This window comes from uncultured Pontibacter sp., assembly GCF_947499215.1.
Classification (GTDB): Bacteria; Bacteroidota; Bacteroidia; order Cytophagales; family Hymenobacteraceae; genus Pontibacter.
Window position 1 is genome coordinate 1,091,637 of the sequence record NZ_CANMNI010000002.1, and the last position, 57,671, is coordinate 1,149,307.

Here is a 57,671-nt window from a genome sequence, read left to right on the forward strand (position 1 = left end):
TCTTCATGGTATTTAGACAGTCAGTTTTGTGATAAGGTCACGTACGGCTTCCTCTTTGCTGGCGGCCACGGTGTCAACCAGTTTGCCGCTCTTGAATATGGCAAAGAAAGGAAGATTGGTAACGCCAGCCAGTTTGCGAGCCTCTGGGCTTGTCTCAGCGTTTACGTCCACAAAAGCTACGTTGGCAAAAGTCTCGTCGTCTGACATGCGCTTGAACTTAGGCGAAAACAGACGGCAGCTGCCGCACCAGTCAGCGTAGTATTTCACCACCACGTTCTGGTTAGAGTTGAGTACATTATTGAAATCGTTATCGGTTGCTACAATTACAGCCATGTTATCTTTCTTATAAGTTGAAACATCAGATCAGGTATAGCCTAATCATACTGGGTGCAAAGTTAAAAGTTTCAGACCAAACATGCAGTGACGTTCGTCACCAAAGCGTGGTCGTTCGGGCCATAAACAACTGCAAAGAGATAATGTTTAGCGTGGGCGGCGGCTTTTTTTGGGCTGGTCGTTGAGGTAGGCCACTAAGTCCGACTTGTCGAAAGTAAGTTGCCACACTCCCATTAGGTCACCTTTCTTGTAATTGATGGCTTGGTCATCGGGATACTTTTGCTTGATAATGGCATAGTCTGCCTCAGCGATGTCCTGACCCACGGTGCCGTGGCAGCGAAGGCAGCTTTCGTTTCTAAGATAGATCGGAGCGGTATACAGCAATTCCTCCTGATTGATCGCTTCTACTTTAGCGTTTCGCTCCTGCCCCTTGCTATACCTTGCCAATGCATCGTTTGCCAGTGCATCGGGCTTGTTTTTTGGGTTGCGTGGCTTCATGCTGATGCGGCGGGAAATGGCTCCAAACTTATCTTGTAAGGCCTCCACCTCTTCGTAATTCTCAGGCTGGCAGTAAGGCATGGCGGCGGCAACCCCACCCTGCTCTAAGTGCTCCACTAAGCGTGTGTCTTGCAGTCGCTGGGCTACCACCACTATGGAGTCGCCGTGCTTCAAGGCGGCGTTCAGGATGTCCTGTTGTGTAAGACGCTTGATCTTGTGGCGCTCCAGTTCTTGGGCGATTTCCTTGCCTCCTTCTATCGGTTTCACTTTCACGTCGCAGCCTGAAACTATAAAGGCGGTGGTAAGGGTTATAGTAGCGAGCAAAGAACGGGCTTTGAACATCTTTCTAAACAAATTTGTAGTAGGATAAATCAGTAATATAACAGCTGTAACCAGCACTAATGTTTTATTACTTAAACGCCAATTTAGTATCTTTGCAGCTTAAAACCATAACAGAGCGATGTTAGATAAATTAGAAGCCATTAATCACCGGTTTGAAGAGGTAAGCCAGCTGCTTATCCAGCCTGATGTGGCCAGCGACATGAAGAAGTTCAAATCGCTGAATAAAGAGTATAAGGACCTTGACAAGATAGTAGTAGAGTATAAGAAGTACCTCAACATCCTGAGCAACATCGACAGCGCCAAGCAGGTGATCGCGACGGAAAAAGACGAGGACTTCCGTGAGATGGCCAAGGAGGAGCTGGACGAACTGCTTCCGCAGCGCGAGGAAATGGAAGAGTTGCTGAAGGAGCTGCTTATACCTAAAGATCCGAACGACAGCAAGGACATCATCATGGAGATCCGTGCCGGTGCCGGTGGCGACGAGGCTTCTATCTTCGCCGGTGATCTGTACCGCATGTATACCCGCTTCGCTGAGAAGATGGGCTGGCGCACTGAACTGATCGATGCCACAGAAGGTACGTCAGGCGGTTATAAAGAAATTATCGTAGGCATGTCGGGTGAGGACGTGTACGGCAAGCTCAAGTTTGAGTCGGGCGTACACCGTGTGCAGCGTGTGCCTGCCACCGAAACGCAGGGCCGTATCCATACCTCGGTTGCCTCAGTGGTAGTACTGCCAGAGGTAGAGGAATTCGACATCGACCTTGACATGAACGACATCCGCAAGGACCTGTTCTGTTCTTCAGGCCCGGGTGGTCAGTCGGTGAACACGACTTACTCAGCTGTTCGTCTGACGCACTTACCAACAGGTCTGGTGGCTCAGTGCCAGGACCAGAAGTCACAGCTCAAGAACTTCGATAAAGCCCTTGCCGTATTGCGCTCGCGTATTTATGAGCAGGAACTTGCCAAGAAACTGGAAGCCGAAGGTGCTCAGCGCAAGAGTATGGTGGGCAGCGGCGATCGCTCTGACAAGATCCGTACCTACAACTATCCACAGGGCCGTGTGACGGACCACCGCATTGGCTATACCGTGTACAACCTGCCTAACGTAATGGACGGCGGTATTGAGGACTTTGTAGAGCAGCTGCGTATAGCCGAGAACTCTGAGCGTCTGAAAGAAGGTGCTACTGCGGAGTAATCTGCTTCCGTAAGATATATTTAGGAATGTGGTGCAGCCGAAAGCTGCGCTGCATTCCTTTTTTGTTTTATCTTGTTGAATGTTAGAGGCCAACCATTCTGAGAAATTAGGGTATGAAAAGCTTAATTTTATATGGTAGAGAAAGACTGAAGAATATAGGTAAAGCTGATAGTCTAATCAGGATAGGGTTATTCATCATAGCTGGAGCTGTTGGGACTCATAAGTACGGCTTATATGCTACTGCAGTAATCATATTCATTTTATACGCTGCCATTACATTGTTTGAGATTGTTTTTTCGGGAAAGGAAATATTTAACTTGAACAACTTAAGAAAGATGAACTCAGTCGAACAGGGCAGACTCTTTTACCATTTCATTGCTTTAATTATTGTTCTTTGGGGTATGTTTTACTTCCAAAGTAGAACGGTGTATGTTCTTACGGCTGCGCTCACCATTGTCTTATGCTTTGCGACAGGTGTTGGTCTGCTTTCTACCAGATTTAACAAATAGAATAACAGATAATCTCAATACTTTGAAATACCTCCTCGCCATTCTGCCCCTGCTCTGCCTGCTGTCGATGGTCGGCTGCGAACCGAAGGACGAGGTCATCACGACTGATCCGGATGCCGTGTTGCGTTTCTCAGCGGACACAGTGCTTTTCGATACCGTGTTTGTGACGCAGGGAAGCGTAACGCGACGACTCAAGGTATACAACACCAACCAAAAGGCTGTGCGCATCAGCAGCATCAATCTGGCGGGCGCAAACGCCTCTCCTTACAAACTCATCATCAATGGGGTCGAAAGTCCGGTAGTGAACGACTTGGAGTTGCGCGGACAGGACAGCCTGTATATTCTGGTAAGTGTCAACGTGAACCCAGCTGACCAGAACCTGCCTTTTTTGGTGGCAGACTCCATTCTGTTCCATACGAACGGTAGCCAACAAAACGTGAAACTGGTGGCGTATGGACAAGATGCCGTTTTTCACCGGAAGAGCGTATTGGGCACCACCAAGTGGGCTGCCGGCAAGCCGCATGTGCTTCTCGATACCGTGTTGGTACGTGAAGGAGCCACACTGACAATAGAGAAAGGTGCTCAGGTATTTGCCAGCAACAAAGCGGTACTACTCGTTAACGGCACCTTACGGGTAGAAGGCACACCCGAAGAGCGGGTGAGGTTCTCTGGTTTGAGGCGTGAGCCGGCTTATGTGAACGCCCCGGGCCAGTGGGAAGGTATACGCATCCTCACTCGCAGCGAAAACAATGTCATCCGGTATGCCGACATCCGAAATACCATGTACGGACTACGTATCGGCAACCCCGGTAAAGGTGGCACACTGTTGGAGGGCTGTGCTATACAATATGCTTTTCTCGACGGAATAGTGGCTTTTACATCAGACGTAAAGGTGGTGAATACGCTCATCCATAACTGCGGGCAGTATGGTTTCGGGGGACTTGGCGGCGGTAACTATGAAGTGCTATACTCTACTATTGTGAACTACAGCAACCAGTTGCAGCGCGAAACGCCCGCTTTTGTAATAACTGATTACATACCCGGCACTGAGATTAAGAACCAGCCTACGCAGTTGCGGCTTGTCAACTCCATCGTATACAGCGACGGGTCCAGTTATAAAAATGAGGTGCTGCTTGATGGCAGTATACAAGCTGAGATAGCCCACAATATCCTGCGGACAGAGGCGTACAAGAATACGCTAGATGTAAACAGTAACCTGCTGAATGTAGACCCGAAATTCAAAGAGGTGCGTAAACAGAACTTCAGCCTAGATACGCTCTCTCCTGCCAGTGGCGCAGCCACTCCTTTACAAGGTATAAACAAAGACCTCAGAGGTATAAACCGCAGCACCACTAAGCCGGACATAGGCGCTTTCGAGCGAACGATCGATTAAATAAATGAGCGAATAAGTAAATGTGAGTGAAAATCCAGCGGATGACAATTACAGTAAGATTGTCACGGCAATTATTCAATAATTGGGAAAATGAATTCACTCATGCACTCAATCACTCAGTCAAAATTAAACAGATATGTGGTTTCAGAAAGAAATACGCCTGCCGGCCGTGAAACGCGGCTTCCATTTGATCACGGATCTGCTGATGGCGCAGCTGCCAGAACTGGAGAACTATAAAGTCGGTTTGGCGCATATCTTTATCAAGCATACTTCGGCAAGCCTTTGCATTAACGAGGATGCCGACCCCACTGTGCGACAGGACTTCGAAAGCCACTTTAACCACATGGTGCCCGAGAACGCCTCGTACTACCGCCATACCTTGGAGGGACCCGACGATATGCCGGCTCACTTGAAAGCCGCTTTGCTCGGGAGTTCGGTGACAGTGCCCATCTCTAATAGGGAGTTTAATTTAGGCACTTGGCAAGGAGTATACCTATGCGAGCACCGCAACCACGCCTCTAAACGCACCGTGGTGGTTACCTTACAGGGCGAGGCATACTAATCGGTGCCAATTAGAGCCATTCTGCTATTTTACAATACTGATCTTTTGTACGGCGGTGCCGTTGGTGCTGGCTAAGCGCAGAATATACATGCCTGCCGGAAGCCCACGCACATCCAGCCGTACCACCCTGTCCTGCACCTGCTCGCTTAGCACAACCTGTCCGTAGCGGTTCAGCAGTTCCACGTGCTGTACCTGCTGTTTCGCGGCCTGCTCAATCGTAATGAAGCCGGAAGCAGGGTTCGGGTATACCCGCACATTATCCGAAGTCACATAGATGTACTTCTCCTTTTCCAAGGTATGGCTTGAGTTTGCGTTAGAAGTGGTAAGCGTGACGCGGTACTTGCCCGGCCGGTCATACTTGACGGTTGGGTTTTGTTCGGTGGAAGTAGCCGGTATGCCTCCTTCGAAATACCACAGCCACGAAGTGGGTTTAAAACCGGCAAAGGAACCTTGGAACTGCACTTGATCGCCGGGTGCCAGCAGTGTGTCTTGCGGCTGTGCCACTTGAAAGCGTGAACGCAGCTCGCCTGTGCAGCCTGTAGAATTGTAAAGATAACTACGCGCCGATAGTAAAATCCCTTGCATGTAGGAGGCTTGGCCCTGTGTGAACAGGTTCATACAGGCATCATCGGCATAATCCATGTAATTTTGCCACATATTGCCATAAGGGCCGTTGTCGCAGGATATCTCTATGCCGCTGGGGCAGCCTTGGGTTTGAGTCTGCTGGTTTGGGGTATCGTCTATGCCATCAGAGTCGTTGCAGGTTAGCCCATTCCCCCATATGTGTTTGAGCCCTAGCCAATGGCCGACCTCGTGGGTGCCGGTGCGACCCATATTATAATCCCCAAGACTGTTGTTAAACGGAGCGGCGCCTACTGTGCGGAAGTGCAGCACCACGCCGTCGCGCTCCGGGTTCACCCCGGGTGTCGAGGCATAACCGATGCTGGAAATACCGAGATTGCCGATCCATATGTTCAGGTACTGGGTCGGATCCCAAGCGTCTACACCTCCGTTGGCCGAGGATTTGATGTGATCAGAGAAATAACTGAAGCTTTCTTTGCTTGTCTGGGTGCGGGTGATACCGGATGTCGGTTCGCCGTTTGGGTCCACAATGGCGAGGCAAAACTCAATGCGGGTATCCGCCGCAAAGGGGCGAAAATGCTCCGGTGTGTTCACGGTGTCGGCGTTGAGACGGCGGAAGTCATCGTTCAGCACAGCTAACTGAGACAGCACTTGCGCGTTGCTGATGTTTTCGGCGCCCGCTCTGTACACCACATGAAAAACTACAGGTATGGTAATAGTGGCCTGCTGCAAAGCTTGGCCTAAAGAACGATGGCGCATGGCCACCTGTGCCGCCTGCTGAGTTTTCAGGCTGCGCTCTTCAAAACTCGGATCCTGCCGTTTGAGGTATTCCATATAGGCATCTGTGCTACAGCCGCGCCCCTGTTCTGCCGTTTGGCCATAAGCCAGTCGGGTAAAAGCAAGCAGCGAAAGGAGGAACAGGGTATAAATACGCATACACACAGATCAATCGGACAATAGCCACTTGCATGTATAAAGCGCAAGGCTTGAGTGGCTTAGTGTAGCAATATACAAATTTACAGGTTGGCGTCTATACGGTAGCGAAGCGAATCTCCAAAAATGAGCTTCTGCACACCCTCTACCCGGTAGCCTGTTAAGTTGCCGGAGCCGGATTCGGCAGTTAAGGTGATGTTCCGCTTAGAATAGAAGAGCATATTTTCTTCCAGTACAATAGCTTCGAGGTGTTCAAGACGTTGGAAGGGGGAAACCGTAAGTTGCAGACGTTCTACCGGAGCGGCCGCTTCGGCATCTTTGGTAAAGATGCTCACGGTACTACCGTTAGGTAGGGTGTGGCGCTCTTCTCGGTAAAAATCACGCAGGGCGGGCCGGCTCAAATCCACTTCCTGAAAAATAGCCAACTCCTTCTCCCAATCCACATCATCCATTTGGGTGGTTTCAGGCTGCTGACCTTTCGTGGTTACAGATTTGAGTACGGGTGGCTTCCGCTGCTGCAGGCGGGCTGTCTGCTCCTGCAGGTAGCCTGTCAGGTCATAGGCAGGCTCCGCCCCATTCGCAAGGCGTGGCGTTGGCCGCTCGCAGGCCGCAAAGCCCAACAAGAGAGCCAAAAATCCGATGATGCGAAGCCTGCCCATTTTATTGCGCCCGTTGAAGAAGTGATTCGCCTGTCATCTCTGCCGGCTGTTCTATACCCATCAGGTCGAGTATAGTCGGGGCGATGTCGCCCAGTTTGCCGGGCCTAAGCGTGCCGTTGTAGTCGTTGCTCACCAATACACAAGGCACCAAATTGGTGGTATGCGCTGTGTTTGGCGTGCCGTCTGGGTTGATCATGAAATCAGCGTTGCCGTGGTCGGCGATCACGATCGTGTCATAGTTGCTCGCTAGGGCGGCATTGATGACCGCTTCTGCACACTGATCCACGGTTTCGCAGGCTTTTACGGCGGCTTCAAATACGCCGGTATGGCCCACCATATCGGGGTTGGCGAAGTTAAGACAGATGAAGTCGGCGGTTTTTTGCAGCAGTTCCGGCACGATAGCGTCGCGTATCTCGTAAGCGCTCATCTCCGGCTGCAGATCGTAAGTGGCCACCTTCGGTGATGGGCACAGTAAACGCCTCTCGCCGTCGAAAGGAAGCTCACGTCCGCCCGAGAAGAAGAAGGTTACGTGCGGGTATTTTTCTGTTTCGGCTATACGGATCTGTTTACGGCCGGCGTCAGCCACTACCTCGCCCAGTGTATTGTTCAGATTATCTTTCTCAAAAATAGCATCTACGCCTACAAAAGTGTCGTCGTAGTTGGTCATGGTGATGTAGTGCAGGTTAAGCTTATGCATGTTCTGCTCCGGGAAGTCCTGCTGCGTGAGCGCCTGCGTGATCTCGCGGCCACGGTCGGTGCGGAAGTTAAAGCAGATCACCACATCACCTTCTTTGATGGTGGCGATCGGCTGCTGCGCGTCGGTCACTTTCACGATTGGCTGAATGAACTCGTCCGTAACGCCGGCATTGTAAGAGTCCAGCACCGATTTGATGAGGTTCTGCGAAGGGGTGCCTTTGCCGTGTACAAGCAAGTCGTAGGCCAGCTTCACACGCTCCCAGCGGTTGTCGCGGTCCATGGCATAGTAGCGGCCGATGATAGAGGCGATAGTGCCGGTCGTATTCTCCAAGTGCTGCTCCAGCTCGTTGATGTACTTCACGCCGCCTTTCGGGTCGGTGTCGCGGCCGTCCATAAAAGCATGGATGTACACATTACTCAAGCCATGGTCAAACGCTGAGGTACAGAGTGCCTTTAAGTGCTCAATATGTGAGTGCACGCCACCATCCGAAAGCAGGCCGATCAGGTGCACGTCTTTTCTGTTCTCTTTGGCAAAGGTATAGGCTCCGGACAAGGCGGGCATGGAGGCCAGCTTGTGCTCCGAGATGGATTTGTTGATGCGCACGAGGTCTTGGTACACAACACGGCCTGCGCCGAGGTTCATGTGCCCCACTTCTGAGTTCCCCATCTGTCCTTCGGGCAGTCCCACTGCCTCACCTGAGGCCTGCAGCGTAGTATGCGGGTAGGCCTGCATAACGTGATCATAGAAAGGCGTGTGGGCCTTATGTATAGCCGAAACCTCTGGGTCGGTGGTGATTCCCCAGCCGTCCAGAATCATGAGCATTACCTTTTTATCCATACTGCAAATATAGCATATTATGCGCTGCCTTACCGGTCAAAGCGGCTGATTTATACGTCAAGTCTGTGAAGCTAAGCAAGAATTGTTTAAATTGTAGCTGATCACGATGATTGTAAGCGGCATCGAGACATCGGAGTCTAAATTGACTTCGCTACTGAAACGTCCCGCATATTTATACCGTTACATCGGTATATATTGATTATTCCGGTTAAATTTAGGTCCTTGCTTGCGACTTTTGTTGGCATAGTTTTAGCTAATATGAGGACGAGATTACTTATACACCTTATGAAAAACTTTAAAAACATTGCTGTAGTACTTTTCTTAGCTTTTGTAGCTTCCATATTCACTACCGGACAGGCCGTGGCCCAGAAGGATGTGTTTGACGGAGTGGAGGCCGCCTTGCGGGCAGGGTCGGCTAGAGACTTGGCAAAACACTTCGACAGTAAAGTGAGCCTGTCGTTTGCCGATGAAAAATCCACAGACTATAGCAAGACACAGGCGGAGTTCGTGATGAAGAACTTTTTCAGTAAAAACCCGCCTGCCGGCTTTGCTTACAACTTTCCGACTCCAAGCGAGTCGGTGAGAAAAGACAAGCGCTATGTGATCGGCACCTATACGCATCGCAACGGATCTTATACAACTTTGATCCGGGTGAAGGACGTAAAAGGCAAGTTTCTGATCCATTCCATCGATTTCATAAAAGATTAAGCAGATAATAGTGAGATTTTTAGCAAGGCTCGGGATATATACCGGGCCTTTTTTTATTTTTGCACCGTGAAAGCATCATACCTGACAGAAAAAAGCATAGCTGAGTTTATATCCCGGGCCTTGGCCGAGGATATAGGCGATGGCGACCACTCGTCGCTGGCTTCTATTCCGAACGATGCCCAGAACCAAGCACGACTGCTGGTGAAGGGTGACGGCATACTGGCGGGCGTGGAGCTGGCCGGTTACATCTTTAATCAAGTGGACCCCGACCTGCAGGTGGAAGTGCTGCTAAAAGACGGTGCCGAAGTGAAGTACGGCGACGTGGCCCTGACCGTTAAAGGCAAGGCACAGTCCATCCTTACGGCTGAGCGACTAGTACTGAACTGCATGCAGCGTATGAGCGGCATCGCTACCTATACTCATTACCTGAACACGCTGATTGCCGGCACTAAGGCCAAACTGCTGGATACCCGCAAGACTACGCCGAACTTCCGCATCATGGAGAAGTGGGCGGTGTTAATTGGAGGTGGTGTCAATCACCGTTTCGGCCTGTTCGATATGATCATTCTGAAAGACAATCATGTGGACTATGCCGGCGGTATACGCGAAGCAATAGAAGCTACGCAGCGCTACCTGAAAGAAAAAGGCAAGGACTTGCGCATTGAGGTAGAGACCCGCAATCTGGAGGAAGTGAAAGAGGCGCTTGAGACGGGCGGCATCCACCGCATTATGCTCGACAACATGACACCGGAGATGATGCGCGAGGCGGTAGCTACGATTGGCGGTCGCTTTGAAACAGAGGCATCGGGCGGCATTACGGAGGCGACTATTGCCGAAGTGGCCAAGTGTGGAGTCGACTTTATTTCGGTAGGTGCCCTGACGCATTCTATCAAGAGCATGGACCTGAGCCTAAAGGCTTATTAATTGAACTTATACCTGCCCAATAGCGGGCAGGCGCTTATTTTATTTTTATGCAACAAAACCAACGTTACCGGATGCAGTCAAGTGCTGCTCCAAATGCCATTCGTACCAAAAAGTACCAACTGGAGAAAAACACTTTTACAGGTATAGCCTTGGCCAAAGTATGGCGCAAAGACTGGTGGATGGCCCTTATCCCATTGGTACTGCTCCTACTGCCAGCCGTGTTTGATTTCTCTTGGTGGTGGGTGACAGCAGCCATTTTAGTTACCCTTATCTTCGTGCTGCTGCGTTCGGCGCAGGTAATGGGCGTCACGCAAATGGAGCAGGGCAACCCCCTGTTTGAGAAGCTGAGCTATGAGATCGACTCCCGTCAGATCATCCTGAAGCGTAATGAACGCGAAGGCATGACTCTCACTTGGGACATGATCGGCACAGCGGAGCGCAAAGGCGAGTCCTATCTTCTCTGGCTGAAGCCTCCTACAGAAGCCCAACTGCCTAGCGGCTGGAAAGGCTGGCTGGCCAAAACGTTTCAGGCTCCGGTATTTGTGATGCTGCCATTCCGTATCTTCAACAATCCGAACGACATCAAATTGCTGGAGTCGATGCTGCGCCGAAAGAACCTGATTGCCTAGTTGTTTTACAACCTTAGGTATAAGAGCAGCCGTATTTAAAGATTTGTTTTGCTACCATGCTGTGTGGTAGCGTTTTAATATAAAGACTATAACCTAAAAAATAGAGATGAATAAGAACGTATTAGCTGTATTTTCCGCAGTATGTGGCTTGGCACTGATTTCATGCGACACACCAAAGGACCAAAGACCAAGTGGCAAGGCATCTGTAGGCGAGGTAGCACCGGGTACGCGTGGAACTTATAACGTATCTGACGCTGGTGGCGATGTAACTGTACATGAAGGCCATGGTGCGGATAAAGAAGTAATGCCAAACCATGACCAAGGTGCCAACACAATCCAGCTTGGCGATAGCATTCGCGAACGTGCTGAGACGAATACAGCAGCAGGCGCTGTTAAGCGTTAATCGGCCTCATACATTGAGTATCTGAAGTCTGCCGCCACTGTACGCTACAGTGACGGCAGACTTTTTTGTAATCAACTATACCTGCCTACGCTGCGTGCGTATACCCATGTTCTGAAAATAAAAGGTATATTTGCAACCTTATTGCTTTTACATAGCACCTATGGCCCAACAGGAAGAGTGGTTCAGCACTTGGTTTGACTCCCCTTACTATCACATCCTTTACAGTAACCGCGACGACCGCGATGCCCGGCTGTTTATGGATAACCTGCTGGCCTACCTACACCCAAAGCCTGAGCACAAAATACTGGATCTTGCCTGCGGCAAAGGCCGTCACTCCCGCTACTTAAATGAGCAGGGCTATGACGTAACCGGTATAGACCTATCGGAACAGAGCATTGCCTATGCCAAGCAGTTCGAGAACGAGCGGCTACACTTCGCTGTGCATGACATGCGGGAGGTGTATAAGCCCGAGTCATTTGACTTTGTGCTAAACCTGTTCACCAGTTTTGGGTATTTTGAGAGCGAAACCGAAAACGTAGTGGCCCTCAAAGCTGTTGCTGAGAGTTTGAAGCGCGGTGGCAAACTGGTGATCGACTTCATGAACACGGATCGCACCATTGAACGCCTTGTAACGCATGAAGAGAAAGAGGTGCAGGGCATATACTTCCATATTAGCCGCAAAGTAGAGCATGACTTTATTGTGAAAACCATTGAGTTCCGTGATAAGGGCCGCGACTATTGCTTTGAGGAGCGTGTGCGTGCTTTGCGGGAAGAAGACTTTATGGAATATTTCGGAATGGCGCAGCTTCGCTTGGTGGAGACATTCGGAGACTACAGCCTGCATCCATTCCATCCGGAAAATAGTGAACGTGTCATTTTCGTGCTAAAGAAGTAACGCGTCATGATCATAGCCATACTCGTCCTTTTTCTTACGGTAGTGCTTTCTAGCTTTCTGGTAAAGGTGTTCCCACCGGATAACAGCCGTTGGCTGAAGATGGCACTGGCCTTTAGTGGAGCGTACCTTTTCACCATTACAATTGTGCACCTCCTGCCGGATGTGCTGCTTGGTAACCCAAATCCACACAGTGTAGGGTACTGGGTGCTGGCCGGCTTCTTTCTGCAACTGGTGCTGGAGATTTTTTCGCATGGTGTGGAACACGGGCACATGCACACCAATCACCACCAGGGGCACAGCCACGCGGGATCAATGCCCTTCCTACTGCTCGGGTCCTTGTTCATACATTCCTTTCTGGAGGGTAGCATATTGGTGGAGGGCAATGAGCGGCATACGGGTCACCACCACGCAGGAGAAAACTTTTATGCGGTATTGCTAGGTATAGCCATACACCATGTTCCGGCCGCTTTTGCCCTGATGTCGGTACTTCTTTCCCGGATCGGTTCTTTTCGTAAAGCCTTCTTGTGGCTGCTCATATTTGCTGTCGGAGCTCCGATGGGTATATTGGTGAGCAACTACCTAATAAAAGACAACGTGGGAGGTGGCTTGGTATTCACGGCGCTTACGGGGCTGGTAGCCGGTAACTTCCTGCACATCTCTACGACTATTCTGTTCGAGACAAGCCCTGACCACCGCTTTAACAGAAACAAGCTGCTAGCAACGCTCTTTGGCCTAGGCTTAGCCTTACTGACAGATATCTTCTAAAAACAAAAAAGGCTGATGTAACATCAGCCAGAACAGAAACAGAAATGAAAATCTGTTACATGATGGTGGAAAGTAGTGTTGCCGCAAGTGCCTTCAATGCGAGCACAACTACGCTAGGCTTCACATTCACTTCCGATTCATCCTCCTCTACTCCAGACACATCTTTGAAAAAAGAGAATGGGCTCTCAAGAGCATCCGCATCCAGCACAGATTTTTGTTTTTTAGGCGCAGCAGGCTGTGCGGCAGTGGCGTTTGTCGCGGGAGCATCAGCTACCACAGTGGTTTGGGCAGATGTGTTTCCATTCTGAAGCTGTGCAGCATTAGGCGTAGTGGTAACGCCGAACAACAGGAGCGCTGCTAAACTTGCTGTAACAGAAATGGATTTCCACGATTGAAGCATGCCCAAAGTTAAAATTTAAACTGCAGTATTCCAAATGATTAATAGGAGTATTTGGAGAAGAGCCCTAACAATAGGGTAAAAGCGACTTTAATTTAGGTGAAGCAAAGCAGCAGTTTGTCTAGCGTGACGGAGCTGCTTTTATCACCTTAACTTTAACAGGCACTATACCTGTATCAAGGTAGTCCAGTCGTTTGGCTGCCGCTTCGCTTAAGTCTATTACTCTGCCTTTTACAAAGGGGCCGCGGTCTGTTATCTTTAGCTTCACTGTTTTGTTGGTCTGCAGGTTGGTTACCTTCACTTTGGTGCCGAACGGCAGCGTGCGATGTGCGGCAGTGAGCCTGTGTCGGTTATAAGGCTGCCCGTTAGCCATTTTGCGGCCATGCAGCTTGTTGCTATAATAAGATGCCTTTCCTTCCTCTGTGTAGCCCCGTTGGCCTGCTGTGGGCTTGGAAGTGGTGCAAGAACTACTCCCAAGCACAATGGCTACTAATAAAAGTGTGAGGAGAGTGTGGTGTAAACGCATAAATACTGGAATTATAAAAACCGAAGAACTAGCTCTTTAAACGACATGCTCGCTAAAGAATTGCCTTATCTCCCACTGCAACCGCTGCAGCTCGACTTGGTCTAAGGGGTGACGTGTATCAGGCATCACAAGAAGGCTGGCTTGCGGCAATTGCTGGTAGGCCCAAACTGTCTCCTGTATACCCACCATGTTATCGCGATCGCCTACGCTTACACGCACAGGCTTGTCTAATTGGGCGAGGGCGGCTTCGGTGAGCAGGGGCTGCCGGCCAAGCGCTTGCATCATGTCGGCTGTGCGGGTCATCACCTCTCGCCAATCAGTAGGGCTGTGGCGCTCTGCCAGTACAGTGGCAAAGGCTGGTACCTTTTCCTCGATCTTCTGTGGCTGGAGCATCTTAACCTCTTTAGCTGCTGTTTCAGGGCTCCAAGCAAACTTGGTGGCAAGTGTGAAAATACGCCCAACGCGTGCAGGATGCTGCAGCGCAAGGTATAGCGCTACGTAGCCACCCATGCTGTAGCCGAATATGTCAACTGTTTGTAGGTCCTGCTCCTCGAGATAACGCAGCGTATCTTCCGCAAAAGCTTCAATGCTGAAGGCATCCGCTGACAAATCTGTGCCTCCATGCCCGGTGAAGTTGAGCGTGTGAACGGTATAATAGGGCTCCAGCAACTGTTGCAGTGGTTGTAAGGTAGTGGCTGAGCCTAAAGCGCCGTGCAGTAAAAGAAGATGCGGCATGCTACTGTCTCACTTGGTAGTTGTATACATCAACTGCCTGCGTCAGCTTGTCTTTGCGGAACAGCTGAATGACCAGAGGGACTGCAATTAGGCCGGCTCCAGCGTATACGATGGGAGAGATGTTGACGTCATTAGGGTTGGTGGAGCTTTGCGAGGAAGACAGCAAGCCGTACGTCAGCAAGCCAGCGCCTGCTATACCCATCACTGTGGAAATCACACGCTCACGCTTATGGCGCTGGATGAGCACCATGCTGGAGGCGTTGTCGGCAAGCGCCTGCTCTAGGTTCTGCTGGTTAAAGGTCATGAGCGGCCCATTATCCTTGGAGAAGAAATAAATACGGCGACGGCTCGAGCGCGGCATGCCATACCCGTAGGGGTGGTAGCCCATGGCCGAGTAGTCAATAGTGGTGGTGTAGAACTTGGAAATACGCGGGCCTTCCAAGATTCGCTTGGCAAAAGAGTCGAAACGGTTGCCTGCCGCTACCCTTGCGAAGTAGCCGTCGCTGCTTTGGTATACATCCACTAGTTCCGGTGCATACTTTAGGGAGTCGTCGAGCAGGAAGAAGTCCTGTTTAAAAATGGGCGACTTGTACTGCAGCTTGTTGGCATACACTACTTGGCCATTCCGAAGCTGTATAAAGTACCTGCCCTGCTGGCGTTGCTGCTGATAATTGTCCTGTGAGTATTCCTGCGCTTGCAGACTGAAGCTAAGTATTAAGCCGGTTAGAAGTGCGATTATTGTTTTGTTCATGGGTGATTATGATTTCAGCTAAAATTCAAATTGGGCTTTCCCTTTCAGAAAATGAGCACCAGCATCAGGATCATGCCCACCAGCGAGAGGTATACCCAGCCCATCAGCTGGCCTCGGTGCTTACGGGGCACAAGGTTGCTTACCAGTACAACGGCTATCAATACGCATAAAATATAAAGCAGTATAAAAGTAACGGCTTTTACCCAATTTGGCACGATGGTGTTTTCGGCTTGATACTGGTTGCTCATGCCCATACCAGAGACTAAGAACTGCAGTGCAAAGAATACCACTACTTCAAACAGGGCGAAGTAGAACAGGCCATATAGCCAATTGGATTTGCTGTCAGCCATTTTTTTTAGCGTTTAGCTTAAAGGTTGAATCTGCTGTTTCTCCGTCATACCTGTGCTGCTATCTGCTCTAAGGCCTTTAGTTCAGTAACCCCTAGGGCCATATTGCGGGCAATTTTAGTAGGAGTGTCCATATTGTTTGCAAGACCTAATAAGTTTGAAGTCCCAAGGAGTGATTCACTTGTTAAATATAGTAATTGGTTTCGAAAAGCTACTATATAGACAACCGAGTTGGAATGACTTATGTACTTAGGTATAAGTGCCTACTGCGCTAAAGTTATATTTTGTACAGCTATACAGGTGTATTGGTGTAGTATTTGCTATTAATAATGAAGCACATATATAGCGTTGGGCATTAAGTCCGAGGTGTTATGTGAGTAAAATAAGTGCAATTTGTAGTAAGATTAAAAGAATATGATTGCACCTGAGTAATATAGTGAAACAATTTTAGCGGCTTAGCCCGTTAAAATACCAGATGATTGTAGGGATATGAGGTTATTGAAGAATGTTAAATTAGACAATCACTATTTCAACTATGGTGATAAGACGCGGAAGATCTTTAGCATTGGCTATGAAGATCTTCAGACGCTAATCTATTATCAGGATGCCAATAACAAGTATACGCTAGTGATTTCGAAAGAAGACGATCCACCGCTGATAGTAGAAAAAAAGATATCGCGCGCGGAAGCGTTCAGATTAATGAATACCCGGCCCTAAGCCGGGTATTTTTTTGTAGAGTCACAAAATGAAAGACTGGAATAAATATTATAAAATAGCCTTTTGGGGGGCTTTGGCAACTTTTCTGATACAGTTAGTGGTTTCTGTAACTGTGGATCCATATTTAGCGGCGGTATTCACTCCTTTTTTTGCCGTATGGGTAATCATATTTGTGGTTGGGTGGCGCACAGACCATCCCCGCCGATAGCCCCAGCTTATTACAGATGTTTGATGTCGATCTGATGCGGGTTAAGAGCCGAATCATGGTAAGGTAACTTCACGCGGAGTTCTCCATTTTTATAAACAGCCTCTATGCGGCTTAAATCAACCTGCGGCGGCAGCATAAAGATGCGCGTAAACATCGGAATAGCCATCTCTGGATTCTCCTCATTTTGAAGCACAGAAAAAACGGTGATTTGATTCTGATGTAACACCACCCTAAATGCCTCTGGGCTCACACCAGCAGCCCACACGCGTATAACGGCTCCCTTCTTCTTTTTCTTTATCTCTGTATATGTTTCGCTTACCCCTCCACCCAGTGTGTTAAGCAAGTCAATTTGATGAGCAATACTTCTTAAAAACTCTTTATTCTTTATTATTTTCATTTCTTTCTCCTCTAAAGTTTTCATCAAATTTTGATGCAAATCAGGTGCCAAGACCCCAACACGACAAATTGACTTGTTCTAGCGTAATGCTAATCTTCTAATTGTGTCAGTATGACCTGTTTTGGGCATATAATTCGAAGTGGCCTATTAGCGATGGTGTAGTTTAATTGAAACTTTATTTTGGCGATTAGTGCTGAATTTTAGTGCAATAGAGAATAATTAAAAAGAGCTTAAATGTTCCCAAAACGGTGCAATTCTTCCCAAGTATGGAATTTTGTAATTTAATGTCTTATTTAAAGCCAATTTTACAACTGTATTTATTGAAGTTTATGTAGGAGGAGTACAAGTGGGGTTTGCTACAAGGTGCTGTTATACATTATATTAGGTATACAAGATAATTGAGGGTTTCCGTATCATGTAGGACTTTATTAAAATAGAATAGAGCGATAGCTTGTTGGCATGCTTCTTACATAGAAAAGAGCATATACACTCAAGTTATGAAACACATTTACATCATTATCATTGCAATTTTAGTTTTATTAGGACCTGCCCAAGCGCAAGTTGATATCTACAGAAACAGCTTTACTTCTCCAGCAGATACCTCCAGTCTGCGATTCAGCTTCACTAAGGCTTTCAAACCTGACGAACCGGTTTCTATAGTCAACTCCACAACAGAGAGCCACCTCAGCATAAGAGGTAGTAACGGTAGTGGCGCCTCTAGAGGGTATACAGGGTTTATTACAATCAAAGCCCCTATCACGCTTTACCCGGGCACGACTTACCGAATTTCATTTAGGGCTAGGACTATTGCGCAGGATGCTCAGATACGTTTCCAAAGAGGGGCTTCAGTTCAGATTGCAGGTAATACGGGTGGAACAAATATAGCTGGTGTAGCTCCAAGTAATGTCATTAGCGCTTCAGTTGCTGGCTATACAAATTTCACAACTACATTGACTGTGAGTAGCGTTCAAACCGAATACTTCTCTTTCTATGTCAACAGTATTCTGAATGAAAGTAACACTAACAACGAGTATCTTTATATAGATGAAATAGCTATAACAAGAGCTTGTACTGTTATAGCAGAGCCTACTACCAATTCAGTAAGCCGTTGCGGAAGAGGAAGTGAGACTTTGCGAGCTAGTGGAGCTCCTGTTGGAGGCGGATACAAGTGGTACAGCGCTTCTACAGGAGGTACAGTTTTGGCCGAAACATCCAACTACACTACTCCTGTTTTAGAAAACACGACCACATACTACGTGAGCACCGTAAATGGCAATGGCTGTGAAAGTGCCAGAGTGCCGGTAACAGTTACAGTAAACCCTATCCTGTTCGGGCTGACTGAATTTGTAAATGAGAATTTAGAAGTAGGCAAACCCGGTACGTTAAAACTGAATTCAGAGCTTTTTGGAAAAGGCCATGCCGTGAGTATTATGTGGCAGAGTGTTAGAAATAATGAAACCACAATATTGGGTATTACTGAAGCGCCTGCGGCTTCCCCTGCGACATTTAACCTTGTAAGTGCTCCGGGTGCTGATACGTATTTCCGTGCTATCATAACCCCTATCTCGTCAGTATGCTATGACGAGTCATCACTTAATGTTACATCTCAGGGAATAGTAGCGTTGCCAGTGGAGCTAGTATCTTTCAAGGCGCAAGCTAACGCAGATGGCATAAACTTAACTTGGAGAACAGCTTCAGAGCAAGATAATAAGGGGTTTGAAGTGCAGGTGTCTACTGATGGCAAGACTTTCAAAAACATAGGTTTCGTGGAAAGTAAAGTCGGCACAACATCTTTGGTGCAAAACTACAGCTTCCGTGATGCTAAAGCAGCCTCTGGCACAAACTACTATCGTCTAAAGCAGATTGACTTCGACGGCACTTCGGAATACTCTAAAACCATCGCTGTAAACCTAACACTGGCGTCTGCATCTGCCGTTTATCCTACCTTGGCTACAAACGACGTCACAGTTAGATTGACGCGTACGGATGAGCAAGTGACCATACTAGTCGCTGATATCGCTGGAAAGCAACTAGCAGCCGTGCAAAACCCCTCAGACCGCCAAGTAGTGGTGCCCGTACAACATTTGCAGAGCGGTATATACTTTGTTACTGTGATTACTGGAGTGAACAAAGAAGTTTTCAGATTTGTGAAGCGATAAGTATAAACAATATATCGATATGGAAAGGACTAGCGTTAAGCTGGTCCTTTTGTTTTTTAAGCCGCTTCTACCTGAGTTAGTAAACATATGCTGTGGTTTGTTGAACGAATCATGTGTGGCAGCGTAGGTTTTAATAGGACTAACAACTAAATAAGATATGAGAAAAATAATAACATTAGCCTGTTTTGTATCTGCGAGTGCTTTTACAGCCTGCAGCGAGACCGATAAACGAGTTGAAAATGCTGAAGATGTGCAGGAGATGGCCTCGGCCGACACAGCTGTAATGTATGGCGATATGCCGGGTGTGACAGAGGCAGATGGCGCTGAAATAATTAGCGTAGATGATAGTTTCTGGTCGAATGTGGACTATGATGCCCCTGTGGTGACAGACCAAAACGTACAGGACCGCGATGTGGAAGTTCGAAGCAACCCGGGCTATACAGTCTACACCATGGATGACAGGGTGCTGTTTGACGTGGACAAGGCTACGTTACGTGCCGGAGCCGAAGATAAGCTACGCAGTATAGCGGAATCTATAAATGACCTGAGCAGCCGTGGGCCCATCAGAATAATAGGGCATACGGACTCTACCGCTAGTGCCGCTTATAACGAAAAGCTGGCTGAGGACCGTGCGAATGCCGTAAAAAACTGGCTGGAGAAAAATACTGACATTGCTGCCTCCCGCATGACAATTGAAGCAGCAGGACAGTCCAGACCAAGAGCTACTAATGAGACTGAAGAAGGGCGTCAGAAGAATCGTCGTGTAGCGGTGGTAGTGGCGACTAGAACTGATGCTGGACAAGGCATGCAACCTTAGTGAGTTGCTGGTAATTTGTATTCAGTACGCTTGGCTCTTATCTTTAAAGATAAGAGCCAAGCGTTTTTTATGGGGCAATATACCTCAATGCTATTTTCCCTATGCCAAGTAGCCTGCCTTAAACCACAGACTGGATAGAGCTCCTAGCGCTCTGTGTAATTTTGTAATGGCTGGAGGCATATTTTGTAGCCCCCTAAAGTAAAAGTGCAACTTCATTTGTCGTATGTATACTGCAACTGAGTATATTTGCACCCCGGATTTATTTGCAGGAGCAGTACCACTTCAACCTTTAAACAGCTTCTTTTTACTTATTTTTTTCAAGGGGGCACTCCTCATGCAACTTTACTTTCAAAACAGCTTTGTCAAGCTTTCTTACGATAAACATCTCCAATTAGGCAAAGCCGAGTGGAGAGGCCGCTTGCAAGGGGCGGAATTAAGAGAAGCTTATCTTCTGTGCCATGAAATGATCAACCGCTTTTCATTGGTAAGATGGCTGGCTGATGATCGATTAATGGGAAGCGTATCCCCTGCAGATCTAAAATGGAGCTTAGAGGTACATGTGCCGCAGATGGCTAAAAGCTCTCTGAAACGACTTGCCCGTATACCCTCCCAATTTGAGGAAAACCGCAAAGCTGTAGAGGTTATGATTAACAAAGGGTATACGTTTGATCTCAGCCTTATCCTTCGTGATTTTATGCACTTAGAAGAGGCTATGGAATGGCTGCTGGAACCATCCGAAATGGCCGTTCCTCAGAACCGGTTTGCTACCTAGCGTGTTACCAGCCGCTTTTTCCCATTACCCTTTCGAACTCAGTTTGGGCTTCTGCCATAATCTTTTCCTTGTTGAGGTGAGTAAGAGTGTGATTTCTTTTCACTATTCTCCCGTCTATCATGACCGTATGCACATTGGCTGGTTGCATGGCCTCCACAACAAGCTGGTGCGGTGCCGTAACATATCCTGCATTTAAGGTATTAGCCGAAAGCATGATCAGATCGGCGCGTTTCCCGGGACTTAACGAGCCGGTTTGCTCCGCAAGGCCGAGAGAGCGTGCACCTTCGAGCGTACCGACTTCCAGTGTGCGTTTGGCACTTAGCGCAAATTCACTTCGATTAAGAGCATTGGCCAAGTTCAGAAGCAGCTTTAGTGTGGCAAAAAGGTCAGCATTGCCAGTGAGGGTGGTGGTGTCTACTGATATACCAAGCGTGACGCCGGCATCTAGCAGTTCTTTAACGGGAGGAATGCCATACCCGATTCGCAACTCCGAAAATGGCGATAAACTGGCTACAGCACCCGCCTTTGCTATACCCTGTATCTCACTTGATGTGGCATCCTTGCAATGAATAAGCTGCATGCCTTTAAAGAGCAGTTGCTCTTGCATGAGCCCGCTAATCACTCCTGCCCTGCTGGCATGGACAGATACCGGAATCCCTAGCTGGCGAGCGGTTTTCAACTCCTTTATACCTTGTTCCCTTCTATCGTTTATACCCGGCCAAGCCAAGCCGAGGTGCAATGTGTCGCTGGCGAGTTTGTTCCAGTCTCTTTTCAATCTTTCGAGCAGCTGCAGGTCTACCACACCGCCTTTTCCTGCGGGCACGCCAAGTGAGTAGCGCGCCCGTATACCTGCCTCACGCAAGGCCTGCAGGCTCGCCTCCGCAAACTCCGGGCTTCTTGCGTTGTGGCTCCAGTCGTGTAAGGTGGTTATACCGGAGCTGATGGCTTCAGCGATTGCCAAGCGGCTGGCTGTATACATGCTTTCAGGGGTGTAATGCTGTCCTACTGTGCGGGTGACAGAGAAGTAGCCACGACCTTCTGTATCACCCGCCATGCTGCGGAGCAGCGAGGTCCAGAGGTGCCAGTGTGTTTCAACGAGGCCCGGCATCACGATCATCCCATCGCCTGCCAGTACCTCTGCGCCAGCGGCGTTCAGGTTCTGGCTCACTTGCTTTATCTCACCATCCTGCACCAGTACATCGCCTTGCTTTAAGTCGCCCAGTTTTGCGTCCATGGTGAGCACGTATGCGTTTTTGATGAGGTAATGGCCTTGTGGCGGAAGGCCTTGGTCTTGTTCCGGGGCGCCTTGTTCTGTTACACGTGCGAAGGCCCCGGTATAACCTACAACTCCCGCTGCCCCTAGTAGCATAGACTTGCCTAAGAAGCTGCGACGGCTTATGCGGGACTGGTTCCGGTCGTTCTGGTCAGGTTGTGTGCTCACAAGTTTGCTGCAGTATGGTGAGGTATAGCCTATTCTACTTTTCAGGTATAAAAGCTTTTACTGAAGCAAATTGTTTCGTGTTGTGGGTTGGGTGGTTTAGTTATGGGGCGGTATACTTGAGTGAATTCTTGTAGTCAGTTCATATTATGATATAACTTAATGTATCAGATAACCATCACTAATGGTAGATTTAAATGAGAATTTAAACTGATTCTGGATTTGAATCGATTAATAAGCTATATTATAGCTAGGTAAAGGTTGAGGAAGTAAAGGCTTTTTGTAATATATAAGTAGTTGTTCCAGTAAGCTTACTAAAATAGGCCCACCCTTTGTAATTATGAAGGGTAGGCCTTGAGGAAGTCTCTGATTTAACAGTAGCTAAGCAGCTAAGCATTTATTTTTTAAGTCATACACATTTACATAGATATTACCCATCATTTGAGCTGCCTTAATTTTTTGGTCCAGTACCTCTGGGAAAGTGTATTGCCCTCCAACAATAAGCGCTAAATCATCTCCATCTATCAATATACAATTGATGGGTTTGCCTCTAGTTAGTGCCTCAACTGACGTATAAGAAAAGCCATTTATTGATATGAAGATTCCTCTCCCATCCATTTTGCCGTTGACTTTATTGGCAAATTGATATAAAGCATTTGAAGCAATTAGCTTTTCCTGCCATTTTGCTTCAATAATGTAATAGTGGCCATCATGCTTCAATACTCCATCAATTTGCTCGCCAGGGATGCTCAATTTGTAATGCTCAGCAATTGTGAGTCCTTCATAAATGGCTAATTCCATTAAGAACTCCTCCAACAAGTATCCCCGTCTCTGAGAGCTAATTTCTATCCCATCCTCATCCATGCATTTATAGAGGAGGTGGTACTTTCTCTTAAGATTATCTCTTCTTATTATTTTCTGTGCCTCATTTTCGAGCTCCTGTCGTTTTTTTATTGCCGCACTAATTTGTAAGCCTTTAGCTTCTTGTAGCTCTTTTAGATGCCTAATCGCGTCTTTTGCTTTTTGTATATCTAAGCTTCCACCGGCTGCAAAATGAATATTGTTAAAGGATGACCACCCTTCTAATTCATGAATGATACTTCTTAACGGTATTATTCCATTATGTGTATTATTACATAGATTTTCTATAATGAAATCTATGATTGCTTTCCTTGACAATTCATCCTTTTTATTATAAACCAAGTTTAGAATATTGGATGAACAACCACATGATTTGAAAAAGTCTATCACATCCTTCTTGGGCCAGAAGATTGAAAGTATACACTCTCTTATAGAATCTAATATTTCCTTAGATATTATATATGGGTTCATTTTTAAATGAAAAGTTTAATTCAGCTAAAAGTCAAGACAACATAATTCCATCCACTGACGAGGAATCAGTGGTAACACAAGGTACACTTAGGTAGGGTAAAAAAGAAGGAGGGCAGTAAGCCCTCCTTCTTCAGTTATTTACGATCCGCAAGCTTCGCAAGCGTCTGGGTTATCCAGGGAGCAACTCATGTCGTTGCGATTCTGGTCCTGGTTGTTGTAGACTGGCTGCAGGGTCTCAGCGGCTTGTTTCTCTACCGTGAACTTGATAGCGTCTACAGCGGCTTTGGTGCGCAGGTAGTACATGCCTGTCTTCAAACCTCGCTTCCAAGCGTGGAAGTGCATCGAAGTCAGCTTGCCGAAGTTTACGTTCATTACGTGCAGGTTCAGCGACTGGCTCTGGCAGATGTAAGCGCCGCGGTCAGCACTCATATCGATCACCGTGCGCTGGCTGATCTCCCATACCGTCTTATACAGGTCTTTGATGTTCTGCGGGATGTTCGGGATGTCCTGTACCGAGCCGTTGGCTGCGATGATATCCTGCTTCATCTTGTCATTCCACAGACCCAAGCCGATGAGGTCCTTCAGGAGGTGCTTGTTCACGATCATGAACTCACCTGAAAGCACACGACGCAGGTAGATGTTAGAGGTATAAGGCTCGAACGACTCGTTGTTACCCAAGATCTGAGCAGTAGAGGCAGTCGGCATAGGGGCCAGCAACAGAGAGTTGCGTACTCCATGCTTCACTACTTCCTGACGCAGCTCTTCCCAATCCCAGCGGCCGCTGTCTGGTGTTACACCCCACATGTCAAACTGGAACTTACCTTCTGATAGTGGCGATCCTTTGAATGTCTCGTAAGTACCATTCTTCTTAGCCAAGTCCTTAGAGGCTGTCATGGCAGCGAAGTAGATTGTTTCGAAGATGTCCTTGTTCAGACCACGTGCTTCGTCGCTCTCAAACGGCATACGCAGAGAGATGAAGGTATCAGCCAAGCCCTGCACACCCAAACCGATCGGACGGTGGCGCATGTTAGAGTTTTTTGCCTCAGGCACCGGGTAGTAGTTGATGTCGATTACCTTGTTCAGGTTCATGGTCACGTGATAGGTCACGTCGAACAGCTTCTGGTGGTCGAACACCTTGTGGCCGTTCTCCTCTTTCACGTAGCGTGGCAGCGCCAAAGAAGCGAGGTTACAAACCGCTACTTCGTCTTCGCTGGTGTACTCCATGATCTCGGTGCAGAGGTTAGAGCTCTTGATTGTGCCGAGGTTCTGCTGGTTGCTCTTGCTGTTGGCGGCATCCTTATACAACATATAAGGCGTACCTGTCTCGATCTGAGACTCCAGCACAGCGAACCACAGGTCTTGCGCTTTCACGGTTTTGCGGGCACGGCCCTCGCGCTCATACTTCTCGTACAGGCGCTCAAAGTCCTGTCCCCACGTATCGCCTAAGCCTGGTGCTTCGTTCGGGCAGAACAGGCTCCAGTCGCCGTTTTGCTCCACACGCTTCATGAACAAGTCTGGCGTCCAGAGGGCGTAGAACAGGTCACGGGCGCGGTTTTCTTCCTTGCCGTGGTTCTTCTTCAGCTCTAGGAACTCAAAGATGTCAGCATGCCAAGGCTCCAGGTAGATCGCGAAAGCGCCTTTGCGCTTACCACCACCTTGGTCCACGTAGCGAGCCGTGTCGTTGAACACTTTCAGCATCGGGATGATGCCGTTAGACGTACCGTTGGTGCCTTTGATGTAAGAGCCCGTTGCACGCACGTTGTGAATGCTTAGGCCAATACCACCGGCGCTCTGCGAGATCTGCGCACATTGCTTCAGCGTGTCGTAGATGCCCGGTATACTGTCGTCCTTCATAGTAAGCAGGAAGCACGAAGACAGCTGCGGCTTTGGCGTACCGGCATTGAATAATGTTGGTGTGGCGTGCGTAAACCACTTCTCAGACATGAGATTATAAGTCTCGATGGCAGATTCGATGTCTTCCTTATGGATACCCACGGCCACACGCATCAACATATGCTGCGGGCGCTCCACAATCTTGCCATCAAGGCGAAGCAGGTAGGAACGCTCCAGCGTTTTGTATCCAAAATAGTCGTAGTTGTAGTCCCGGTCATAGATGATGGTCGAGTCCAGCGTAGCGGCATGCTTACGGATGATCTCATACACATCTTTAGCCAGCAAAGAAGCGTTCTCACCCGTCTTCGGGTCCTCGTAGGTATAGAGGCGCTTCATGGTGTTGGAGAACGACTTGCTCGTTACCTTGTGCAGGCTCGAAATGGCCACACGTGCCGCCAGCACCGCGTAGTCCGGGTGTTTGGTCGTGAGCGAAGCGGCTGTCTCCGCGGCTAGGTTATCCAGCTCGATCGTGCTTACACCGTCGTAAATACCGTCAATCACTTTCTTAGCCACCTCAATTGGCGACACATAGTCCATGTTCAGACCATAGCACAGCTTCTCGATGCGTGCGGTAATTTTGTCGAATTTGACGGATTCGCGTCTGCCGTCTCGTTTAACTACTAACATAGCGTATACATTTAGCGGGAGTCAAATGCCCGGGTTAATTATAAGGTGTAGGTATAAAGGAACCGATGCCGATGCAACGGGTTGAAACATGCTAATATTTTCATAGGGAGATACGTGAATATATACGTAATCCGTTGAAATACTATACTTTAACAGCTAAAGCCAATTGCTTTTACAGATTGCTGGGGCGAACGCCCCATCTGGCGGTTAATGCCAGCGTTTGATTCCGGTGCCAGAAACAGTCACGAAAGTAGCCATACCTGCAACGGAGTATTCAAGGTAATTAAGAAAGGGCCGAGCCTGATGCCCGGCGCCCTTTATCTCTTAAACTTACTAAGTATTTCAGTTTGTTAAAAGTCTTCGTCGAGCGAAAAAACATTTTTGTCTTTGTCGCCCATCACGCCGGCTTTCTGGTATTCTGCCACACGCTTTTCGAAGAAGTTGGTCTTGCCCTGCAGCGAGATCATCTCCATGAAGTCGAATGGGTTGGTTGCGTTATAGATCTTGCTGCAACCCAGCGACACCAACAGGCGGTCAGCCACAAACTCGATGTATTGGCTCATCAGCTTGGCGTTCATGCCGATCAAGTCGACTGGCAATGCGTCCGTTACGAACTCCTGCTCAAATTCTACCGCATCGCGGATAATTTCGTGCACGCGGCTCTCAGGCAACTTTTCGTTCAGCATAGAGTAGAGCAGGCAGGCGAAATCGCAGTGCAGGCCCTCATCACGGCTGATAAGCTCGTTAGAGAAGGTCAAACCCGGCATCAGACCACGTTTCTTGAGCCAGAAAATAGAGCAGAAAGAACCGGAGAAGAAAATGCCTTCCACAGCCGCAAAAGCGATCAGACGTTCTGTAAAGTTCTCGCTGTTGATCCACTTAAGTGCCCACTCGCCTTTCTTCTTCACGCAAGGCACTGTTTCCAGCGCGTTGAACAGGTAATCCTTTTCAGACTGCTTCTTTATATAGGTGTCGATCAGCAGGGAGTAAGTCTCAGCGTGGATGTTCTCCATCATGATCTGGAAGCCATAGAAGCAACGGGCCTCCGGAAGCTGTACTTCCTGCATGAAGTTGATGGCCAAGTTCTCGTTTACGATGCCGTCCGAAGCGGCGAAGAAAGCCAGGACGTGACTGATGAAATGGCGTTCGCCGTCATTCAGGTTTTCCCAGTCTTTTTGGTCCTGCGACAGGTCGATTTCCTCGGCGGTCCAGAAGCTGGCCTCTGCCTTTTTATACATCTGCCACACCTCGTCGTGCTGTATCGGGAATAAAACAAAGCGATTCGGGTTTTCTTGTAGTATTGGCTCCATGCGCGTAAACTTTAATGTTATTTAAACTAACAGCGACACTTCGTTACTGTTTTATATAGTGTCAAACTTAGTTGCCGAGACACCATTTGGTGAGTGACTTTAAGGTAACAGGTTTTCAAATATAGTGATAAGAACTTGAATTGGCCGGCTAAAGTTGTTCAATTTATTAACACTTTGTTAAGTGTTTGATTATGTGATTTTTGCCATTTAATTCACATGCTTATTAACATGATATTGTTGACATATATAATTGTTGAAATATAGCAAACCCAATATTAAATCATTGTTAAATTATGAAAAATGCAACATTAGTCGGCTTGCTAAAGAGTTAGCGGTATTTTTAGATAGTAAAATCCAAAACTTAACTAATTGAGTCGGTCTTTAAGAGGAGGGTTTATTTCGATTTGTCAAGCAGGTGTGGAAAACATGGTTTTTTCGGAAAGTAATCAAGGTGCTGCAGATTAGTGTGTTATGTGCGTTTTCAAAGGGTGCAAAATTATGGGTTTGAGATTTCAACATCGTTATCCACATAGTTGTGCATAAGGGTTGAAAAATCAGAAGGAATTAAAGAACAATGATTTGCATATTAAATTTAAGAGCACTAATTTTGCAGACTTAAAATTTTTTAAATCATACATTGAAGCTGATGTACGCAATTGTAGAAATCGCAGGTCAACAGACCAAAGTAGAGGCCGGAAGGTTCATCTACGCTAACAAGCTTTCCGGCAATGATGGTGACGCCGTTGAGTTCACCAATGTTCTTCTTACTGATGATAACGGCACGCTTACTGTAGGTGCTCCTTTCGTTAGCGGTGTTAAAGTGGTTGGTAAAATCCTTGGCAACGTGAAAGGTGACAAAGTAATCGTTTTCAAAAAGAAGAGAAGAAAAGGCTATCGCAAGAAGAATGGTCACCGCCAGCACTTCACGAAAGTCCTGATCGAGAGCATTGGTTAAGCAGTAAGAAGAAATTAAACGTTGAATTTTTCAGGTGTTTCATCACCCTGAGTAAATAGTTAAATAAAATGGCACACAAAAAAGGAGCTGGTAGTTCTAACAACGGTCGTGAGTCGCATTCTAAACGACTTGGCGTTAAGATTTACGGTGGCCAGGATATCATCGCTGGTAACATCATTGTAAGACAAAGAGGTACTGCACACCACCCGGGTGTAAACGTGGGTATGGGCAAAGACCACACACTGTTCGCTATGGTTGATGGTGTAGTTCAATTCAAAAAAGGCGTTAAGAACCGTTCATTCGTTTCTGTAATTCCTAAAGTAGAAGCAGAAGCTTAATTCTGACCGATACTGAAAACAAAAAGGGCTGCCACTACGGTAGCCCTTTTTGTTTTGCTCACGTATAAGAAGGTATAAAGAGTTATAGAGTGAAAACAATTAAACTCTTTTAGGAAAGGGACACTTCTGGTGTCCCTTTCTGTTTTTATACCTTTTGTGCGTGGTTGAAAGCCCTGATTCCGCACATCCTCCCGCTATCTTCCTATCCTGACGCAACCAAAATTCGCCTTTTACGGATAAGTATGTATCTTTGCAGCATTCTTATCAAGAAAGACCGAGGGACAGGGCCCTATGACGTCTTAGCAACCTTGTACCAGCTTGGTGCTAATTCCCTTCTCAGCCATACCTTGGCCGGGAAAAGATAAGAGAGTATATCCTACCTTGGGTGTCCTTCTTGATAAGCGCGTATGTAGACTTAACTAAGAGGGGGAACACCAACATGACCAAATCACATCCGATCCATACCTTGCTGCAGGAGCGCGTGCTCGTGCTCGACGGCGCTATGGGTACCATGATTCAGCGCTACCAGCTCACCGAAGCCGATTTCCGGGGCGAGCGCTTTAAGGATCATCCATCCGACCTGAAAGGCAACAACGACCTGCTCTCTATCACAAGGCCTGATATCATCAAAGCCATTCATACCGAGTACCTCGAAGCCGGCGCTGATATCATCGAGACCAATACCTTTAGCGGAACCAGCATTGCGATGGCAGACTATGGCTTGGAGCATGTGGTGTATGAAATGAACTATGAATCGGCAAGGATCGCCCGTGAAGCTGCCGATGAAGTAGAAGCGAAAGACCCATCGCACAAACGCTTCGTAGCCGGTGCCATCGGTCCGACCAACCGCACGGCTTCCCTCTCCCCGGATGTGAACAACCCCGGCTACCGTGCCATTACCTTCGACCAGTTGGTGGATGCCTACTACGAGCAGGTGCGCGGACTGGTAGACGGCGGCGCTGATTTGCTGTTGGTTGAAACCGTGTTTGACACGCTAAACTGTAAAGCAGCCTTGTTCGCGATACAGCAGCACGTAAACGATGGCGGCAAAGAACTCCCGATCATGGTATCCGGCACGATCACCGACGCCAGTGGCCGCACCTTGTCCGGGCAGACGGTGGAGGCTTTTTGGAACTCGATCTCGCATGCACCGATCCTAAGCGTGGGCTTTAACTGTGCCTTGGGTGCCCGCCAACTCAAGACCCACATCCAAGAGCTATCCCGCATATCCAATTGTTACATCAGTGCCTACCCGAATGCCGGTTTGCCGAATGCCTTTGGCGGCTACGACGAGACCGCCGAGCAGATGGGCGCCATTGTGGAGGAATACCTGAAGGAGGGACTGGTAAACGTACTGGGTGGTTGTTGTGGCACGACGCCAGTACACACCAAAGTAATCGCAGACCTAGTGCGCAGGTATAAGCCGCACGTTCCCTCTCCAGTAGCCCCTCTTCCCCGCTACAGCGGCCTTGAGCCCCTCACCATTACCTCTGATACCCTTTTTGTGAATGTCGGCGAGCGCACCAACGTCACCGGCTCCAAGAAATTCTCCCGCCTGATCGTCGACGGTAAGTTCGAAGAAGCCCTTTCCGTTGCCCGTCAGCAGGTAGAGGGCGGCGCCCAGATCATCGACGTGAACATGGACGAAGGTATGCTCGACTCGGAGCAGGCCATGACCGACTTCCTCCACCTGATCGCTTCCGAACCCGATATTGCCAAGTTGCCCATCATGATCGACTCCTCCAAGTGGAGCGTGATTGAAGCCGGTTTGAAATGTGTGCAGGGTAAAAGTATCGTCAATTCCATCTCTCTAAAAGAAGGCGAAGAAGCCTTTAAAAAACTTGCCCGCAAAGTGCGCCAATACGGGGCGGCTGTAGTCGTGATGGCGTTTGACGAGCAGGGTCAGGCCGACACCCTCTCACGCCGCATTGAGATATGCGAGCGCTCTTACCGCATCTTAGTAGACGAAGTAGGCTTCCCGCCGCAGGACATCATCTTTGACCCGAACATACTGGCCATTGCCACAGGTATAGAGGAGCATAACAATTACGCCGTCGACTACATCGAGGCGGTGAAGTGGGTCAAGGCCAACCTTCCTCATGCGCAGGTAAGCGGCGGTGTGAGCAACCTGTCCTTCTCCTTCCGGGGCAACGACTTGGTGCGCGAAGCCATGCACACGATATTCTTGTACCACGCCGTGCAGGCAGGTATGGACATGGGTATCGTGAACGCGGGTATGCTGGGAATCTACGAGGAAGTGCCGCTCGAGCTCCGCAATCTGATCGAAGACGTCATCTTCAACCGCCATCCGGATGCCACCGAGAAACTGGTGAACTATGCCGAGACGATCAAAGGAAAAGGCAAAACAGCCACGGCCGCCGACAATGCTTGGCGTGAGGCTCCTGTAGAAGAAAGACTGAAGCATGCGCTGGTAAAAGGGATTGTCGACTACATAGACGAAGACACGGAGGAAGCACGACAGAGAGCCACGAAGACACTCGATGTGATTGAGGGACCACTGATGGCAGGTATGCAGGTGGTGGGCGACTTGTTCGGAGCTGGCAAGATGTTTTTGCCGCAAGTAGTGAAGAGCGCCCGCGTGATGAAAAAGTCAGTGGCTTATCTTTTGCCGTTCATGGAGCAGGAGAAGCTGGCGTCCGACACGTCCAAGTCAACGGCGGGCACTATTCTGATGGCTACTGTGAAGGGTGACGTGCACGACATCGGTAAAAACATCGTGGGTGTGGTGCTGGCCTGCAACAATTATGAAGTGATTGACCTAGGTGTGATGGTGCAGCTGGACAAGATATTGTCAGAAGCCGAAGCGCAGCAAGTCGATGTACTGGGCCTAAGCGGCCTGATCACACCATCTTTAGACGAAATGGTATACGTGGCGCAGGAGATGGAGCGCCGGGGCATGAAGATTCCGCTCTTGATCGGTGGCGCGACTACCTCACGGGTACACACGGCCGTAAAAATTGCGCCGCAGTATAGCGGTCCGGTAGTGCACGTGCACGACGCTTCCCGCAGCGTGACGGTAGTGAGCAATCTGTTGGGCAGCAACCGCGATAGTTACATCGCCGAGATCAAGGCCGAATACGAGAAGTTGCGCGAAGACCACCTGAACCGTACGAAAGACCGCGCTTTTGCTAGTATAGCCGAGGCACGGGCCAATAAATATCAGGTAGACTGGGCTGCGACAGAAGTGACCAAGCCAAGCTTTATCGGCAACAAGGTATACACCAACTATCCGCTGCAGGAAATTATCCCTTACATCGACTGGACGCCTTTCTTTCATACATGGGAGCTCAAGCGGCAGTATCCGAAAATTCTGAACGATCCGGAACTGGGAGCGGAAGCAACCAAGCTGTTTGCCGATGCACAGACTATGCTGCAGGAGATCGTGGACAAGCAATTGCTCGAAGCCCGCGCTGTGGTTGGTTTCTATCCGGCCAACGTGGAGGCCGTCGACACAATTGCCGTATACGCCGATGATTCACGTGAAAACGTGCTAACCGAGTTCCATACCTTGCGACAGCAGGGTAAGAAAGGCGCTAACGTGCCCAACCTCGCCTTCTCCGATTTCTTGGCTCCGAAAGAAACAGGTATAGCCGACTACATTGGCGGCTTTGTAGTGTCGGCCGGATTTGGCATCGAGAAGCTCTTGGAGCAGTACGAAGCCGAGCACGACGATTACCGCAGCATCATGGTCAAAGCCTTGGCCGACCGCTTAGCCGAAGCTTTTGCAGAGCACATGCACCAGAAGGTTCGCAAGGAGCTTTGGGGCTACTCGCCGGAGGAGCAGCTGGACAATGACGGCTTGATCAAAGAGCAGTACAAAGGTATACGCCCGGCTCCCGGTTACCCCGGCTGCCCAGATCATACCGAAAAGATCACGCTGTTCAATTTGCTGAATGCAGAGGAGACTGGTGTAATCCTAACGGAGAACTTGGCCATGCATCCGGCATCCTCGGTGAGCGGTCTTTACTTCTCGCATCCGGATTCCCGCTACTTTGGCCTCGGCAAGATAGGCGAAGACCAAGTGGCCGACATCGCCCAGCGCAAAGGTATGACCAAAGAGGAACTGCAACGTTGGCTCTCGCCAAACCTGAATTACGAGCCAAAACCAGTGGCGCAGCAAGTGGTGTAGAAACCTCACCCCGGTCCTCTCCTAAAAACAGGAGAGGGAGTTAGAATGCTGGTTCAGGTACTTACTCTGAAATAGCAATGATAGTAAAACTAAAGAATCATTCACCATTCCTCATCTTCGAATTCACCCTCTCCTGTTTTTAGGAGAGGGCTGGGGTGAGGTAAACCATCCATACATACCTTGAAAGTAACCGAGCACTTCCAGAACGCCAATGGCAAGACCTTGTTCACCTTCGAGATCCTGCCACCCCTCAAAGGCGAGAACATGAGGACCCTCTTCAGTCATATTGACCCGCTGATGGAGTTCAAGCCGCCTTTTATCGACGTGACCTATCACCGCGAAGAGTACATCTACAAGCAGCGGGAAAACGGTTTGCTGGAGAAACGCACCACGCGCAAGCGTCCGGGTACGGTAGGCATTTGTGCGGCCATCCAAAACCACTACAAAGTAGACACGGTGCCGCACCTGATCTGCGGTGGCTTCAGCAAAGAGGAAACAGAAAATGCCCTGATCGACCTGCACTTTCTGGGTATAGACAATGTGCTGGTGTTGCGCGGAGACTGTGTGAAAAGTGAGCAACGCTTTATGCCGGAACCTGATGGGCATAATTATGCTTCCGAGTTGATAGGGCAGGTCGTTAACATGAACAACGGGTGCTATCTGGATGATGAACAAGCCTACCACAACAGTACCGATTTTTGCATTGGTGTGGCAGGCTATCCGGAGAAGCACTTTGAAGCTCCCAACATGACTTCCGATCTCCGCTGGCTGAAAAAGAAAATAGAAATGGGCGCAGAATACATCGTCACCCAGATGTTTTTCGATAACCAGAAGTATTTTGATTTTGTGAAGCGCTGTCGCGAAGAAGGTATAAACGTGCCGATCATTCCGGGTTTGAAGCCCATGACCACCAAAACGCAGCTGACCCTCCTGCCGAGTCTGTTCCATATCGAGATTCCCTGCGATCTAGCGGATGCCGTAGAAGCCTGTCCGGATAACAAAGCCGCCGCGCAGGTGGGTGTGGAGTGGGCGATACAGCAGTCAAAAGAGCTGATGGAGTTTGGTGTGCCCTGTCTGCATTACTACTCGATGGGCAAGTCAGAGTCAGTGCGGAAAGTTGCCGAAGCGCTTTTCTAAAGAAACCTCAACTAAACTAAACCTAACCTTAAGGCTGGGGCTCTTGGCTCCAGCTTTTCTTTTTTAGTGGGTATAGCTATACCTGCCGCACCACCTCACAGTGCGTCCCAGACCTTTGAGCCGAGGATACCGAAAGCTTTCGGAACGTCTTATCGGCTATAAAACAAGATCGCTAACTGGCAAAAGAATGAGTCTTACAAAGTCGGGAAAACAGGCGACAGCTTATACAGCACAGGCTTACTGGGGCTGGCATCAAGCTGTAGGCTCGCAATTTGGATGTTGAGCAGGTATAGCCCATCGTCGATGTGATTTGGCACATAGATCAGCTCGGTGATGGTGGCACCGCAGCGTGTGTTTTTCGGGTACTGCCAGAAAGCGTGGTGGCAGAGCAGCTTGCCTTCGTCTAGTTCACGGTCTACGGAGGGCAGGTCGAGCAGCAAGTGCTGTATACCTTTCTCGGCGAGGTACTGTCCGATGGCAGGCTCCAAATAAGGCGGGTTAGTGCCAGAATAGTGGCGGGTAAGCTTCTCGTCGGTATTGGGTAGCGTGCGTAGCACAACGGCCTCGCATTTTATGCCTTGCAGCTTGGCTTTTACATCTTCCAGCAGTACTACTTCGTCACCATTCTCCTGCTTTTGCGGCTGCACTGTGATGAGCTGTGCTACAAACAGGAAGCGCTTCAGACAATTGTGAATGGTAGCATGTTCGTCGGCAGAGATGTGGCCATAGCATTCGGTATGGGTACCGTTGCCGTGGGGTGTTACGTGTATTCGTTTGTAGTTCGTGCTTCCTCCTTCTGCCACGCTTCCCACAAAGTTTCCTACCCTGATCACCTCAAACGCTACAGGTTCCGCCCAGAAGCACTCTGGCTGCGGCTGTTTGTCGTGCAGCGGCATGGAGATGTCCAGCGGCTCCGTCGGGTCGAAGGTATAGGGTTGGTCGCTGTATGTGATGGAGGCTTGCATGGCTCAGGCTGTTTTTAGCAAGTATAAAATAAAAAGAGGGAAACATGCTCGTTAAATCGTGCAGATGTCTTCTCTGTCCGGATAACGAAGTTGCTTCCCTCCTTATGCAAAACTACAGCTTACTAGAGAAACGGATATGCTTCTCTGGTAAGCTGCCCGGCCTTACCTAGAAGGTATAGCCTATGTTAAAACCAAAGCCTCGTACGCCTGCGAAAGGAGCATTTCCTTTGACGTCAATACCCTGATCGGTAACATTGGCCTTTATGCTGGCTCTACCATCAAAATCTTCGTTCAACGACTCGAAATCCTGCTTCAGTTCTTGTTTCTCAGTTTCCGTCATGGTGCTTAGGTCAGTTCTGGCTGGCAGGTCAATGGTGGTTCTGCCGTAGTGAGCGCCCAGAATGTACCAGTCAAGCGTGAAGTTTTTGTAAAGCAGCCACTGGGCACCGATCATCAAGCCGCCCCCGATGCCTTGAATTTTTCCGTCGAAAGGCAGGGTGTATACATTTTCGCTACTAGACTCGTATTCGAGCGGGTAATTTATAGAGGTGTTCATGTAGCGGCCGTACAGCGATACATAGAAACCGCGCGCTCCCGGATGCTTACCTGCGTAGTAGCGCACCTCACCGGTAAGCGTGCTGTTAGCGATGTTAAAAGTGCTGAGGTCATTTATAAGATCCTCCTCTTCGCTCATCCACTTGTCTATGGCTTTGTCTACCACGAAAATAGAGGTCGCTTTGGTTTCGGGCATCATGCTGAAACCGGCAACAGCAGAGAATTTTTGGGCAAAGGAGCGCTCATAGCTTAAACTGTAGTTGTTGAAAGCCAGCGAGGAGAGGTTCACCTTTACCGTGTTCTTTCTGTAAGGGACGATCGACTCTGAAATACCGTTGGCAGCTGTAACGCTATATGCAGCGGAAGCGGGTATAACCTGCAATGTGTCTCCTGTTACAGCAACAGGCTTGGGATCTGTGTGCGCAAAAGATTGCACCACTGATAAAGAGAAAAGAAGGGTAAAAAGTGTTTTCATGAACAAGTTTTTTTGCAAATATAAATATATAGCTATGTAAAATAACATATCAGGTTAAATTACCATGCTATGTGTGTGGTTGCCCCTCAAAAAGAAATGGAATTTAAGAGTTGTCACGAAGCCATAGCAGGGCAGCTGCCTCGCTGGTGAAATTTTTCACTTCAAAATTAACAGCACCCAGAGCCTCAGCCCGTGTCATAACGGCTTCAAATGAAAGTCTGTTAAACACATTTTCGGGAAGTACCCGCGCCAGTTTTTTAATGCCTAGTTCCGATAGTGATTTGTAATAGGTGGTTGAGAGCCACTCTTTTGTGTGGGGAAGCAATTTGCCGATTTCGAGGGCGCTCAGCAGCAGCTTGTCTGCCTTGTTCTCGTGTAAAAACTCGTTGATCTTCTGGGCGGTCTGCACCATTTCCTCGTGGCCCACCGGTCTGAGCCACGTGTTGCTTATTACCTTGTTAGCACGATCAATGGCGATCCTGCTTAGGTCATTTTGGTAGAGTGTTTCCAATAGCTGCATAGATAGGGTGGTAGGTGCCTAGGAAGTAAATCTTTCACCATCAAATCTACAAAATAAATCGTTTTCAAGTATCGCATAAAATACTTATTCCACGAACAAGTCGAGTGTGATCTGGTCAGCCAGCAATTTACCCTGATCCGTCAGGTATAGCACGTCATTTTCTATGGAGGCTAAACCTTTCTGGCTGAGTTCCTGCAGGTAAACTTGATGCGATGCCTGCACATCATACCCATACCTGTCGCGCATCACCTGCAAGTCGCAGCCCCAGATGGTGCGCAGTGTGGTGAGCAGGTAATCATTGGCTTGGTCGGCAAGCGTGAGTTCCTCCACTTCGCAAGGTATAAGTTGCTGCTTAATAACCTCCGTATACTTTCTGTTATGAGACACGTTGTACTGCCGGGTATGGCCGTTGAAGGAGTGCGCGCTTGGCCCCACCCCGAGGTAGTGCACCCCACGCCAGTAGTTGCTGTTGTGCTTCGACTCAGAACCCGGTTTACAGAAGTTTGAAACTTCGTACTGCACATAGCCATGCTGCTTCATCTGCTCCAGCAGGATCTCGAACTGCTGTGCCGTAAATTCATCTTCCGAGGGCTTAAACGATCCTTTCTTGCTCCAGCGTCCAAAAGCGGTGTCGGGCTCAATGGTGAGGGCATAACAGGAAACGTGCTGCACGTTCAGGGAGAAAAGTGTCTGCAGGTCCTCCAGCCAAATGCTGTGGTCCGGCGCAGGTATACCGTAGATAAGGTCCACGGTGATGTTGTCGAAGCCGGCTGTCTGTGCGTCGCGTACGCACTGAAGACTTTCGGTGGCATTATGAGCGCGGTTCATCATACGCAGATGCGGCTCATGGAACGACTGCAGGCCAATGCTCAGTCGGTTTACACCTGCCCCTTTTAGCTCCTGCAACTTCTCCTGCGATAGGTCATCCGGGTTGGCCTCCAGTGTTATTTCAGCATCCTCCGAAACTATAAGCAGATCTTTGATGGTTTGCAGAAGAAGGCTTAGCTCCGCCTGTGTGAGCAGCGAAGGCGTGCCCCCGCCGAAATAGATGGTGCGTACTTCCTGTCCCTGCAAATAGTCACGGCGCAACTCCAACTCTTGGGCGATGGCCTGTATAGTGGCTTCTTTGTGCCCCATGGAGGTGCTGAAGTGGAAGTCGCAGTAATGGCAGGCCTGCTTGCAAAAGGGAATATGAAGGTATATGCCGGACAAGATTTTAATATGCTAGTTAGATGATGTGATCATGTGCTAATGAATGAATGTATAAAGGCGATGAATTGTTCAATCCCTATTGCAGAAGCAGGAAGAAACATTTAATGCTTTATCCTTACTTTTGCTAAAGTGCATCTTATGGCTGATGAATCAGGCAATTAAAAGATTATCAAATTACCACATTAACAAATTAGCACATTACCTGCGCAAATGTACAAAATCGCTGCCTTAGTCTGGTGCTTAATCGTGTGGCTGCCTTTGGCGCAGGCACAGGACACGCTTCTCGTGCCGCCGCAGCCGGTTCCGAAGCCGGTAGTACAGGCGAAGGCAGTGCTGCAAGTGCACACCTCCGAAAATGACCGGCAAGTGCTCCGCCAATACAACTACCAGTCCCAGCTTGCCGACACCGTGGAGGCCCGAAAGGAAGTGCGGGCACTGGTGCAACGGCTGCATCAGGATGCCTTCCTGCTAGCCTCGGCCGACAGCTCCTATACCCGCGGCGATACGCTCCACGTGAAACTGCACATCGGCAACCGCTTCGATTGGGCCGAACTGCGCAACGGCAACATGAGCGAGGGTATACTGGTCGAGTCGGGCTTTCGGGAGAAGTTTTACCGGAGTGTGCCCTTTAAGCCAGCGGAGTATGTAAAGCTGCAGCAGCGCATACTCGATTACGCCGAGCGAAACGGCTACCCCTTTGCCTCCGTCTGGCTGGACTCCGTCAAAATTGAAGGCAATCGTATATCCGCCTCCCTCATGGTCGAAAAGGCTTTTGTGGTAACCTACGACACGTTGCAGGTGGTGGGCGGCAGCAAGACGCAGCCAAAGTTTCTGATGCGCTACCTGCAGTTATACCCGGGGCAGCCTTATAATCAGGATCAGGTGCTCGCTTCGCAGCGCATGCTTACGGCGCTGCCATACCTAAAAGTCATTCGTCCGCCGCAGGTGCAGTTTGCCCGCGATAAGGCCCGGGTGGTATACTTCCTTGAGGACCGGCAGGCCAATCAACTTGACGGCGTGGTGGGCTTTTTGCCTGACCCAAGCCGAACCGGTAACAAGCTGTTGATCACGGGTGAGGCCAACATGAACATCCGCAACATCAAAGGCAGCGGCAAACAACTGGGTCTGCAGTGGCGGCGCGTCAACAAGGGTTCTGTGATTCTGAACGGTGAGTACCTGCACCCGAACCTCTTCGGCACGCCCTTCGAGCTAGGCACCCGTTTTGGACTACTGAAACAGGACTCGAGCTTCATCACGGTGCAGCCCCGCGTGCAGCTGGCATATAACACCATCCGGTATGGGCGCTTCAGCGTGTTCACCGAGTGGCGCAACTCGCGCATCCTCTCCTCGGCCAACCCGCAAAGCCTGCGTGCTCTGGATTTGGCCGATGCCCGTACCAACACCTATGGCTTGAATTACCTCTGGAATAACCTCGACGACTTCTATTTCCCGCGCAAGGGCCGTCTTGTGGAGCTGCAGCTGGCAGCAGGTCGCAAAAAGCTGTTGCGCAACCCAAGTCTGGAAAAAGAGTTTTACGACACCTTGGATATTAACACCACGCAGTTGAGTCTGGGTGTGCGGTTTGAGAATTTCTTCCGGATGGGCAAAAACAGCGCCCTCTTGGCGCGGTTGCGTGGGGAGGCGCTGCTCAATGATCAGATATTCCTGAACGACATGTATCGGCTGGGAGGACTAGCCTCTTTACGGGGCTTTGATGAATTTTTCTTTTTCGCCTCTACTTATGGGGTTGGTACATTAGAGTATCGCCTGTTCACAGCCGAGGATTCCTATGTACTGCTCTTCTACGATCAGGGGTACTACCGCAGTGACTTGGAGACTTCGAAGGCGGAAGGCCTGCCGTTGGGAGTGGGCGGCGGTATAAGTTTCAGCACCGGAGCAGGAATTTTTCAATTGGTTTATTCTTTGGGCCACTCAGAACAGCAGCGTATGTCGCTGAGAGCCTCGAAGATACACTTTGGCATCACCAGTAAGTTTTAAAACTGGGCAACTTTTTTTGTGGTTTTTGGTAAGTATAGCTTGCATGGTAAGTATGTTTGTACTACTTTTGTAACACAATAACAGTGCGGGATGGAGCAGTTGGTAGCTCGTTGGGCTCATAACCCAAAGGTCACAGGTTCGAGTCCTGTTCCCGCTACCCAAGGAAAACCCTGAATCGGAAACGGTTCAGGGTTTTTGCTTTTTATAGCCCTTCTATAGATTATATCCGCTAACAAAGTATTGTGGCAAAGTTTAAAATTATAATGTAGCTGATTTGCTATATTGCCTAGACTATATCTTTGATTACCGGATGAAAGCATTTCTACTTCTTGCCTCCTCTTTATTGTTATGCTTACCCCCTGCTTCAGCGGGTGCTTCTTATACCTTGCCATATACGAAGGTGGTCTTGGCTATTGATGCCCCTGCCACCCCCGAGGCCATAAAGGGGGAAACGACCGTGTGCGTCGATCAGACAATCTCTTACTCTATTGATCCTGTGGCAGGTGCGATCTCCTATGCTTGGACATTGCCCGCGGGTTGGTCAATTATAACGGGACAGGCAACGACACAGATTACGGTTAGGGCTGGCAGTACCGCCGGCACTATTAGTGTAGTGGCATACAATCAGTATGGGAGTAGCGGAAGTCGGGAGTTGCAGGTGGCGTTTGGCTCGGTTCCGGGAAAACCCGGAGCAATATTAGGTGCAGCTAGCATTTGTGCAGGCGCGCGAGCCACATTTAGTGTTGATGTCGTTAGCAGTGCGAAATCCTATTCTTGGACCATACCTGCCAGTTGGACTATTGTATCAGGGCAGGGTACACGCCAGCTGGAGGTAGCTGTTTCAGGTCAGGGAGGCTTCGTAGCCGTAGTTGCTGCGAACGAATGTGGTCAAAGCGAACAATCTAGAAGAGAAGTGCTGGTGATGAATGCCATCAGCAATAACAACATAGAAGGGAATCAGCAGATTTGCTTGGGCACTATACCCGCGCCGCTAACTGGCAGCATGCCAACCGGAGCCGATGGCACTTATGTATACCTGTGGGAGAGCAGCACAGCAAATGCCTCTGAAGGTTTTGCCCCGGCAGCGGGCACCAACAACATGCAGCACTATACGCCCGGCCAACTCACTACCACCACTTGGTTCAGGCGCAAGGTTGCTTCCGGAGATTGTACACATACAAGCGAGCCAATCAAAATCAGTGGAATGCCTGTTCCTGATAAACCTGCCATAGAGCAGGTAGGTAATACAGAGCTGCGGACAACTATACAGGGAGACTATTATGAATGGCGGCGGGATGGCGTGCTACTTGAGTCGCATGACCAATCCATCCGGCTGGATGTTGCGGGGACTTACGACGTGCGGGTGCGTCAGGCGGACTGCTTCTCACCCTACTCCGATGTGCTGCATGTAGTGCTGGCAGAGGAGTCTACAGCACCCGAGGTGATTATGTCGCTTCAGCCGGGGCGCGGACAATTGATCGTTTCAGCCAAAATGCCCTTGTCGAAAGTAGAATTGAAGCTGTTCAATCTGCAGGGGCGTGAGGTATATCGTAAAAATTTCCAGCTACTAAACGAGCCTGTTGCCTTGGAGTTGAGTCAGCTTCCGGATGGGATCTATATTTTATCGCTCCAAACGCCGGATTTATACCTGAAACAGAAGGTGTTACTGCAGCGCTAAAAAGAATTTTCATGGAGTTGAAGCTGCCCTGTAACAAGGCGGCTTTTCTCTTGTTATTAGGAGAATCGATGTAATTATGCATATATTAGTCCATCTAAATACATAAATATGCGATTGGTATTGTAACCTTTTACACGCCATCGCAATACAGGAGTACAGCATACATAGGCTCTGTTCGGGAGATAGGAGTCTGATGTTTAATTTTGATGTGCCTGCCTATTGCTTCCTGTGTCGGTGCCGAAGGCCGCTTTTGCCTTGTGATAATTTAAGCAAGGGTTGGTAAATCATAATTATTAAGAATTTCGTTATATCCGTGTAATAGCCCATTCACCCTTTAACCCTGATCCGATGCGCCGACTTCTACATAGGCATCTGTTCTTTAGTTTGCTTGCTTTTCTGTTGTTATCAAGTGGTCGTGCTTGGGCGGCTCCTTGCCCAAACACTGTACAGATTGTGGGACGTACTGTTCTGTGTGAAGGTGAAGAAACTATCTTAAGAGCTCCTGAGGGATTTACTTATGTGTGGTTTAAGGACGGCGTTCAGACCGGAATCACAAGCAGAGACTTGCAAGTTACTGAAACTGGCAGGTACAGAGTAGAGGTATCAGGTTCTACTTGCGACACAAACACTTCTTCTGAGATACCCATTACAGTCAATAGCCGCCCGGCGCCACCGAATTTCACTGTCACTCCCTCCACTGCAGCCTGTGCGGGCACTGCTTTAGCCTTTTCAGTAAACAACGCAGACGACGCGCTCTTCATTTATTCATGGGATTTTGGTGATGGCAACACGGCCCGCGGGTCCAATGTGACGTATGCCTACGACCTGCGCGGCACCGGTATAGAGGAGTTTGATGTAACCGTTTTTGCAACAAGCCGCGAGACAAGCTGTGAGTCTGAGCCGGTGGTGCGCGAAGTGCAGGTGCGTCCGCTGCCGGAGATCTCCTTTACCGAGGAAAACGACTTCCAAACCTGTCTGCCCGATACAGTTGCAGATGATGAAATAAGTGTAACGGCCATCATTACTAACACAACTGCAGAGCCCTATCTAAGCGACATCCGTAGCTATTTCGTGGACTGGGGCGATGAAAGTGGAGAGGTACAGTACCAAGCTTCCGCCTTTCCGATTTCTAACCCGAACCCTTACACAGAAGTGGGGGATTTTGAAATTGTGATCAGAGCCATTTCGGGCAACGGTTGCGAGGAGCTCTTCACACAAACCTACAGCGTCAGCCGCGAACCGACGGCAGGTTTTCAGTTTGAGCGAAAACGGGAAAATGAGACCCAACAGCCGCCTTGTGTGCCGATCATCGTAACAATTGAGGACACGGCTAAAGGAGGAGGTTTAACCTATGAATGGAGCATCACACCGGATCAGGGTTATGAGCTGGTATCAGGTACACTTACGGATCAAAATCCGGTCTTTAAGTTTTCCGTTTCCGGGGTGTACACTATAGAGCAGATTGTGACGAATGCCTGTGATGCGGATACGGCATCTCAGAGCATAGTAGTAGGGTGGCCACAGGTGCAGCCGCCACAGGGAGGCGTGTTTTGCGGTCCCACAACCCTAGATCTAAGTGGCTTTAGCCTTAGCGGAGGAGGCATTCCGGGTGGTGGAGGAGGTATCGGGATCGACAAGAACTTTGGTGAGAACATCACTGTGACGGTTGGCATCACCGGCCCCCAAGGTGCGACCACGCGAACCTTCAATTCTGATAATTTCACCTATGGATATGATTTTGACAGGCCCGGCACATACAACATATCGGTCGAGGCGGTGAATGAGTGCGGTAGCTCCAATTCCATTTTCCAAGGCCAGCCGCAGCCGCCTATACAGGTGATCATACTGCAGCAGCCGGGGCAGCCGACCATACAAAATCCGGGCATTGTCTGCGAGGGCGACTTTGTGGAACTGACGCCAACAGCACCGGGGCCAACTTATGCATGGTTTGATTCCGACGATCCGAATGCGACTCCTATTTTCATCGGACAGACTTTTACGACACCACCACTTCCGGCTGGCAACAACGATTACTTTGTCGCAGCGCGAGACTCAGCGCAAGGCGTTGTATGTATCGGGCCGAAAAAACGGGTAACGGTAACAGCCAACCCACGCATTGCAAACAACCTGATTGAGGGGGATGAAACGCGCAGTGTCTGTAGAGGTGGCGTAGTGGCCGCACTGACTGGCACGAGGCCATCAGGCGGTGACGAAACAACGCCTTACGCCTATACATGGCTTATCAGTACCACTGCTCCGAATAGAGGCTATGCCGCAGCGCCCGGCGTGAACAACAACCAGAACTACACCCCTACTCAGCCCATTAATGCAACCACTTGGTTCAGGCGGGTGGTGCGCTCGGCCAACTGCTCACCGGACTCCAGTAATGTAGTGGAGGTGATCGCCGTAGAGCCAGTGCCGTTAAGTGCCAATACAATTACGCCGACACTGCAGGAAATTTGTACAGGTGACGAGCCGGCCCAATTGATCGGGTCGCAGCCAAGCGGTGGCGCAGGTGGACCGTATACCTATCGCTGGGAACTGAGCACTACAGGGCCAGACGCGGGATTTGTAGCTGCACCTACTCCTAACAGCGGAGAGAACTACTCTCCTTCCGGCCTGTCTGGGGACACGTGGTTCCGGCGAATCGTTATTTCGGGTAATTGCGAATCTCCTTCTGAGGCTGTTAGAATCCGAGTATTCCCCGCTCTCACAAACAATACCGTAACACCGGCCCAGCAGAATGTGTGCACTGGCACTGCCCCTGCAGCGCTGACTGGCTCTGCCCCTTCGGGCGGAAGCGGCACCTATACCTATGAGTGGCAGATCAGTACGACGGGCGCCAGCGGCAACTTCACGGCAGCGCCGGGCACAAACAACCAGCAAAGCTATACGCCGGGCAGTATCACGCAAACCACATGGTATCAGCGAGTGGTGAGGTCAGGCCAGTGTACGCCAAGTATAAGTGAGCCAGTGGTTATCAATGTGCGACCAAGCATTACCGGGAACAGTATTTCGGCCCCGCAGGAGGTTTGTTCCGGTGTAGTGCCGGCGGCATTGACCGGTAGCACCCCTTCGGGCGGAAGCGGCAACATTACCTACCGCTGGGAAAGCAGTATCAGCGGACCTACTTCAGGCTTTAACCCGGCTCCCGGTAATAACTCAGGAGCCAGCTATACCCCTCCGGCACTGACCCGCGACACGTGGTTTAGGCGTGTTGCCCTGTCTGAAGGATGTGACAACGCCTCCGAGGCTGTGCAGATTACAGTGCTGTCACTGCCTGCGGCACCAGTGCTGACAGTGAGTGAGGCGCGCGCCTGTCCAGGTGGACCTGCTACCCTGACGGTCGCCAATGCGAATGGCAACACGATTGAGTGGTACGACGTGCCTACAGGCGGAACGCCGCTTTTTGTCGGCAATACCTTCGTGACGCCGGAACTGAATCGCAATACGACCTTCTATGTACAGGCCGTGAATAACAATCAGTGTGTTAGCGCAACGCGAACGGCTGCACCTGTCATCATTGTCACGCCACAGGCCGATGCCGGCCCAGATGTGACCATTATACAGGGGCAGACAACAGAGCTGCGTGCATCGGGTGGCGTTTCCTACCAGTGGGAGCCTGCTGCCGGGCTGAGCAATACGACTGTATCCAATCCGGTAGCCAGTCCGGAGGTGACGACGACTTATACCGTAACAGTGACGACCGAAGAAGGCTGTACCGCCACCGACGAAGTGACCGTAACGGTTATACCTGCCATCACGGCGCCTAACGCCTTCTCGCCGAATGGCGACCGGGTGAATGATGTGTGGGAGATTGAGAACATCCAGAACTATCCGGATGCCCGCATCGAAATATTTAACCGTTGGGGTAACCAAATTTTCAGTTCAACTGGCTATGCCACGCCTTGGGACGGTACATACAATGGCGAGTCCCTGCCTGTAGCTACTTATTATTACATTATTTACCTCAACAGCTCCGAAAAGCCAATTTCAGGGCATGTGACTATTATTAGATAATGACTATGAAAAAGCTGTCTCTCCTGTTGGTTGTATTGGTTGGTGTTATCATGCAGGCTTTCGCACAGCAGCGTCCGCAGTATAGCCAGTACATGGTCAATAACTTTCTTCTCAACCCCGCTCTGTCAGGTATAGAAGACTATGCTGATATAAGGGTGAGCAACCGCCAGCAATGGGTAGGGCTCGACGGTGCACCTGTCACGTACTACCTCACAGCGCATATGCCTCTCAACAAGGGTATGACCAGTACCAAGTATGCCAAAGCGCTTGCCCACCACGGGGCAGGTATCATTTTTCATACGGATAAGACAGGGCCCTTGCGCCGCACGGGGCTTTCCGGTACATACGCCTATCACCTGCCCCTTACGCGCAAGATCAACGCATCGGCAGGGGTAGCGGCGGGTATTATCCGCAATTCGGTTAACAATGCTGACCTGCAGTTCACTAATCCAAGCGACCCGCTGTTGGGCGGAGGGGCCATTAACCAAAACGTGCTTGATCTTTCGTTGGGCATCTGGGTGTATTCACGCGATTTTTCGGTCGGGCTTGCCGGTGCGCAGTTGCTAGAGAACGCCGGGACATTCCGCGCTGCCAACGAGAACAACGTTTCGCTAGACCTACAGCGCCACTACTTTCTGACGGGTAGTTACCGCTTCAGTACCTTTGACAAGATTGACTTCATCCCATCCGTTATGCTCAAACTGGCGGCTCCAAGCCCGCTTGCCATGGACTTCAACCTAAGGGCGTTATATGATGAGCGTTTTTGGGTAGGCGCGTCTTATCGGCATAAAGACGCCTTGGTCGGTATGGTGGGGGTATACATAAGCCCTTTGCTTGATATCTCTTATTCTTACGATGCCACAACTTCAAGTCTTAACCGAGTGAGCGCCGGCACCCACGAGGTGGTAATAGGCTTCAAACTACTCAACGATCGCCGTATAATCTGCCCGCAATGGGTATGGTAACGCTTCCTTTCCTTAGCGCTAAAGTGCAAATCTAAAAACGTCCTGAATGTGATATTTTTTTATATCGCTGATAAAGAGTATGCCTAATTGTGGCTACTTTTGCGGCCTGTCTAAATTAGTACTATTGAGACTGACTGGTAGGCTGTGGATCAGAGTGAGTAATACTAATATACCTAGGCAATAAGGAGTTAACAGCGCGCAAACCAATATAGGACTTTGATGTAATTAAGTTTAAACTTTAACTTAAAATTTGGTTTGTATCATTTTTTGTTAAATTTTAGAGCTTAATATAGCCCAAATTGTATGCAATATACTTTTGAAGCTTTTTAATGTACTTTTTAAAGTATATTATTGCGCCTTATTTGGCTGGTAGAGAGGAAGAAGAGAAGCTGACAGATGGGTGAGAGCAATCTGCGGCTAATGATGGTTGAAAACTTAAACGCCAAGTTCTATAACAAACTTATACTTACTGATTTCATGACAAGCTTCTTAAGTAAAACCTTGCCACTCGTGCTGGGTTTATGGCTGATTGTGTTTGGCGCTAATGCTCAGCAGGCTCCCAGTCTAGGTGCATTTTACGACTATAACGTTGTAGGCAATCAAAGGGTTGTGAATGCGGATAATTCCAACACAATTGTACGTGCCAAAGTGGCCTCTGTTAAGCAAAATGCACAGGGCTTCAGCGCCGGTTCCGTGTGGCGAGGCATTGAAAACAGGAATGCCCCCGCTGAGGCAGCCTTGCAGTCTGCCCTCTCCGTTTATAATACGGCCGCATCAACTCCCGTTACTACCACCCTTTCCGGACCTGAAATAGGCGGGCGCACATTTGCGCCTGGCGTATACGAACTTAATGGTAACGGCAGCATCACATCGGATATCATCTTGGATGCGGCTAATAATCCGAATGCAGTTTTTATTTTCATCATCAAGGGCAACCTGAGTATAGGGGCCAGTGTGGACATTGAGCTAGTAAAGGACGCCAGAATCGGCAATGTGTTCTGGGTAATCGAGGGAGGCCTGACAGTAGGCAACAGTGCGGAACTAAAGGGGAATTACCTAGCACGGCAGGACGTCACCTTGGGCGACGGGGCTAGCGTGAGGGGACGTGTGGCTTCACTTCAAGGAACAGTCAACCTGAATAATAACAACTTTTTCCTGCCTACGGATCTAGAGATCAAAATTCAGAAGACGGACGGAAATGCCGGTGTTGACCGCTACATCGTAGGGCAGACCATCACCTATACCATTACGGCTACCAACAAAGGGCCAGTAGACGACGACGTAAAAGTTACGCAACTTATTTTTACAGGAAATAATCACACCTATACCACGACCGCTCCCGGATCTACCCTGACGCTCGAAAGCGGCAGGTGGGTGTGGAATGTTGGAAGGGTTAACGTAGGCGAATCCTATACGCTAACGATAACAGCCACCATTACTGAAACAGGCCCCGGCTTTGTGCGTGGCACCATATCAGGAGCTGCAGATGACGAAATTTGGCAAAACAACACTGTCGAAATGAGCTTCTGCGCGGTGTTGCCTGATGCGGGTGTCATTACAGGTCCCGTTGAGCTTTGTGTAGGAACAACGGGCGAGTACAGAGTTGATCAAGTTGTGGGTGCCACAGGCTATACTTGGAGCGTGCCCAGTGGTTGGAGAATCGTCAGTGGCCAAGGCACCACAACTATTGTTGTGGAAGCAGTAGGCCGAAATGATGAGGCTTTTATACAGGTATCGGTAAACAACAGCTGTGGCGCCACGCCACCGAGCCGACTCAAGGTGAACAACTTCCCGGACCCGCCTCAAAAGCCGGGACCTATCACGGCAAATGAGGGCGTGTGTGCGGGAGAGAGCGGTGTGTATTCTATTGCCGCAGTGCCGGATGCCACGAAGTATAATTGGACGGTGCCGCAGGGCTGGAGCATAACGGCAGGGCAGGGCACAACTCAGATCACCGTAACTGCAGGCACAAACGCAGGCAAAATAATGGTGACAGCTGAAAACGTCTGCGGCAAAAGCGAACCGTCCGAACTCGAAGTAAAACCTTTTCTTCAGGCACCTGCTCAACCAAGCGCCATTTCTGGGTCCGGTACACTGTCCTTCTGTGTAACAACAGATCGCGTAACTTTCAGTGTGACAGCTAGCGACGATGTGGCAGAATATGTGTGGGAGTACCCATCGGCTTGGACACTAATAGAAGGACAGGGAACTAGCACTATAACGGTTAATCCGAATGGCGTGGGTGGCAAGGTGACTGTAAAGGGCCTTAACCCGTGCGGAACGAGCGCCTCTAGGGAGTTTGATGTGGTGCCAGTGCCGGGGCCACCAGCTGATCCGGGAGCAATTTCCGGTGCTTTCCCAGTGTGCCAAGGCAGTGTCGGCACGAAGTACTCCGTGGAGCCTGTCCCAACTGCAACACGCTACATCTGGTATGTGCCGGACGGCTGGACGATTACCTCTGGACAAGACACGCCTGAAATTACAGTTACGCTTGCTCCAAACGCAAGTGGTGGCCAAATTAGAGTGCAAGCAGTGAACGATTGCGGCACAAGCGGTACAAGTCGAAAAGATGTGACTACGACCACGGCTGCTCCAATTACGCCCAAGGAAATTACTGGTGCTGCTTTTGGCTGTACCTCTAAATCGACTGTTTACGAAATAGAGCCTGTCGCAGGTGCACAGGAGTATACTTGGTCGGTGCCTCCAACTTGGACGATCAGCAATGGACAGGGAACCACCCGTATCACAGTTTTGATCGGTACTCAAGAGGGGAATGTATCTGTGGTAGCATCTAACTCATGCGGACAAAGTGCCGCTGCCACCCTTGCCGTAAAGCCTTTTACAGCGGTTCCGGCAACACCATTCGCTATCAGAGGTCCTGAGGAGGTATGTGTAGGGCAACTGGAAGCAGTATACAGCTTGGAGCCGGTTGATCAAACACTCGAGTACATCTGGGCCGTGCCTTCTGGCTGGACAATCATATCCGGACAAGGATCAACGCAGATTTTGGTGAAAGTAGGCACTCAGTCAGGCGATATAACCGTTACAGCTTCCAACCCGTGCGGTGACAGTGTGCCGGCCAAGCTTCGTGTTGTACCTGTACCTAATGTGGCTCCCCCGATTCCGGGACCAATAACAGGTGAGGCCCAGTATTGTGCAGGCCTGAACCAAACCTACTCGATTTCACCTGTACAGGGTGCCAAGTCTTATCACTGGACTTTCCCGGGTGCGGATTGGGAAATTATAGAAGGCCAAGGCACTACCCGTGTTACGGTGAAAGCAGGTGCTGCACAAGGTCAGGTGACAGTGGCTACTGTTAATAACTGTGGCACAAAGAGTACTGCCTCCGCCCTTACCGTAAAATCAGTTGGCCAAGTGCCGCCTATGCCTTTAGCTATAACAAGTGAAAGCGAGACTTACTGTGGTAATGCCACGAATCTGGTCTTCAGAATTGCGGCTGTAGCCACAGCTACCAGCTACAACTGGACCGTGCCACAGGGCTGGACCATTGTTTCGGGTCAGGGAACAACCAAAATCACCGCCACAGCCGGTATTACTGGTGGAGAGGTGACAGTGAAGGCAATCAATTCATGTGGGCAGAGCGAAAGCGTGAAGCTAGTGACAGCACCGCAGCGCCCACTGGTAAATCCAGAGCCTATTGCTGGCCCAGCAATGCCTTGCGCCGGAAAAACAGATGTGATCTACTCAATCCCGGCTATCGATGGAGCGAATGTATATCTTTGGGTGCTTCCTGCTGGCTGGGAGATTCTGGAGGGCAAAGACACAAACAGGATCAGAGTGAAAATAGGTGCTAATGGCGGCGAGATAAAAGTGAGCGCTCGCAATGCCTGCGGCACAACGGCTGACTCTAAGCTTGCAGTGCGTGTAATGGAGAGCCCGCCGCTGCCCCCTACCGCAGTCAACGGACCGGATAATATTTGCGCCGCTAGCACGGCGACTTATACCATAGCGCAAGTATCCAATGCGGAGTCATACAACTGGACCGTGCCGCAGGGCTGGACCATTGTTTCGGGTCAGGGAACCACACAGCTTACGGTGAAGATCGGCACTGTTTCAGGTGAAGTGAAAGTGGCCTCGGTAAATGACTGTAATAGCAGCGACGCCACTACGCTGGCTGTTGCTGTGAACCAGCTGCCGGTCATCAGCCGCATTATAGACCGCACTGTCGCCTGCTCCGATATAGCCACTTACGAACTTGAATCAGACAGTCCAGCAAGCACCTTTACTTGGGAATTGCCAGCCGGATGGGAAATTTTGTCAGGTCAGGGCACAAGCGTGATTACCGTGATGCAAGGCAATGCAAAAGGAGAAGTGAAGGTGAGTGCTGATAATGGGCAGTGCCAGAGTGAGCCGGTGGTAATGCTCTCTGACCCAAGCCAGCGCGAAGCCGATCTGAAAGTTCCGAATGTGTTCACCCCAAATAACGATGGCGAAAACGACACATGGGTAATCGGTAACCTGTCTAATTACCCTGACAATGAAGTGACAATTGTGAATCGCTGGGGTAACGAAGTGTATAAGAGCAAAGCTTATCAAAACAACTGGAATGGCGACAGGCTCGCAGAAGGTACTTATTATTACTTGATGCGCCTGACGCTGTGTGATGGCACCGAGAAGGTGTACAAAGGCTATGTGATGATCGTCCGATAAGAAAACAAACGTATTAAGCTGATTACCATGCGAAAATTAGGGGTGCTTCTGGTGATGTTGCTGCTGGCCTGCAAAGGCTTTGCGCAGCAGGCGCCGCAATACACACAGTATATCTTCAACGAGTTAATAATCAACCCTGCCTATGCCGGCAGCAAGGAGATTCTGAACGCCAATGTAACCCACCGTAGCCAATGGGTAGGTATAGAAGGGGCACCGACCACACAGACATTCAGTTTGGACGGGGCCTCTCGCAGCGGCCGTCTGGGCTTTGGATTGAATGCGATGAACGACGAACTGGGCGCGCAGAGCCAAAGGGGACTGCACGGCAACTTGGCTGTGAGGCTGCAGATGAGCGAAACGGCAAAACTGTCTTTGGGCTTTGCGGCGGGTCTGGCGCAGTATACCCTAGACGGCACCAAGCTGAACACAGGCAATACAAGACCTGACCAAGTGCTTAGGCCAGCAAGGGTGTCAGAGCTTATGCCTGATTTCAGAATTGGCGCTTTCTTTAACACCGAGCGTTTTTACACGGGGCTTTCTGTTGCCAACCTGATCAACACCAAAGGAGATGAGATGGAAGTAACCATGCCCAACAGGCATTATTTTCTTTCGGCGGGATATGTACTCGATCTTTCCTCCACTATTATCTTCAAGCCGAGTTTCCTAGTAAAGGAGGACTTTAACAGCCCGACGAGTTTAGATCTCAATGCCTTCTTCTTGTTGGGAGAGCGTATCTGGTTAGGTGGCTCCTACCGCACGGCTGTAAAGACACACAGCAACTACTCTGACGAGTATCAACTGGACAACCGAAATGCGTGGGCCGCCATTGCCCAGCTGTACGTGACGCCTAAACTGCGTCTTGGCTACTCCTACGATGTGAGCTTGAACGCACTGCGGCAGCACGCCAGCCACGAGATATCGCTCGGCTATTCGTTCTTCAAAAAGCAGGACACGCGTATGCTGACTCCACGATACTTCTAACCACACTCTGAAAGCAGACATGAGAGTACGAATTATACCTTTTCTGATTCTTATTGCCATCACATGTGCTTGGCCGGTAACAGGGCATGCGCAGAAAAAAGAGATGAAGCAGGCGGAAAAGCATTTCAATAGCTTTGAGTACGCGTTGGCTTTAGAAAGCTACAAAAAGATTATGGAGCGAACCGAGCCGGATGCGTACCTGCTCGAGCGCATCGCAGACAGCTACCGCCTCATGAACAACAGCAAAGAGGCGGAGTTCTGGTATGCGCAGGCGGCGGGCTTTGCCAACGCCAACCCGGTCAGCACTTTCCACTACGCGGAGGCTGCCAAGCGAAACGGCAACTATACGAAGGCTAAAGAGTTGTATACCACTTACGCCGACCGTGTACCGGAGCGTGCAGAAATAGCCATGCGATTAGCCGCATCCTGCGATTCAGCTGCGCTTTGGACCAGACGTCCGCTATCCTATGAAATAGTAGCCGAGGACAGCCTCAACTCATCAGGGGTTGACTTTAGCCCGATCATTCTGCCCAACGGCGACATGGTTTTCTCTTCAGACAGACTGAAAGCTCCGGAAAAGAGTAAGAAAAACGAGCGCTTCAATTGGACTGGCAATGGCTATGTGCAGCTTTATTATGCCGCCTCCACATCTGATTCTACGTGGGCTGCGCCTAGCGCTCTAGGCAAAGAGGTCAACACGGACTACCACAATGGCCCAGCCTCTTACCTAGCTCAGGAGAACCTCCTGTTCTTTACGCGAACCAATAGTGTGAAGCGTGGGCGTGGGCAAGTGAATACCGACCCTACGAGCTGGGTGGGCGGTACAAATGCCAAGGCCGGAGATGTTATCAATCGCCTAGAAATCTACACAGCTAAACGCAAAGGAGATGAATGGGCAGATGTTAAGCCCTTTAAATACAACAAGCCGCAGGAGTACTCAGTAGGGCATCCGGCTGTAACACCGGACGGCAAAGTGCTATTCTTTGTGTCGGATATGCCGGGAGGTATAGGCGAAACCGACATCTACTACAGTGAAAGACAAGCAGACGGTGGCTGGGGAGAGCCCATGAATGCCGGTGAGGTAATTAATACGACTGGCCGCGAGAGTTTCCCAAGTATAGGGGCTGACGGAAAGCTTTATTTTTCATCGGACGGGCATCTAGGCTTGGGTGGACTCGATATCTTTAAAGCAGAAGGAGAACTCGGTAGCTGGACTCGTGTGCTGAACCTGATGTATCCGCTCAACACCTCGCGCGACGACCTAGGTATAGCAGTTGACACTACCGGTAAGAAGGGCTGGCTTTCATCTGCCAGACAGAGCGCCACAGGCTTCGATAATATTTACAGCTTTAAGGAAGTGCCTGTGGAGTGTACGCTTTTGGGACAAACCTACGAAATGGTGGATCAGCCGGGCACGCACATCAAGAAGAAAGTGGTGGTTGACAATGTACTCCTGCAGCTCTTCGAAGAGAACATAGGAACTATGAATGAAAACCACTCCGACTCCGTGGGTGGCTTCGGCTATAAGGTGGAGGCCGGTATGCAGTATACCATCCGGGGCAGTAAGAAAGGCTATCTGACACAGACGATCCTGTTCACGCCAGACTGTCGCTTCAGTGTAGACTCGCTTCTGGTGCAGATGATCATGTACCGCGATACGCCAAACGTTCCGATCGTACTGGAGAACATTTTCTACGATCTCGATAAGCATGACATTCGTCCGGATGCGGCCATCGAACTGGACAAACTGGTTCGTGTGCTGAAAGCTAACCCGACTATCCGTATCGAACTGAGCTCGCATACCGACAGCCGCCAGACGCGCAAATACAACCAAGACCTGTCGGATCGCCGTGCACAGGCTGCCGTAGATTATATCGTTTCAAAGGGTATAGACCGCAAACGTCTTGTGGCCAAAGGCTATGGTGAATCAAAGTTGCGTAACAAGTGCGGCGATTACGTAGAATGTTCGGAAGAACAACATCAAGTGAACCGCCGCACCGAGTTTAAGATCATCGGTAAATAAACATTAAGGTATTACAAAAGACCCGGCACTTCCGAAGTGCCGGGTCTTTTGCTTTATAATGCTGTACAGGTATAGCTTACTGCGCAGACCAGCCGCCATCCACCGGCAACATAGAGCCTGTTAGTTGACCTGCCGCCTCGGAGGCAAGGTATAGCGCTAAGTTGCCCAGCGCTTCTATCTCCACAAATTGCTTGATGGGCTGCTTTTTCAACATCACCTTTTCAATCACATCCGATTCAGACATACCATGCGCCATTGCTTGGTCAGCTATTTGAGCCTCCACCAGTGGGGTGCGCACGTAACCGGGGCAGATAGCGTTGCAGGTAATGCCGAGCGGAGCGCCTTCCAGCGCTAACACCTTAGTTATACCTGCTACCCCATGCTTGGCTGCCACATAGGCTACTTTGTATTCTGATGCCCGCAAGGCGTGTGCCGAGGCGATATTAATGATACGCCCAAACCCACGTGCCTTCATGCCGGGCCAAACCGCTTTGGAAGCATGGAAGGTGGCCGACATATTGATGGCAATGATCGCATCCCAGCGGTCTTCAGGGAATTCCTCCACTGGAGACACATGCTGTATACCTGCATTGTTGATGAGCACATCTACCTGACCGAGCTCCTTTTCTGCCTGTTGTACCATCCCGCGTATCTGGTCGGGTTGCTGCATGTTAGCCGACGAAAATGTAACATCAACGCCATACTCCTGAGCCAAGTCATCGGCAATTTGTTGGCCGTTTTTCTCAAGTCCGTTCAGCAACAGGTTGTAGCCATGCGCTGCAAACAAACGGGCTATACCTAAACCAATGCCACTGGTGCCCCCTGTGATAATTGCATTCTTCATCTGTAAAGGTCTTGTAATTGAAATAAGCTTGTAAAAAAACAGAGCGCCCCTTAGGGGCGCCCTGCCTTCACCTTAATCTATCTACCTAACTTCGTTCTTATTTTTTCTGCCACCAAAGTCGAAGCGCAGTTCAGCGGAGTACAAACGGCCGATTACCGGAGAACCCACGAACTCGCGTTGCTCTGCATTGAACAGGTTGGATACGCTGGCACCCAGTGTGATCATCTGCGTGAACTTATAGCCGGCGCTCACATCCACAGAAGTAAAGCCGCCCAGCGGGCCGTAGTTGTAAAGGAGCGGGGCAACACGCTGCTCCCGGTTTTCGCGGGCTGCCACCTGTGACCCTGAAAAGAAGTCATATTCCGGGAGAATGCGCACATTCACCGAGCCGAAGAACTTGTTGCTGAACAGGTCACGGGCCGTGAAGTTGAAATTATAGCGATGCTTCGGCGCGTTGAGGCTACTTTCTGCCGGTGTTACTGTACCATCGCCGTTTGCGTCGTTGTCGAGGTTGTCACGGTCCGTGATATCGGAGTTGAAGTAAGAGTACTTGGCACCAATGCTGAAATTGTTGCTTAGGTAATAGTTTAAGCCAAGATCCGTGCCCCAAGAATTCACGTTGCCATAGTTGAGGTAGGTGAGGTAGTAATTCAGAGCATTCGCAGCTGCTTCGCTTACATCCTCATCACCCTTACGAATCACTTTCTCTTTGCCTAGAATAGGAGTAATGCCTGTTAGTGGCGAAATAAAGTCTTCTGACATCGAGTACCATGTGCTCAAGTCAACATAAAATTTCTCGGTTGGTGTGCCTTTATAACCTAGTTCGAAGGTCTGTACACGCTCCGGCTCCAGTTTTGGAATCTCACGAGTTGCACCTGTCTCGGTGTTCTGTATCGTCAGACCGGCGCCGCTACCCAAAATGGCCAAGGCACCGTTGTTCAGATAAAACTCTTGAAACTGGATAGAAGGGGCAGAATAGGCACGGCCGTACGTTGCTCTGAAAGTACCAGCAAGGGCATTCAGTGTAAGAGCCGCTTTCGGGCTGAACTGCGTGCCGTAGTTGTCATGGCGGTCGACACGGGCACCTACCACAGCGCGAAGGCGATCTCCCAATCCACGTTCAATCTGCGCCACAGCACCATACTGGTTCAGGATAATGTTGCCGTTACGGTCGTCGAGGTAGGTCTGACGGCTGTAGGCCACGTCACGCTGGAAGCTCAAACCCGTGATCACATCAAAGCCGGCGTAACTGTTGTTGTACTGCACCTCTCCGTTCAATCGGTGGCTCTTGTCGATGAAGCCTGGGAAAGCGATGGCAGGTGAGTTAGGGTAAAGTGAGCCTGCCGGAGCACCTGTCTTAGATTTCTCGTGGGCCACATCCTGTGACTGACCCAAGGCACGCAAGGTGTAGTAGTTATTAGTACGGGCGTTTATCTGGTAAGTATCGCCAGCGTCGTTCCATGTGTTGTATACCTGCGCGAAGATGCGTGGCGTCACGATGCGACCGTGCAGATATTGGAATGTCCAGCCGTTGATCTGATTGCGACCATTGTTGGTCACGCCGATGTTAGAGCCCTGTCCGATACCGTAATCCAGAATGATGTCCATGTTTTGAGTCGGGCTGTAGTATACGGCAGCATTGGCACGCTTGAAATTGAAGTTGAAGTCTACGTCATACTCAGGCAATGCGCCTAATGTAGCGTTATACACGGTGTCAATAAACTCAAAGTCCTTACCCTCTGTGTACTCTGCGTTTACTTTGTAGGCAAACTTGCTGTTAATGACACCGGCGTGGCGGGCACGGGCCGTAAGCACGTTTTGGTTACCGGCACCTACCGTTACAGTTGTGCCCGGATAACGACGCGGGTCTTTGGTGATGGTGTTGATGATACCGTTGTGCGCGTTCGGGCCATACAGTGCTGAAGACGGACCCAGAATTACTTCCACGCGCTCAATGTCTTCTTTGATCACGGTGTTGTACAAACCAGCCGGAAGACCTGTGCCGCCAGGCAGCATCGAGTTACGTCCATCAGTGAGCTGGAACATCTTCACGTTAAAAGCATTGTTGAAGCCACGGGCATTGATGCCGATACCGGCCACACCGGAGCGCACCACTTCTACACCCTGTACCTTGTTGAGCAGCTCTCCTACGTTGAAAGAAGGCAGCTCTGCCAAATCACGAGAGGAAATAACGCTGATGGCAGCAGGCGCTTCCGTTAATTTCTCTGGACGGCGGGAGGCGGTAACCACAATCTCTTCGCCCACCATGTTCGTCATGTTCATGGTGACAGTACCGATGTCGGTGGTGCTGCCTGATGTTACAGTAATAGACTGTCTGGGGAAAATATAGCCTACATAGGAAATGCGCAGGTTATACGTGCCAGTTGGTACGTCCATGATACTGAACTCGCCGGCAGCGTTAGTGGAGGCGCCTTTGGTTGTGCCCTCCAGCAGCACCGTGGCGCCATTCAAAGGCTCACCGGAGTCGGCCCCGAACACGCGGCCTTTGACACTGCCGCTTTGGGCGAGTGCCACCTGTGTCACTGCGAGGAGTGCGAACAGGAGTGTGTAAATTTTTTTCATGGCAATGTAGGTTAGATGTTTAAGGTTAGTATGTAGATGCTATTTCAGGAAGTCCCGAATCGCTTTGTTAAATGCTTCGGCTTGCTCATACTGCAAGAAATGGCCGGCTTCGGGTATCATTACTAGCTGGCTGTTGGGAATGCGCTCGCGGCCGGTTTCGCCCACAACTTGGGTGGTGAGGTCCGGGTTGAGGTAGCGGTTTGGTATAAGAGCGTCTTGTGCTCCGAAAATGATCAGCGTAGGTACCTGCACCTGCGGCAGCTGTTCGTACACCGGCTCGTCGACCATGGCAGCCACACTGCCTGCCACAG

The 57,671-nt window shown here is 49.7% G+C and carries 47 protein-coding genes, 1 tRNA gene and 1 riboswitch (2 of these 49 cut by a window edge); of the genes, 25 read left to right on the forward strand and 23 right to left on the reverse strand.

All coding sequences use genetic code 11. The features are described from left to right. The 3 genes from Q1A04_RS12935 to Q1A04_RS12945 form a co-directional block, all read right to left on the reverse strand. Positions 1-7, reverse strand: partial view of a hypothetical protein gene (locus Q1A04_RS12935; RefSeq protein ID WP_299706470.1) — the 5' end (the start) only. The gene continues 236 nt to the left of window position 1, outside the view; 7 of the gene's 243 nt are visible here — the first part of the coding sequence; it begins with the start codon at positions 5-7; the stop codon falls past the left edge of the window. 5 nt (positions 8-12) lie between these two features. Continuing rightward, entirely contained in the window at positions 13-333 is a 321-nt protein-coding gene (locus Q1A04_RS12940; protein ID WP_299706473.1) for a thioredoxin family protein, read from the reverse strand. Positions 334-480: 147 nt separating this feature from the next. Further along, positions 481-1,155 carry a DUF3365 domain-containing protein gene (locus Q1A04_RS12945; RefSeq protein ID WP_299706476.1) on the reverse strand — a complete coding sequence of 225 codons (675 nt, stop codon included), beginning with the start codon at positions 1,153-1,155 and terminating at the stop codon, positions 481-483. 136 nt (positions 1,156-1,291) lie between these two features. On the opposite strand from Q1A04_RS12945, the gene prfA reads away from it, so the two are divergent. The 4 genes from prfA to Q1A04_RS12965 all read left to right on the forward strand — a co-directional run bounded on the left by prfA (position 1,292) and on the right by Q1A04_RS12965 (position 4,832). Continuing rightward, complete coding sequence (prfA, locus tag Q1A04_RS12950; protein WP_299706479.1) at positions 1,292-2,368, forward strand: peptide chain release factor 1; 1,077 nt, start codon at positions 1,292-1,294, stop codon at positions 2,366-2,368. Positions 2,369-2,481: 113 nt separating this feature from the next. Next, positions 2,482-2,877, forward strand: a complete 396-nt coding sequence (locus Q1A04_RS12955) for a hypothetical protein (protein WP_299706481.1) — start codon at positions 2,482-2,484, stop codon at positions 2,875-2,877. Positions 2,878-2,899: 22 nt separating this feature from the next. Further along, the gene (locus tag Q1A04_RS12960) at positions 2,900-4,270 is read left to right on the forward strand and encodes a choice-of-anchor Q domain-containing protein (protein WP_299706484.1); all 1,371 of its coding nucleotides are present in this window, start codon (positions 2,900-2,902) and stop codon (positions 4,268-4,270) included. Between the two features lie 136 nt (positions 4,271-4,406). After that, positions 4,407-4,832: a secondary thiamine-phosphate synthase enzyme YjbQ gene (locus Q1A04_RS12965; RefSeq protein ID WP_299706487.1), complete on the forward strand. Its 426-nt coding sequence runs from the start codon at positions 4,407-4,409 to the stop codon at positions 4,830-4,832. Positions 4,833-4,856: 24 nt separating this feature from the next. Here the strand turns inward: Q1A04_RS12965 and Q1A04_RS12970 are convergent, their stop codons facing one another. From Q1A04_RS12970 to gpmI, 3 genes are all read right to left on the reverse strand, one after another. Then, positions 4,857-6,350 carry a M43 family zinc metalloprotease gene (locus tag Q1A04_RS12970; RefSeq protein ID WP_299706490.1) on the reverse strand — a complete coding sequence of 498 codons (1,494 nt, stop codon included), beginning with the start codon at positions 6,348-6,350 and terminating at the stop codon, positions 4,857-4,859. Between the two features lie 80 nt (positions 6,351-6,430). After that, positions 6,431-7,006 (reverse strand): hypothetical protein, encoded by a 576-nt coding sequence (locus Q1A04_RS12975; RefSeq protein ID WP_299706493.1) that lies wholly within the window; start codon positions 7,004-7,006, stop codon positions 6,431-6,433. A 1-nt stretch (position 7,007) separates the two neighbouring features. Continuing rightward, complete coding sequence (gpmI, locus tag Q1A04_RS12980; RefSeq protein ID WP_299706496.1) at positions 7,008-8,540, reverse strand: 2,3-bisphosphoglycerate-independent phosphoglycerate mutase; 1,533 nt, start codon at positions 8,538-8,540, stop codon at positions 7,008-7,010. 285 nt (positions 8,541-8,825) lie between these two features. On the opposite strand from gpmI, the gene Q1A04_RS12985 reads away from it, so the two are divergent. The 6 genes from Q1A04_RS12985 (at position 8,826) to Q1A04_RS13010 (ending at position 12,864) form a co-directional block, all read left to right on the forward strand. Then, positions 8,826-9,248, forward strand: a complete 423-nt coding sequence (locus Q1A04_RS12985; protein WP_299706499.1) for a DUF4783 domain-containing protein — start codon at positions 8,826-8,828, stop codon at positions 9,246-9,248. Between the two features lie 66 nt (positions 9,249-9,314). Next, positions 9,315-10,172, forward strand: a complete 858-nt coding sequence (gene nadC / locus Q1A04_RS12990) for a carboxylating nicotinate-nucleotide diphosphorylase (RefSeq protein WP_299706502.1) — start codon at positions 9,315-9,317, stop codon at positions 10,170-10,172. Between the two features lie 47 nt (positions 10,173-10,219). Beyond that, positions 10,220-10,801, forward strand: coding sequence for a hypothetical protein (locus Q1A04_RS12995; protein WP_299706503.1), 582 nt, complete (start codon positions 10,220-10,222; stop codon positions 10,799-10,801). Positions 10,802-10,949: 148 nt separating this feature from the next. Then, entirely contained in the window at positions 10,950-11,204 is a 255-nt protein-coding gene (locus Q1A04_RS13000) for a hypothetical protein (protein WP_299706505.1), read from the forward strand. Between the two features lie 160 nt (positions 11,205-11,364). Next, positions 11,365-12,099, forward strand: a complete 735-nt coding sequence (locus Q1A04_RS13005) for a class I SAM-dependent methyltransferase (RefSeq protein ID WP_299706507.1) — start codon at positions 11,365-11,367, stop codon at positions 12,097-12,099. A 6-nt stretch (positions 12,100-12,105) separates the two neighbouring features. Continuing rightward, complete coding sequence (locus Q1A04_RS13010; protein ID WP_299706509.1) at positions 12,106-12,864, forward strand: ZIP family metal transporter; 759 nt, start codon at positions 12,106-12,108, stop codon at positions 12,862-12,864. 55 nt (positions 12,865-12,919) lie between these two features. Here the strand turns inward: Q1A04_RS13010 and Q1A04_RS13015 are convergent, their stop codons facing one another. The 6 genes from Q1A04_RS13015 to Q1A04_RS13040 all read right to left on the reverse strand — a co-directional run bounded on the left by Q1A04_RS13015 (position 12,920) and on the right by Q1A04_RS13040 (position 16,966). Further along, positions 12,920-13,264, reverse strand: coding sequence for a hypothetical protein (locus Q1A04_RS13015; protein WP_299706511.1), 345 nt, complete (start codon positions 13,262-13,264; stop codon positions 12,920-12,922). 118 nt (positions 13,265-13,382) lie between these two features. Then, the gene (locus tag Q1A04_RS13020; RefSeq protein ID WP_299706513.1) at positions 13,383-13,787 is read right to left on the reverse strand and encodes a septal ring lytic transglycosylase RlpA family protein; all 405 of its coding nucleotides are present in this window, start codon (positions 13,785-13,787) and stop codon (positions 13,383-13,385) included. Between the two features lie 36 nt (positions 13,788-13,823). Then, complete coding sequence (locus Q1A04_RS13025) at positions 13,824-14,522, reverse strand: alpha/beta fold hydrolase (RefSeq protein ID WP_299706515.1); 699 nt, start codon at positions 14,520-14,522, stop codon at positions 13,824-13,826. Between the two features lies 1 nt (position 14,523). Beyond that, complete coding sequence (locus Q1A04_RS13030) at positions 14,524-15,273, reverse strand: hypothetical protein (RefSeq protein WP_299706517.1); 750 nt, start codon at positions 15,271-15,273, stop codon at positions 14,524-14,526. Positions 15,274-15,317: 44 nt separating this feature from the next. Next, positions 15,318-15,623: a hypothetical protein gene (locus tag Q1A04_RS13035; protein ID WP_299706519.1), complete on the reverse strand. Its 306-nt coding sequence runs from the start codon at positions 15,621-15,623 to the stop codon at positions 15,318-15,320. Between the two features lie 932 nt (positions 15,624-16,555). After that, positions 16,556-16,966: an Hsp20/alpha crystallin family protein gene (locus Q1A04_RS13040; protein ID WP_299706521.1), complete on the reverse strand. Its 411-nt coding sequence runs from the start codon at positions 16,964-16,966 to the stop codon at positions 16,556-16,558. Positions 16,967-17,439: 473 nt separating this feature from the next. On the opposite strand from Q1A04_RS13040, the gene Q1A04_RS13045 reads away from it, so the two are divergent. The 3 genes from Q1A04_RS13045 (at position 17,440) to Q1A04_RS13055 (ending at position 20,690) form a co-directional block, all read left to right on the forward strand. Beyond that, entirely contained in the window at positions 17,440-19,101 is a 1,662-nt protein-coding gene (locus Q1A04_RS13045; protein ID WP_299706523.1) for a T9SS type A sorting domain-containing protein, read from the forward strand. 157 nt (positions 19,102-19,258) lie between these two features. Next, positions 19,259-19,918 (forward strand): OmpA family protein, encoded by a 660-nt coding sequence (locus Q1A04_RS13050; protein WP_299706525.1) that lies wholly within the window; start codon positions 19,259-19,261, stop codon positions 19,916-19,918. A gap of 223 nt (positions 19,919-20,141) precedes the next feature. Next, the gene (locus tag Q1A04_RS13055) at positions 20,142-20,690 is read left to right on the forward strand and encodes a hypothetical protein (protein ID WP_299706527.1); all 549 of its coding nucleotides are present in this window, start codon (positions 20,142-20,144) and stop codon (positions 20,688-20,690) included. A 4-nt stretch (positions 20,691-20,694) separates the two neighbouring features. Here the strand turns inward: Q1A04_RS13055 and Q1A04_RS13060 are convergent, their stop codons facing one another. From Q1A04_RS13060 to Q1A04_RS13075, 4 genes are all read right to left on the reverse strand, one after another. Next, complete coding sequence (locus Q1A04_RS13060) at positions 20,695-22,131, reverse strand: amidohydrolase family protein (RefSeq protein ID WP_299706529.1); 1,437 nt, start codon at positions 22,129-22,131, stop codon at positions 20,695-20,697. A 378-nt stretch (positions 22,132-22,509) separates the two neighbouring features. Beyond that, positions 22,510-23,460, reverse strand: coding sequence for a restriction endonuclease (locus tag Q1A04_RS13065; protein WP_299706531.1), 951 nt, complete (start codon positions 23,458-23,460; stop codon positions 22,510-22,512). A 138-nt stretch (positions 23,461-23,598) separates the two neighbouring features. Continuing rightward, complete coding sequence (locus Q1A04_RS13070; protein WP_299706533.1) at positions 23,599-25,980, reverse strand: ribonucleoside-diphosphate reductase subunit alpha; 2,382 nt, start codon at positions 25,978-25,980, stop codon at positions 23,599-23,601. A 350-nt stretch (positions 25,981-26,330) separates the two neighbouring features. Further along, on the reverse strand, positions 26,331-27,290 hold the full coding sequence (locus tag Q1A04_RS13075) for a ribonucleoside-diphosphate reductase small subunit (RefSeq protein ID WP_299706535.1): 960 nt from the start codon (positions 27,288-27,290) through the stop codon (positions 26,331-26,333). Positions 27,291-27,936: 646 nt separating this feature from the next. Between Q1A04_RS13075 and rplU the strand changes: the two genes are divergently transcribed. The 4 genes from rplU (at position 27,937) to metF (ending at position 33,870) form a co-directional block, all read left to right on the forward strand. Next, positions 27,937-28,245 carry a 50S ribosomal protein L21 gene (rplU, locus tag Q1A04_RS13080; protein ID WP_299706537.1) on the forward strand — a complete coding sequence of 103 codons (309 nt, stop codon included), beginning with the start codon at positions 27,937-27,939 and terminating at the stop codon, positions 28,243-28,245. 68 nt (positions 28,246-28,313) lie between these two features. Next, on the forward strand, positions 28,314-28,583 hold the full coding sequence (gene rpmA, locus Q1A04_RS13085) for a 50S ribosomal protein L27 (protein WP_299706539.1): 270 nt from the start codon (positions 28,314-28,316) through the stop codon (positions 28,581-28,583). 258 nt (positions 28,584-28,841) lie between these two features. Next, a riboswitch (SAM riboswitch) is annotated at positions 28,842-28,951 on the forward strand. Positions 28,952-29,022: 71 nt separating this feature from the next. Then, a complete protein-coding gene (gene metH / locus Q1A04_RS13090) occupies positions 29,023-32,733 on the forward strand; it encodes a methionine synthase (RefSeq protein WP_299706541.1) in 3,711 nt (1,236 codons plus the stop codon). A 180-nt stretch (positions 32,734-32,913) separates the two neighbouring features. Next, positions 32,914-33,870, forward strand: a complete 957-nt coding sequence (gene metF, locus Q1A04_RS13095; RefSeq protein ID WP_299706543.1) for a methylenetetrahydrofolate reductase [NAD(P)H] — start codon at positions 32,914-32,916, stop codon at positions 33,868-33,870. Between the two features lie 194 nt (positions 33,871-34,064). Here the strand turns inward: metF and Q1A04_RS13100 are convergent, their stop codons facing one another. From Q1A04_RS13100 to hemW, 4 genes are all read right to left on the reverse strand, one after another. After that, positions 34,065-34,835, reverse strand: coding sequence for a cyclase family protein (locus Q1A04_RS13100; protein ID WP_299706545.1), 771 nt, complete (start codon positions 34,833-34,835; stop codon positions 34,065-34,067). Between the two features lie 166 nt (positions 34,836-35,001). Beyond that, complete coding sequence (locus tag Q1A04_RS13105; protein ID WP_299706546.1) at positions 35,002-35,865, reverse strand: DUF3575 domain-containing protein; 864 nt, start codon at positions 35,863-35,865, stop codon at positions 35,002-35,004. A 103-nt stretch (positions 35,866-35,968) separates the two neighbouring features. Next, the gene (locus Q1A04_RS13110) at positions 35,969-36,385 is read right to left on the reverse strand and encodes a hypothetical protein (RefSeq protein ID WP_299706549.1); all 417 of its coding nucleotides are present in this window, start codon (positions 36,383-36,385) and stop codon (positions 35,969-35,971) included. An 84-nt stretch (positions 36,386-36,469) separates the two neighbouring features. Further along, complete coding sequence (gene hemW, locus Q1A04_RS13115) at positions 36,470-37,597, reverse strand: radical SAM family heme chaperone HemW (protein WP_299706551.1); 1,128 nt, start codon at positions 37,595-37,597, stop codon at positions 36,470-36,472. Between the two features lie 210 nt (positions 37,598-37,807). Here hemW and Q1A04_RS13120 point away from each other — a divergent pair, with 210 nt between their 5' ends. The 8 genes from Q1A04_RS13120 (at position 37,808) to Q1A04_RS13155 (ending at position 53,933) form a co-directional block, all read left to right on the forward strand. Beyond that, the gene (locus Q1A04_RS13120) at positions 37,808-39,595 is read left to right on the forward strand and encodes a BamA/TamA family outer membrane protein (protein ID WP_299706554.1); all 1,788 of its coding nucleotides are present in this window, start codon (positions 37,808-37,810) and stop codon (positions 39,593-39,595) included. Positions 39,596-39,679: 84 nt separating this feature from the next. After that, positions 39,680-39,756, forward strand: a tRNA-Met gene (locus Q1A04_RS13125). Positions 39,757-39,980: 224 nt separating this feature from the next. Beyond that, entirely contained in the window at positions 39,981-41,273 is a 1,293-nt protein-coding gene (locus tag Q1A04_RS13130) for a T9SS type A sorting domain-containing protein (protein WP_299706556.1), read from the forward strand. A 453-nt stretch (positions 41,274-41,726) separates the two neighbouring features. After that, entirely contained in the window at positions 41,727-45,293 is a 3,567-nt protein-coding gene (locus Q1A04_RS13135; RefSeq protein ID WP_299706558.1) for a gliding motility-associated C-terminal domain-containing protein, read from the forward strand. A gap of 5 nt (positions 45,294-45,298) precedes the next feature. After that, entirely contained in the window at positions 45,299-46,258 is a 960-nt protein-coding gene (locus Q1A04_RS13140) for a type IX secretion system membrane protein PorP/SprF (protein ID WP_299706560.1), read from the forward strand. A gap of 477 nt (positions 46,259-46,735) precedes the next feature. After that, complete coding sequence (locus tag Q1A04_RS13145; RefSeq protein WP_299706563.1) at positions 46,736-50,929, forward strand: ice-binding family protein; 4,194 nt, start codon at positions 46,736-46,738, stop codon at positions 50,927-50,929. Between the two features lie 27 nt (positions 50,930-50,956). Next, a complete protein-coding gene (locus Q1A04_RS13150; RefSeq protein WP_299706566.1) occupies positions 50,957-51,910 on the forward strand; it encodes a type IX secretion system membrane protein PorP/SprF in 954 nt (317 codons plus the stop codon). Between the two features lie 19 nt (positions 51,911-51,929). Further along, positions 51,930-53,933, forward strand: a complete 2,004-nt coding sequence (locus Q1A04_RS13155) for an OmpA family protein (protein ID WP_299706569.1) — start codon at positions 51,930-51,932, stop codon at positions 53,931-53,933. 76 nt (positions 53,934-54,009) lie between these two features. Here Q1A04_RS13155 and Q1A04_RS13160 read toward each other — a convergent pair whose 3' ends face one another. The 3 genes from Q1A04_RS13160 to Q1A04_RS13170 all read right to left on the reverse strand — a co-directional run. Beyond that, entirely contained in the window at positions 54,010-54,777 is a 768-nt protein-coding gene (locus tag Q1A04_RS13160; RefSeq protein WP_299706572.1) for a 3-hydroxybutyrate dehydrogenase, read from the reverse strand. 81 nt (positions 54,778-54,858) lie between these two features. Beyond that, complete coding sequence (locus Q1A04_RS13165; protein WP_299706575.1) at positions 54,859-57,360, reverse strand: TonB-dependent receptor; 2,502 nt, start codon at positions 57,358-57,360, stop codon at positions 54,859-54,861. 39 nt (positions 57,361-57,399) lie between these two features. Then, positions 57,400-57,671: the 3' portion of an alpha/beta hydrolase gene (locus Q1A04_RS13170; protein WP_299706578.1), read on the reverse strand. The gene runs 781 nt beyond the window's last position; 272 of the gene's 1,053 nt are visible here — the last part of the coding sequence; its start codon lies off the right edge, out of view; the stop codon is at positions 57,400-57,402.

Coding starts and splice junctions, on each gene's coding strand:
- Q1A04_RS12940 (WP_299706473.1), bottom strand. CDS start 333: ATGGCTGTAATTGTAGCAACCGATAACGATTTCAATAATGTACTCAAC.
- prfA (WP_299706479.1), top strand. CDS start 1,292: ATGTTAGATAAATTAGAAGCCATTAATCACCGGTTTGAAGAGGTAAGC.
- Q1A04_RS12955 (WP_299706481.1), top strand. CDS start 2,482: ATGAAAAGCTTAATTTTATATGGTAGAGAAAGACTGAAGAATATAGGT.
- Q1A04_RS12965 (WP_299706487.1), top strand. CDS start 4,407: ATGTGGTTTCAGAAAGAAATACGCCTGCCGGCCGTGAAACGCGGCTTC.
- Q1A04_RS12970 (WP_299706490.1), bottom strand. CDS start 6,350: ATGCGTATTTATACCCTGTTCCTCCTTTCGCTGCTTGCTTTTACCCGA.
- Q1A04_RS12975 (WP_299706493.1), bottom strand. CDS start 7,006: ATGGGCAGGCTTCGCATCATCGGATTTTTGGCTCTCTTGTTGGGCTTT.
- gpmI (WP_299706496.1), bottom strand. CDS start 8,540: ATGGATAAAAAGGTAATGCTCATGATTCTGGACGGCTGGGGAATCACC.
- Q1A04_RS12985 (WP_299706499.1), top strand. CDS start 8,826: ATGAAAAACTTTAAAAACATTGCTGTAGTACTTTTCTTAGCTTTTGTA.
- Q1A04_RS12995 (WP_299706503.1), top strand. CDS start 10,220: ATGCAACAAAACCAACGTTACCGGATGCAGTCAAGTGCTGCTCCAAAT.
- Q1A04_RS13005 (WP_299706507.1), top strand. CDS start 11,365: ATGGCCCAACAGGAAGAGTGGTTCAGCACTTGGTTTGACTCCCCTTAC.
- Q1A04_RS13010 (WP_299706509.1), top strand. CDS start 12,106: ATGATCATAGCCATACTCGTCCTTTTTCTTACGGTAGTGCTTTCTAGC.
- Q1A04_RS13015 (WP_299706511.1), bottom strand. CDS start 13,264: ATGCTTCAATCGTGGAAATCCATTTCTGTTACAGCAAGTTTAGCAGCG.
- Q1A04_RS13020 (WP_299706513.1), bottom strand. CDS start 13,787: ATGCGTTTACACCACACTCTCCTCACACTTTTATTAGTAGCCATTGTG.
- Q1A04_RS13025 (WP_299706515.1), bottom strand. CDS start 14,522: ATGCCGCATCTTCTTTTACTGCACGGCGCTTTAGGCTCAGCCACTACC.
- Q1A04_RS13030 (WP_299706517.1), bottom strand. CDS start 15,273: ATGAACAAAACAATAATCGCACTTCTAACCGGCTTAATACTTAGCTTC.
- Q1A04_RS13035 (WP_299706519.1), bottom strand. CDS start 15,623: ATGGCTGACAGCAAATCCAATTGGCTATATGGCCTGTTCTACTTCGCC.
- Q1A04_RS13040 (WP_299706521.1), bottom strand. CDS start 16,966: ATGAAAACTTTAGAGGAGAAAGAAATGAAAATAATAAAGAATAAAGAG.
- Q1A04_RS13045 (WP_299706523.1), top strand. CDS start 17,440: ATGAAACACATTTACATCATTATCATTGCAATTTTAGTTTTATTAGGA.
- Q1A04_RS13050 (WP_299706525.1), top strand. CDS start 19,259: ATGAGAAAAATAATAACATTAGCCTGTTTTGTATCTGCGAGTGCTTTT.
- Q1A04_RS13055 (WP_299706527.1), top strand. CDS start 20,142: ATGTATACTGCAACTGAGTATATTTGCACCCCGGATTTATTTGCAGGA.
- Q1A04_RS13065 (WP_299706531.1), bottom strand. CDS start 23,460: ATGAACCCATATATAATATCTAAGGAAATATTAGATTCTATAAGAGAG.
- Q1A04_RS13070 (WP_299706533.1), bottom strand. CDS start 25,980: ATGTTAGTAGTTAAACGAGACGGCAGACGCGAATCCGTCAAATTCGAC.
- Q1A04_RS13075 (WP_299706535.1), bottom strand. CDS start 27,290: ATGGAGCCAATACTACAAGAAAACCCGAATCGCTTTGTTTTATTCCCG.
- rplU (WP_299706537.1), top strand. CDS start 27,937: ATGTACGCAATTGTAGAAATCGCAGGTCAACAGACCAAAGTAGAGGCC.
- rpmA (WP_299706539.1), top strand. CDS start 28,314: ATGGCACACAAAAAAGGAGCTGGTAGTTCTAACAACGGTCGTGAGTCG.
- metH (WP_299706541.1), top strand. CDS start 29,023: ATGACCAAATCACATCCGATCCATACCTTGCTGCAGGAGCGCGTGCTC.
- Q1A04_RS13100 (WP_299706545.1), bottom strand. CDS start 34,835: ATGCAAGCCTCCATCACATACAGCGACCAACCCTATACCTTCGACCCG.
- Q1A04_RS13105 (WP_299706546.1), bottom strand. CDS start 35,865: ATGAAAACACTTTTTACCCTTCTTTTCTCTTTATCAGTGGTGCAATCT.
- Q1A04_RS13110 (WP_299706549.1), bottom strand. CDS start 36,385: ATGCAGCTATTGGAAACACTCTACCAAAATGACCTAAGCAGGATCGCC.
- Q1A04_RS13120 (WP_299706554.1), top strand. CDS start 37,808: ATGTACAAAATCGCTGCCTTAGTCTGGTGCTTAATCGTGTGGCTGCCT.
- Q1A04_RS13140 (WP_299706560.1), top strand. CDS start 45,299: ATGAAAAAGCTGTCTCTCCTGTTGGTTGTATTGGTTGGTGTTATCATG.
- Q1A04_RS13145 (WP_299706563.1), top strand. CDS start 46,736: ATGACAAGCTTCTTAAGTAAAACCTTGCCACTCGTGCTGGGTTTATGG.
- Q1A04_RS13150 (WP_299706566.1), top strand. CDS start 50,957: ATGCGAAAATTAGGGGTGCTTCTGGTGATGTTGCTGCTGGCCTGCAAA.
- Q1A04_RS13155 (WP_299706569.1), top strand. CDS start 51,930: ATGAGAGTACGAATTATACCTTTTCTGATTCTTATTGCCATCACATGT.
- Q1A04_RS13160 (WP_299706572.1), bottom strand. CDS start 54,777: ATGAAGAATGCAATTATCACAGGGGGCACCAGTGGCATTGGTTTAGGT.
- Q1A04_RS13165 (WP_299706575.1), bottom strand. CDS start 57,360: ATGAAAAAAATTTACACACTCCTGTTCGCACTCCTCGCAGTGACACAG.